Source organism: Hymenobacter elongatus (assembly GCF_004745955.1).
Taxonomy (GTDB): Bacteria; Bacteroidota; Bacteroidia; order Cytophagales; family Hymenobacteraceae; genus Hymenobacter; species Hymenobacter elongatus.
On sequence record NZ_SRLD01000029.1, the window covers coordinates 1 to 57,671 of the forward strand.

47 protein-coding genes, 2 tRNA genes and 1 rRNA gene (1 of these 50 running past the window's edge) are annotated in these 57,671 nt (G+C 58.2%); 16 read left to right on the forward strand and 34 right to left on the reverse strand.

Annotated features, from left to right (window positions below):
- The 10 genes from E5J99_RS14355 to rpmH form a co-directional block, all read right to left on the reverse strand.
- Nucleotides 1–62 (reverse strand): 16S ribosomal RNA (locus E5J99_RS14355); the annotation flags it as partial.
- 699 nt (nucleotides 63–761) lie between these two features.
- Nucleotides 762–2,066, reverse strand: coding sequence for a serine hydrolase (locus E5J99_RS14360; RefSeq protein ID WP_245319009.1), 1,305 nt, complete (start codon nucleotides 2,064–2,066; stop codon nucleotides 762–764).
- 190 nt (nucleotides 2,067–2,256) lie between these two features.
- A complete protein-coding gene (locus E5J99_RS14365) occupies nucleotides 2,257–3,279 on the reverse strand; it encodes a hypothetical protein (protein ID WP_135498511.1) in 1,023 nt (340 codons plus the stop codon).
- 282 nt (nucleotides 3,280–3,561) lie between these two features.
- On the reverse strand, nucleotides 3,562–4,875 hold the full coding sequence (locus tag E5J99_RS14370) for an APC family permease (RefSeq protein ID WP_135498512.1): 1,314 nt from the start codon (nucleotides 4,873–4,875) through the stop codon (nucleotides 3,562–3,564).
- Between the two features lie 142 nt (nucleotides 4,876–5,017).
- The gene (locus tag E5J99_RS14375) at nucleotides 5,018–5,533 is read right to left on the reverse strand and encodes a DUF2480 family protein (protein WP_135498513.1); all 516 of its coding nucleotides are present in this window, start codon (nucleotides 5,531–5,533) and stop codon (nucleotides 5,018–5,020) included.
- A 74-nt stretch (nucleotides 5,534–5,607) separates the two neighbouring features.
- Nucleotides 5,608–6,297 carry a tRNA (adenosine(37)-N6)-threonylcarbamoyltransferase complex dimerization subunit type 1 TsaB gene (gene tsaB, locus E5J99_RS14380; RefSeq protein WP_135498514.1) on the reverse strand — a complete coding sequence of 230 codons (690 nt, stop codon included), beginning with the start codon at nucleotides 6,295–6,297 and terminating at the stop codon, nucleotides 5,608–5,610.
- Nucleotides 6,275–6,808 (reverse strand): hypothetical protein, encoded by a 534-nt coding sequence (locus E5J99_RS14385; RefSeq protein WP_135498515.1) that lies wholly within the window; start codon nucleotides 6,806–6,808, stop codon nucleotides 6,275–6,277. The genes tsaB and E5J99_RS14385 overlap by 23 nt, the downstream gene beginning before the upstream one ends.
- A 74-nt stretch (nucleotides 6,809–6,882) precedes the next feature.
- A complete protein-coding gene (locus tag E5J99_RS14390) occupies nucleotides 6,883–8,589 on the reverse strand; it encodes a S41 family peptidase (RefSeq protein ID WP_135498516.1) in 1,707 nt (568 codons plus the stop codon).
- 28 nt (nucleotides 8,590–8,617) lie between these two features.
- The gene (locus tag E5J99_RS14395; protein WP_245318998.1) at nucleotides 8,618–9,055 is read right to left on the reverse strand and encodes a ribonuclease P protein component; all 438 of its coding nucleotides are present in this window, start codon (nucleotides 9,053–9,055) and stop codon (nucleotides 8,618–8,620) included.
- A 19-nt stretch (nucleotides 9,056–9,074) separates the two neighbouring features.
- Complete coding sequence (rpmH, locus tag E5J99_RS14400; RefSeq protein WP_135498517.1) at nucleotides 9,075–9,233, reverse strand: 50S ribosomal protein L34; 159 nt, start codon at nucleotides 9,231–9,233, stop codon at nucleotides 9,075–9,077.
- 251 nt (nucleotides 9,234–9,484) lie between these two features.
- On the opposite strand from rpmH, the gene E5J99_RS14405 reads away from it, so the two are divergent.
- A complete protein-coding gene (locus E5J99_RS14405; RefSeq protein WP_135498518.1) occupies nucleotides 9,485–11,218 on the forward strand; it encodes a M61 family metallopeptidase in 1,734 nt (577 codons plus the stop codon).
- A 25-nt stretch (nucleotides 11,219–11,243) separates the two neighbouring features.
- Complete coding sequence (locus E5J99_RS14410; protein ID WP_135498519.1) at nucleotides 11,244–12,053, forward strand: hypothetical protein; 810 nt, start codon at nucleotides 11,244–11,246, stop codon at nucleotides 12,051–12,053.
- Between the two features lie 84 nt (nucleotides 12,054–12,137).
- On the opposite strand, the gene E5J99_RS14415 is transcribed toward E5J99_RS14410, so the two are convergent.
- The 3 genes from E5J99_RS14415 to E5J99_RS14425 form a co-directional block, all read right to left on the reverse strand.
- Nucleotides 12,138–12,470 (reverse strand): hypothetical protein, encoded by a 333-nt coding sequence (locus E5J99_RS14415; RefSeq protein ID WP_135498520.1) that lies wholly within the window; start codon nucleotides 12,468–12,470, stop codon nucleotides 12,138–12,140.
- A gap of 137 nt (nucleotides 12,471–12,607) precedes the next feature.
- Complete coding sequence (locus tag E5J99_RS14420) at nucleotides 12,608–13,555, reverse strand: PfkB family carbohydrate kinase (RefSeq protein ID WP_135498521.1); 948 nt, start codon at nucleotides 13,553–13,555, stop codon at nucleotides 12,608–12,610.
- A gap of 104 nt (nucleotides 13,556–13,659) precedes the next feature.
- Nucleotides 13,660–13,733, reverse strand: a tRNA-His gene (locus tag E5J99_RS14425).
- Nucleotides 13,734–13,876: 143 nt separating this feature from the next.
- Between E5J99_RS14425 and E5J99_RS14430 the strand changes: the two genes are divergently transcribed.
- Nucleotides 13,877–15,292 carry a DEAD/DEAH box helicase gene (locus E5J99_RS14430; protein ID WP_135498522.1) on the forward strand — a complete coding sequence of 472 codons (1,416 nt, stop codon included), beginning with the start codon at nucleotides 13,877–13,879 and terminating at the stop codon, nucleotides 15,290–15,292.
- An 87-nt stretch (nucleotides 15,293–15,379) separates the two neighbouring features.
- Here the strand turns inward: E5J99_RS14430 and E5J99_RS14435 are convergent, their stop codons facing one another.
- The 5 genes from E5J99_RS14435 to E5J99_RS14455 form a co-directional block, all read right to left on the reverse strand.
- The gene (locus tag E5J99_RS14435; RefSeq protein ID WP_167852144.1) at nucleotides 15,380–16,672 is read right to left on the reverse strand and encodes a T9SS type A sorting domain-containing protein; all 1,293 of its coding nucleotides are present in this window, start codon (nucleotides 16,670–16,672) and stop codon (nucleotides 15,380–15,382) included.
- A gap of 292 nt (nucleotides 16,673–16,964) precedes the next feature.
- Nucleotides 16,965–18,329: a T9SS type A sorting domain-containing protein gene (locus tag E5J99_RS14440; RefSeq protein WP_135498524.1), complete on the reverse strand. Its 1,365-nt coding sequence runs from the start codon at nucleotides 18,327–18,329 to the stop codon at nucleotides 16,965–16,967.
- Nucleotides 18,330–18,545: 216 nt separating this feature from the next.
- The gene (locus E5J99_RS14445; protein ID WP_245319001.1) at nucleotides 18,546–18,998 is read right to left on the reverse strand and encodes a hypothetical protein; all 453 of its coding nucleotides are present in this window, start codon (nucleotides 18,996–18,998) and stop codon (nucleotides 18,546–18,548) included.
- A gap of 85 nt (nucleotides 18,999–19,083) precedes the next feature.
- Complete coding sequence (gene upp, locus E5J99_RS14450; RefSeq protein WP_135498525.1) at nucleotides 19,084–19,767, reverse strand: uracil phosphoribosyltransferase; 684 nt, start codon at nucleotides 19,765–19,767, stop codon at nucleotides 19,084–19,086.
- Nucleotides 19,755–20,666 carry a GNAT family N-acetyltransferase gene (locus E5J99_RS14455; RefSeq protein WP_167852145.1) on the reverse strand — a complete coding sequence of 304 codons (912 nt, stop codon included), beginning with the start codon at nucleotides 20,664–20,666 and terminating at the stop codon, nucleotides 19,755–19,757. Before E5J99_RS14455 ends, upp begins: the two co-directional genes overlap by 13 nt.
- Nucleotides 20,667–20,910: 244 nt before the next feature.
- On the opposite strand from E5J99_RS14455, the gene E5J99_RS14460 reads away from it, so the two are divergent.
- The 6 genes from E5J99_RS14460 to E5J99_RS14485 all read left to right on the forward strand — a co-directional run bounded on the left by E5J99_RS14460 (nucleotide 20,911) and on the right by E5J99_RS14485 (nucleotide 28,079).
- Nucleotides 20,911–22,794, forward strand: a complete 1,884-nt coding sequence (locus E5J99_RS14460; protein ID WP_167852146.1) for a capsule assembly Wzi family protein — start codon at nucleotides 20,911–20,913, stop codon at nucleotides 22,792–22,794.
- Between the two features lie 18 nt (nucleotides 22,795–22,812).
- Nucleotides 22,813–23,172 carry a hypothetical protein gene (locus E5J99_RS14465; RefSeq protein WP_245319004.1) on the forward strand — a complete coding sequence of 120 codons (360 nt, stop codon included), beginning with the start codon at nucleotides 22,813–22,815 and terminating at the stop codon, nucleotides 23,170–23,172.
- 60 nt (nucleotides 23,173–23,232) lie between these two features.
- Entirely contained in the window at nucleotides 23,233–25,071 is a 1,839-nt protein-coding gene (locus E5J99_RS14470; protein ID WP_135498528.1) for an ABC transporter ATP-binding protein, read from the forward strand.
- A 187-nt stretch (nucleotides 25,072–25,258) separates the two neighbouring features.
- Nucleotides 25,259–25,792 carry a hypothetical protein gene (locus tag E5J99_RS14475; RefSeq protein WP_135498529.1) on the forward strand — a complete coding sequence of 178 codons (534 nt, stop codon included), beginning with the start codon at nucleotides 25,259–25,261 and terminating at the stop codon, nucleotides 25,790–25,792.
- A gap of 9 nt (nucleotides 25,793–25,801) precedes the next feature.
- Entirely contained in the window at nucleotides 25,802–26,395 is a 594-nt protein-coding gene (gene lpcA / locus E5J99_RS14480; RefSeq protein WP_135498530.1) for a D-sedoheptulose 7-phosphate isomerase, read from the forward strand.
- A gap of 145 nt (nucleotides 26,396–26,540) precedes the next feature.
- Nucleotides 26,541–28,079 (forward strand): YifB family Mg chelatase-like AAA ATPase, encoded by a 1,539-nt coding sequence (locus E5J99_RS14485; protein WP_135498531.1) that lies wholly within the window; start codon nucleotides 26,541–26,543, stop codon nucleotides 28,077–28,079.
- Between the two features lie 46 nt (nucleotides 28,080–28,125).
- On the opposite strand, the gene E5J99_RS14490 is transcribed toward E5J99_RS14485, so the two are convergent.
- A tRNA-Lys gene (locus E5J99_RS14490) sits at nucleotides 28,126–28,201 on the reverse strand.
- A 234-nt stretch (nucleotides 28,202–28,435) separates the two neighbouring features.
- Between E5J99_RS14490 and E5J99_RS14495 the strand changes: the two genes are divergently transcribed.
- Nucleotides 28,436–29,470, forward strand: a complete 1,035-nt coding sequence (locus E5J99_RS14495) for a quinone-dependent dihydroorotate dehydrogenase (protein ID WP_135498532.1) — start codon at nucleotides 28,436–28,438, stop codon at nucleotides 29,468–29,470.
- Between the two features lie 24 nt (nucleotides 29,471–29,494).
- On the opposite strand, the gene E5J99_RS14500 is transcribed toward E5J99_RS14495, so the two are convergent.
- Nucleotides 29,495–30,193, reverse strand: coding sequence for a DUF2306 domain-containing protein (locus E5J99_RS14500; RefSeq protein ID WP_135498533.1), 699 nt, complete (start codon nucleotides 30,191–30,193; stop codon nucleotides 29,495–29,497).
- Between the two features lie 167 nt (nucleotides 30,194–30,360).
- Complete coding sequence (locus E5J99_RS14505) at nucleotides 30,361–31,467, reverse strand: acyloxyacyl hydrolase (RefSeq protein ID WP_135498534.1); 1,107 nt, start codon at nucleotides 31,465–31,467, stop codon at nucleotides 30,361–30,363.
- Between the two features lie 339 nt (nucleotides 31,468–31,806).
- Here E5J99_RS14505 and E5J99_RS14510 point away from each other — a divergent pair, with 339 nt between their 5' ends.
- The 3 genes from E5J99_RS14510 (at nucleotide 31,807) to E5J99_RS14520 (ending at nucleotide 34,670) form a co-directional block, all read left to right on the forward strand.
- Nucleotides 31,807–32,427 carry a porin family protein gene (locus tag E5J99_RS14510; protein WP_135498535.1) on the forward strand — a complete coding sequence of 207 codons (621 nt, stop codon included), beginning with the start codon at nucleotides 31,807–31,809 and terminating at the stop codon, nucleotides 32,425–32,427.
- Nucleotides 32,428–32,570: 143 nt separating this feature from the next.
- The gene (locus E5J99_RS14515; protein WP_135498536.1) at nucleotides 32,571–33,263 is read left to right on the forward strand and encodes a porin family protein; all 693 of its coding nucleotides are present in this window, start codon (nucleotides 32,571–32,573) and stop codon (nucleotides 33,261–33,263) included.
- Between the two features lie 795 nt (nucleotides 33,264–34,058).
- Entirely contained in the window at nucleotides 34,059–34,670 is a 612-nt protein-coding gene (locus E5J99_RS14520) for a porin family protein (protein WP_135498537.1), read from the forward strand.
- A gap of 84 nt (nucleotides 34,671–34,754) precedes the next feature.
- Here the strand turns inward: E5J99_RS14520 and E5J99_RS14525 are convergent, their stop codons facing one another.
- Entirely contained in the window at nucleotides 34,755–36,116 is a 1,362-nt protein-coding gene (locus E5J99_RS14525; protein WP_135498538.1) for a dipeptidase, read from the reverse strand.
- A gap of 316 nt (nucleotides 36,117–36,432) precedes the next feature.
- Between E5J99_RS14525 and E5J99_RS14530 the strand changes: the two genes are divergently transcribed.
- Complete coding sequence (locus tag E5J99_RS14530; protein WP_135498539.1) at nucleotides 36,433–37,074, forward strand: DUF3575 domain-containing protein; 642 nt, start codon at nucleotides 36,433–36,435, stop codon at nucleotides 37,072–37,074.
- Nucleotides 37,075–37,145: 71 nt separating this feature from the next.
- Here E5J99_RS14530 and E5J99_RS14535 read toward each other — a convergent pair whose 3' ends face one another.
- The 10 genes from E5J99_RS14535 to uvrA all read right to left on the reverse strand — a co-directional run bounded on the left by E5J99_RS14535 (nucleotide 37,146) and on the right by uvrA (nucleotide 52,185).
- Nucleotides 37,146–37,691: a helix-turn-helix domain-containing protein gene (locus tag E5J99_RS14535; RefSeq protein ID WP_135498540.1), complete on the reverse strand. Its 546-nt coding sequence runs from the start codon at nucleotides 37,689–37,691 to the stop codon at nucleotides 37,146–37,148.
- 292 nt (nucleotides 37,692–37,983) lie between these two features.
- Complete coding sequence (locus E5J99_RS21330; RefSeq protein WP_167852148.1) at nucleotides 37,984–38,157, reverse strand: hypothetical protein; 174 nt, start codon at nucleotides 38,155–38,157, stop codon at nucleotides 37,984–37,986.
- A 218-nt stretch (nucleotides 38,158–38,375) separates the two neighbouring features.
- A complete protein-coding gene (gene plsY / locus E5J99_RS14540; protein WP_135498541.1) occupies nucleotides 38,376–39,014 on the reverse strand; it encodes a glycerol-3-phosphate 1-O-acyltransferase PlsY in 639 nt (212 codons plus the stop codon).
- A gap of 465 nt (nucleotides 39,015–39,479) precedes the next feature.
- Nucleotides 39,480–44,843, reverse strand: a complete 5,364-nt coding sequence (locus E5J99_RS14545) for a hypothetical protein (protein WP_135498542.1) — start codon at nucleotides 44,841–44,843, stop codon at nucleotides 39,480–39,482.
- Between the two features lie 29 nt (nucleotides 44,844–44,872).
- Nucleotides 44,873–45,703, reverse strand: a complete 831-nt coding sequence (prmA, locus tag E5J99_RS14550) for a 50S ribosomal protein L11 methyltransferase (RefSeq protein ID WP_135498543.1) — start codon at nucleotides 45,701–45,703, stop codon at nucleotides 44,873–44,875.
- 353 nt (nucleotides 45,704–46,056) lie between these two features.
- Nucleotides 46,057–46,443 carry a DUF6150 family protein gene (locus E5J99_RS14560; protein ID WP_245319006.1) on the reverse strand — a complete coding sequence of 129 codons (387 nt, stop codon included), beginning with the start codon at nucleotides 46,441–46,443 and terminating at the stop codon, nucleotides 46,057–46,059.
- A 438-nt stretch (nucleotides 46,444–46,881) separates the two neighbouring features.
- Entirely contained in the window at nucleotides 46,882–47,646 is a 765-nt protein-coding gene (tpiA, locus tag E5J99_RS14565; RefSeq protein WP_135498544.1) for a triose-phosphate isomerase, read from the reverse strand.
- 75 nt (nucleotides 47,647–47,721) lie between these two features.
- Nucleotides 47,722–48,528, reverse strand: coding sequence for a tryptophan-rich sensory protein (locus E5J99_RS22050; protein ID WP_135498545.1), 807 nt, complete (start codon nucleotides 48,526–48,528; stop codon nucleotides 47,722–47,724).
- A 330-nt stretch (nucleotides 48,529–48,858) separates the two neighbouring features.
- The gene (locus E5J99_RS14575) at nucleotides 48,859–49,272 is read right to left on the reverse strand and encodes a DUF2251 domain-containing protein (protein WP_135498546.1); all 414 of its coding nucleotides are present in this window, start codon (nucleotides 49,270–49,272) and stop codon (nucleotides 48,859–48,861) included.
- Nucleotides 49,273–49,347: 75 nt separating this feature from the next.
- A complete protein-coding gene (gene uvrA, locus E5J99_RS14580; RefSeq protein ID WP_135498547.1) occupies nucleotides 49,348–52,185 on the reverse strand; it encodes an excinuclease ABC subunit UvrA in 2,838 nt (945 codons plus the stop codon).
- 361 nt (nucleotides 52,186–52,546) lie between these two features.
- Between uvrA and E5J99_RS14585 the strand changes: the two genes are divergently transcribed.
- Together E5J99_RS14585 and E5J99_RS14590 are read left to right on the forward strand one after the other, a co-directional pair.
- Nucleotides 52,547–52,942 (forward strand): hypothetical protein, encoded by a 396-nt coding sequence (locus E5J99_RS14585; protein WP_135498548.1) that lies wholly within the window; start codon nucleotides 52,547–52,549, stop codon nucleotides 52,940–52,942.
- Nucleotides 52,943–53,401: 459 nt separating this feature from the next.
- Entirely contained in the window at nucleotides 53,402–54,877 is a 1,476-nt protein-coding gene (locus tag E5J99_RS14590) for an alpha/beta hydrolase family protein (protein ID WP_167852149.1), read from the forward strand.
- Between the two features lie 183 nt (nucleotides 54,878–55,060).
- On the opposite strand, the gene E5J99_RS14595 is transcribed toward E5J99_RS14590, so the two are convergent.
- Both E5J99_RS14595 and E5J99_RS14600 read right to left on the reverse strand, forming a co-directional pair.
- Nucleotides 55,061–57,256 carry an LA_2272 family surface repeat-containing protein gene (locus tag E5J99_RS14595; RefSeq protein ID WP_135498550.1) on the reverse strand — a complete coding sequence of 732 codons (2,196 nt, stop codon included), beginning with the start codon at nucleotides 57,254–57,256 and terminating at the stop codon, nucleotides 55,061–55,063.
- A gap of 99 nt (nucleotides 57,257–57,355) precedes the next feature.
- Nucleotides 57,356–57,671, reverse strand: the 3' end of a protein-coding gene (locus E5J99_RS14600) for a FecR family protein (protein WP_135498551.1). 800 nt of this gene lie beyond the right edge of the window; only the last 316 of its 1,116 coding nucleotides appear in the window; its start codon lies beyond the right edge, outside the window; the stop codon is at nucleotides 57,356–57,358.

Consider the following 57,671-nt stretch of genomic DNA (forward strand, 5'->3'; position numbering starts at 1 on the left):
ACTTGCATGTATTAGGCCTGCCGCTAGCGTTCATCCTGAGCCAGGATCAAACTCTCCATTGTATAAAATCCTACACTCATGCGAACATGAGCTGATGTCGAGTGCTGATCCGACTCGTATTAACGAGACTGTCTCGTTCGTGGTCGCTTGTTTGCTTGCCCCTGTCGCCAGAGGCAAGACTTACCTATTTGTCATTTCCAACTATTCAAAGAACGTGTGCCCTCCCCTGTCGGGAGAACCGTGGACCAGCACCGCTGATCGTGTGTTTTGTTCGTGTTTCGCAATCCTCGTTCGGATTGGGAGTGCAAAGGTAACAACTCTTTTTCGTTTCGCAAGTAAAAAAGAAACTTTCTTTTTTCGCCCGCTGGCCGCTTGAATCACTTCCTTCCCCCTTCCTGTTGAAGCGGGCTGCAAAGGTAACACCCTTCGTCGCCACTTTCCAAACACTACAGCTGAAAAAGTTTCGCCGACTGGCAGCTCCCTCGCCTCCTCTCGATTCGGGAGGACAAAGGTAACGCCACACCCCGCTTTTCCAAAACAAATCGAGAAAAGGTTTTCTGCTGCACTGCCCGCCTCCGTTCGATTCGGGAGGGCAAAGGTGGGGCTTCAAACGGAAAGATCCAACTATGGTATTCCCTTTTTCTGAGGCATAGTATAGCCGAGATATGATGACGGTCAGCATAAGCTTGGTTAATAACCTTTTATCGAAAGGTTATTAACCTGGAAGAATCCGCTTGCTCTGGCAAAAGCCGGGAGCAGTATCAGTCTTTACTGAACGTATTGTGGAGTTGAGGACGCTTTATATAGTTTTTGGCGACTTCGTATTGATAGATTATCTGGCCTAGTCGGGCTAGAAAAGGTAATCCGACAGATTCGTATTCATATGCTCCGTCGTTAATGATACCGTCTTTATTTACGTAAATGACTGCACTCAGCAGGAATTCGGTCTGTTGAGTAGCATCAGCAAAATAGGCGACATCGGCTAGATAACCGTGTGACATACCTACAACATTGTAAATACGCAAGCTTGGGTGGCTACGAGCTTTGGGGCTGCGCCCGTAGTAGAGATATTTCTTGTATGCATCGTGGTACTTATTTGAAGTGTATAATGATATGTTAGAGGCATGTGGTGTTTTATACAAGTAGCGGCGGAGAAAAGCATAGTCAACAGTCGTCAGATTCATCTGCTGGTTTCTGGGGGCTTGTTCGGGAAAAAGGATGGCTTTGAGCAGATCTGTTGCCTGCTGCAATGGCAGATAGTTCGCCGTTGTGAAATCGTAAGACTTTTTCACGATCTGGCCCCCAGCTTGGTAACCGTTGCCTTTGGTGATACGGCCAAGTGGGAAACCTAGCGGGTAAGTGTTGATAGCAGCGGGCTGCTTGTAGATGGGCTCTCCTTGTTGATTGTAGAATATGAAAGGGTTGGTATATCGATTGGCAGCGGCATCGCAGGGAGCAAAGCGCCGGACGATGCGAACGGTGGGGTAGCCCAGGGACCAGAGACGCTCATTAAGGAAGCGTTGGCCAAGAAATTCATACAGCCGGTTGTAAGCGCTATTGTCACTGACGAGCAGCATCCGCTTTATATAGTTGCCAATTGTGTTGAGTTGGTCAGAATCTGAGGGAACTACATACGGAACGGGCGTTTGGCAGCGGAAGGCTGCGCCAATTGACAGTGAATTATTCAGATTGAGTCCGGGCTGGTGCAGCTGGTTGAGCTTTTCTAGTGCTAAGGCGGCGACAGGGAGCTTTACTAAGCTGGCCGGGTTGAAGTATTGGCGGGCGTTGAGGTGAAAATTGTGCTGCGTAAAGTGTGGCTGGTTTTGTTCGTCACGATGAATCTGGGTATAAATGATCTGAACCTCGTGTTCGTTGGCGCGCTTGATGATTGGAGCAAGCTGTGGATCGGCACGAAGTAGGCTGTCCAGCAGCGGGCTGTCGGTGTTGCTTTGGGCAGGCAGCGAAAGTGGCCGTCGCCTCGACGAAGCCGCCTTTGGGAGCGTGAGCAACGTCAGGCTCAGTATAACGAGTGCAGCAGCGCTTAATGCTTGTCCTGTTTCCCGCATTTTCACTACTCTATTATATATAGTGTGTTGACAAAAAGGGCTACTCGCAACGAAGCTGCTTGGGAAGGCTGTCGAACGCCTGCTCAGACATGACGTTCTGAACTGATTATACCGACTTCCCAAGCAGCTGCAGCACACAACAAGCTCCTCCTACTGAAGCTGGAGCCCCAGTGGCGAATTGTAGCGTGATTTATTCTACGGGTGCGGACTGCCGCCGAGCAAGCAAAAGATTGGAGTCGTTTTGGCGCCAGTTGTAACCGGTACCAAAAGGCAACGGGCGGGGCCTATGGGTAGTGTCGGCAAAGGCTTGGGTGAGGGCCGGCTGATAGAGTTTGGCAAATAGGTTGATGGGCCGCTTATAGGTGCCATAGTAGATAAACTTCCAATCGGACGGACGGAAGTACTTTATGGCAATACCGGAGTCATCCTGCAGTACATAGGCGCTACGTTCCAAAATCAGGTTACGAACCTTGGAAAAATAGCTTTTGTGCATGAGGTAGGTTGCCGACTTGACGTAGGTAGTCAGAGGCCCGAGGGAACGGACGTACTGCAGAGCGGCCTGTTTGGTGACGCCGAGTTTCCAGTCGCTGAGGTCAGCAGAGAAGTAATACACAGTCTTTGCCTGCCCTGTCTTGTCGGTTAGCTTCATTTCTACCCCAGGAATGATCTTAGGCCCGGGCTTGCGAATAGCGGCGGTGTCAGATTCTGTGAGCCGGCCCTGGTTGTCGAGTTGCACGTAGCGGATGGCGGTAATCTGGTTATTGGTGCGGGCGGCGAAAAGCATCATGAGCGGTAAGGCTCCATCCAACTCCACTGACTTCAAATCGATGGCCATATCATTGGTACGGAAGAAGCTGAAGTTTAGCACGGACCACAGAGAGGCTTTCAGGGCGGAGTAGAGCTTCGGATTGGCCAAGGTGCTCAGGTGCGGAACTGTGCCAACGGGCTCCAAGCCAACCAATACATACGTTTCACTGGTCGGGAACATGGTGACAACATTGAGCAAGTCGGGGCCACTGAAGGGATAAAAGATGGTGGGACTCACGGCCCGGACGGAATCCAGCTCAGAGGTAGCCCATTGCTGAATTTTGGCGGTACGGGTTTGATGGTAGCTGAGCCAGCTTTTATCGGCATCGGCGGCAAACCCCTGCCAGGCTGGCGAAGACGTCAGAGAGCGTAGCTCGCTTCGGCGGCTTACACGGCTACCGGCCATGTAAGCGGCTACGTCCTGTAGATAGGTGGTGTCGGCGGAGACGAGGGGTTGAGTCGCGGCTGTGTCAGCAGGGGGCGTTGGCAGGATGGCAGTTGGGAGAGCAGCCAGTTCGGGTGCAGGCTTTCTTTGCTCGGAGCAACTGACCAGAGTTAGTAGGAATACTGGCAACATGGACCAGACGAAAGGTAAACGCATGCAGGAAGGGTTTGGAAAGGTAGCGGCGGGAAACATAGGAGATGGCAACTGTAGACGTTTGGCCTCGCGGAGAAATTCCGGCATTTCTCATACTGCCTTTAGCCGTCGGCCAATGAAGTACACAATGGCTCCTGCCGCCAGCGTGGCAAGGCCGTAGAGCGACTCCAGCGGTTTATCGCGCAGAATAAATACCAGAGTCCAGCCACTCAAGGCCAGAAACAGCAGCGGCGTGAGCGGGTAGCCCCAGGCCCGGTAAGGCCGCAGTAAGGTCGGGCGGCGCAGGCGCAGCACAAACAAACCCAGCACCGTCAGAAACGTGAGCAGGCTCAGAATAAACCCGGCGTAGAGTAGCACCTGCTCGAAGGTGGCCGTTAGAATGAAGACCAGCGTGAGAACGGTTTGCAGCAGCATAGCCCGCACCGGAATACCGTTGCTGCTGACGACGGCCAACCCGCGCAGCGCCGGCAGATCTTCTCCCATTACCTGGATGATACGCGGCCCGGCAAAAATCATGGAGCTGACCGTAGACACGAGCAGCACCGCAATGACGGCCCCCATAAACCGCCCGATAGCCGGGCCAAAAATATAGCTGGCGGCCACGTACCCCACTTCTAGCTGACCGGCTAATTGGGGAATAGGAGTCGAATACAGAAACACAAAGTTGAGGCCTACATATAAGAGGAGTACCACGACCGTACCAGCCAACAGAATCCGGGGCAGATTGCGCTGCGGATCGGTAACTTCGCCGGTGAGGTAAACGGCGGCGTTCCAGCCCGAGTAGGCATACGATACATAAATGAGCGAAACGGCAAAGGTCGGAGTCAGAATCTGCTGCCAATCGGCCGCTACGGGCAGGAAGACGATAGGCTGCGGCGTGGCCTCCCCAAAGCCCGCGACGACAAAAACCAACAGCACTCCTACTTTTATAGCTGTAACGACAACCTGCAGTTGGCTGCCGGCCCGGCGGCTGGTGGCATGAACCCCAGTAAGCAGCAGTACTACGGCCACGGATAAGAACCGGGGCTCCAAACTCGGCCACACGCTGGCGGCATACTTGCCCAGCGCCATAGTCGCCAATGCCGTGGGTGCCGCAAACCCCACGGTGGCCGACACCCAACCGGACAGGAACCCCAAAGCCGGATGGTAAATTTCGGACAGGTAATGATATTCACCCCCCGACCGAGGCATAGCGGCGGCCAGTTCGCCGTAGCATAGCGCGCCACATAAGGCAATAACCCCTCCCACTATCCACAACATCAACAATGCAAACCCACTTTGCATACCGACCACCTGAAACCCCAGGCTGGTAAAAACCCCCGTTCCGACCATATTGGCAATGACGATGGCAGTACCGGTCAGGAAACTAATTTTGTAAGGTTGGACGCTAAGTGGCAGAGGCATGCAAGTTTCGTTGGTCAATCAAAGATGCATATTCTGCCAACTGCACCTAGCTCGCCAACCTCATTGACCTTACTTCTCAGGCACAGAAAAGCCCATCAGCAGAGACTGATGGGCTTTTCTGTGCCTGAGAAGCGCCTGAATTTTAGGCCTGTACTTTGGGGCGTTTGTACAGCGGCACCGTGCTGCATGGCTCGCCATACATGATACTGGACGTCACGGGCAGCAGCTTCTGCATAATGGCCACGTAGGCGTAGGTGGGCACCGGAATTGTGCCGCAGCCCTTCACTACTACCTTTGCGTCGCGGAAATCCTCGGCGTTGATGGCGGCAATGGCTTCGTGGAAAAGCTCCTGATCCAGGGCTTCCAGAGTGCCAAATACGTAGCGGTGCGCATGATTCTGGAGCTTGGAGGCCAGCAGCATGTAGGCCCAGGTAGGCACAATAGCGTCGGCCGAGCAGATGATGGCTACGTTTTTACCATCGTACTGGCTCCAGTCGTGGGTTTTGATAAATTCGCGGAAATCCTTTTCGCGCAGCATCAAGCCGTGGAACAGGTTCTCCTTGATATCATACACCACCCGCTCGCCCGGATGAATGAGTTCTTCCAGATTGAGGGAAGTCAGGGCGCTTTGCGCCACGCGGTTGATAAAGTCTTCCATGGTGGTATCCTGAGAGCTTGGATGCAGCGCTGCCCTACGGCCGCTGCCGAATTCTAAGCGCTACATTCTGAGTTCTACGTTCTAACCTTGGGGGTGGTCGTGTGTACTTCCTTCAAATAAAAAGGCTCGTAGTAGGCTACGTCCCGAAACTCCTGGCGCTGGAAAGCCTGCTGGGCCAATGCTCCTACCGCACTGGCAGAAGGCTCGATACCGCGCAGAAAACCCGCATTCGGCGTATTTAGAAGAGGCTCGAACTTCGCCGCACCGTTTCCAAAGAACAACAAACGATGGTGGGCTAATTGTTCGGTCAGCGTATCTGAATCCAGAATGAGCGGGGCCGGGCCCAGCACTTCCTGCCCCTCGTGCGTGTAGAGGGCACTGTATACTTCCATCCGCCGGGCATCGAGCATGGGGCAGAACAGCAAGCCCTCGGCGCGCGGTGTGAAGGCGGCCACTTGGTAAGCCAACGCCTGGAGCGTGCTTACGGCTATCAGCGGAATAGTCAGTGCGTAGCACAAGCCCTTGGCCGCCGCCCCGCCGATGCGCAGCCCCGTGTAGGAACCCGGCCCATCGGATACGGCCACGGCCGCCAGATCTTGTAAGGTGCAGCTTGTGTTATCCAGTAGCTGCTGAATTAATACAGTCAGATGCGAGGAGTGCGACTTTTCCAGCCGCAGCTCCGACTGGCCCACCAACTGCCCGTCGCGGTGCAAAGCTACGGAGCAGACCGACGAGGAGGTTTCAAGAGAAAGGATGAGCGTCATGAGCAGAAGAGAGTTCTTGTATCTGATTCAAGCGGGGCTGGATAAACCAAATCCCAACTGGCCAGGAGAAAATCAGTACTACGGTACCCAGATAGTTGCTGAAGTCCGGCGTCTGTTGCTGTTCAGCGCTCAGTAGTAAGGAGGCAGGAAACCAATGCGTATGCAAAGCAGCAAAAAACACGCACACCAGTGGTAAAGATCCAGTGTTGTGCGCTTCAAACGAGTTCGTCGTAACGTGAAAGTCGTCACTCTCAATAATTGCGCTGAATCCTACCGCAACCAGTAGAATCAGGATATCCAGCAAAAACCAGGATAACGAATGGGCGAAGCCGCCGCTAGCCCGATACAAGCTATTTCCCAGTAAAGCCAGCCAGCTGAAATAAAGCAACGCGTTGAGCAGCACCAACAACTCAACAACAAAAGCATCCCTGATAAACCAAGGCGCTACGTGTGTGGAGCTGAGCAGCAGGAATAGTTGCCAATGTTTTGCGTTGAGGACGAAATCACCCACTGGCGTATTGGTTTAGAGTCACAAAAAAGCAGGCCCAAAACTGAGCCTGCTTTCTATCTGCAAATATACACTTCCTACTTCCCGCCTGCCGTTTTCCGGCTCGCTTCGGGCCGGGTTTTGGCTTCCGATGTGCCGGGCTTCAGCAGGGCAGCGTAGCGTGGCGCATCATTGATGACCTGCAGAGCCGTGAGAATATTGGGGTCGTCGTCGAAGCTGGCTTCGATACCACCTTTCTGGAAGTAGTAGCGCGACACAATTTCCTGCTCCAACAGCTCCCGAATTTCGGGCTTGAAGCGGGTCAGGTCATTGCTTTTGTTCGTCGAAACCTTCTTCCGGATAGCATCCAACTCGCTTTTCACGTCGTCGTAGTGCTTTTCCTCCTTCGCCTTTTTGGATAGCTCCGTCAGGCTTTTCTCCATATCGGTGCTGTAGGTGATATCCTTACCGGTCAGGAACTGCACAAATTTCTGGTACTCGGCGTCGGACAGTTGAAACTCGCGGGCGGCAACAATAGTGGAGTGCTCGGCGCGGTAGCGGGTGGCGTAGTCGAACACGTAGTTCTTCTGCATGAGCACGCGGGTGATGTCGGCAATTTCCTTTTCCTGCACTTCCACATCCGGAGCCACGCCGCCGCCATCGTATACCACGCGGCCACTCTGGGTTTTGAAGGCCGTGCGCAACGAGTCCGGGAATTTACCCAGTGTGCCGTCATCGGCGCGGTGGGCGTAGTCGATTTCCTGAATACAGCGGCCACTGGGAATGTAGTATTTGGCCGTCGTTACTTTCAGCTGCGAATTATAGCTCAGCGGCCGGGTAGCCTGCACAAGGCCTTTACCAAACGTCCGCTCGCCTACCACCACGGCCCGGTCGTAGTCCTGCAGCACGCCCGACACGATTTCGGAGGCTGAAGCCGAGCGGCTGCTGGTGATAATCACGACTGGAATCTGAGTATCCAGCGGAGCGTCGAGGGCTTTGTAAGTCTTGTTCCACTCCGTCACCTTGCCTTTGGTGCTCACCACGTCCACCCCTTTGTCGACGAACACGTTGGAGATATTCACTGCCTCGTTAAGCAGGCCACCGGGGTTGTCGCGAATATCGAACACGATTTTCTTGGCGCCCATTTCCTTGAGCTTACTCACGGCCATACGCACCTCCTTGCCGGCATCGACGGTGAAGCTGCCGAGCTGGAAATACCCGACTTCCGGGGAAAGCATACCGTAGTACGGCACATTATCGACCTGGATTTTGTCGCGGGTGATGTTGATTTCAATTGGCTTTTCCTGGCCGTAACGCGTCACTTCGAGCTTCACCAGCGAGTTGGCCTGGCCTTTCAGCAGCTTGCTGATGTCGCTGTTGTTCTTCTTTTCAACAGCAATGCTGTTGATAGTCAGGATCTCGTCGCCGGGCAGCAAACCAGCTTTTTGGGCCGGATACCCCTCATACGCGCTCTGCACGATGGTCTTCCCACTACGCTTCACGACTATAGCCCCAATGCCGCCGTATTGGCCGGTGGTCAGCGTGCGGAAGTCCTCAATATCGTCCTCAGGAATGTAATTTGTATACGGGTCTAAGGACTTGAGCATCGCGTCGATACCGGTCTTCACCAGTTTCGCGGGCGCTACCTCGTCCACGTAAAACGTATTCACTTCCTTAAAAAGAGTCGCGAAAATGTCGAGGTTCTTGGCAATTTCGAAATACCGCTCGTTATCCGAAGCAGTCCGAAAGGAGGCAAGCAGGGCAGCACTCCCAAGGAGCAGGCCAGCAACGGTAGTTTTACGCATACAGATGACTAGAAGCGAGAAAAGTAGCCTACGAGACAGACTCCGTCGTCCGGACGGGAGTTGCATCGGATAACAAACGCTCCAGTCCTGAAATTAATTTTTTTTCAACCAGCGTGAAAGGCTTTTTTTCCTTACCCGTGTAGATAAATGCCACAGTGCCTACTTGGTGTCCATCCACGGCTTCCACTAAGCGGTATTTATTGAGCCGATAAGCTTCGCGCACTAGCCGCTTGATGTAGTTGCGGTCGACAGCGCGCTTGAAGCTGCGCTTGGACACACTGACCAGGACCTGAGGCGGAGCCGAGGTAGGCGCGGCGGCGGGTAGCCACACCACGCGGAGGGGATATAAACCAAAAGAAGAACCCCGGCCAAAAAGCTCCTCAATGAGCTTTTTACGACACAAGTGTTCTTCTTTCGGAAACGAATACGAACGCGCCCCCGGCACAGAAGCCGAGGCGGGCGACACGGCAGGCGCCGCCAGCGGGTTAGCGCTTATGTTTTCCTTCGTCGGATACGGTCAGGCGCTTACGGCCTTTGGCACGACGACGGGCCAGCACACTGCGGCCATTAACGGATTCCATGCGCGTGCGGAAACCGTGCTTATTGCGGCGTTTGCGCTGCGAGGGCTGAAAAGTACGTTTCATGATATTGTAAAGGACTCAGTGACAGGTAAGGCCGGCAAAGGTACGGCCTTGATTTGGAAAAGGCAACGACTGAAGCAGGTTTTTCCGTCCAAACCCTAAAAACCCGCAACGGCAGGCACAAAGATACGCATCTACCAGCGGCCAATTGTTCCGTACACTACTCGTACAGCAGATGTGCCAACGCGTGCCGGTTCCCACGCGTTACCCCGTAGCTTTGTAGCAGTTTCTGGCCCTCCCCGACCCGCCTTTCCATGATTCACTATTCCGTTTCATTTGATAATCCGCTCACTTTTTACCTGCGGATCCAGATGACCTTTGAGGTGCCCCCCACGGCTACTGAGGCGCTGCAGCTACAGCTACCCGCCTGGCGACCAGGCCGATACGAGTTGCAGAATTTTGCCCAGAAAGTACAGCGGGTGATGATAGAAGATGCCGCTACCACTGCGCTTCTCCCCTCTCGGAAACTGACCAAGGACCGCTGGCAGATAGCCGATGCGGCAGGTCGGACAGTGCGGGTAAGCTATAACTTCTACGCCCACCAGATGGACGCGGGCGGCTCGTGGCTCGATGAAGCCCAGCTCTACCTCAACGGCGTGCAGTGCTTTATGTATATCGAGGGCCGGCAGATGGAAGCATGCCAGTTGCAGCTACACGTACCGGAAGGCTGGCAAATTGCCTGCGGTCTGCCCCAAAGCGGCCCCAATACGCTCCAGGCTACTGATTTCGATACATTGGTGGATGCACCGCTAATTGCCAGCCCTACGCTGGTGCAGCATACCTATGTGGCCCAGGGCATTCCGTTCTCCATTTGGGTGCAGGGGGAATGCGTGCCCGATTGGTCCCGGTTTCTGGGCGACTTCGCCGCCTTCACCGAGGAGCAGCTGGACCTGTTTGGGGGTTTTCCGGTATCAGACTACCATTTCCTGAACCAGATATTGCCCTACAAGCACTACCACGGCGTGGAGCACGCCAACTCGACGGTAATTGTGCTGGGCCCCGCCGAGCTGCTCATGACCGAGGGTCTGTACAAGGAGCTGTTGGGCGTAAGCTGCCACGAGCTGTTTCACACCTGGAACATCAAAAGTATCAGGCCGGCCGAGATGCAGCCGTATGACTTCACGCGGGAAAACTATTTCCGTACCTGCTTCATAGCCGAGGGCATCACCACCTACTACGGCGAATACCTGCTGGCCCGGAGCAACGTGCGCACGGCCGAGCAGTATTTCGCTGAGCTGAACACCGTACTGCGCAAGCACTACGACGACTACGGCCGCTTCAACCTGTCTTTGGCCGATGCATCGATGGATCTGTGGCTCGATGGCTATAAACCTGGCGTACCCGACCGCAAGGTGTCGGTGTACCACAAGGGGGCCCTGGCAGCGCTGCTACTCGACCTCACGCTACGCCGCCTGAGCAACCACCAGCGCAGCCTCGACGACGTGATGCGGCGGCTGTACCAGGAATTTGGCCAGACCGGCCTGGGCTATACCGAAGATGACTATATCCGTATCGTGGCCGAAGTAGCGGGCCGGGATATGAAGACGTACTTCGACAAGTTTGTGTACGGCACTGCCCCCCTGGAAGAGCCGCTGGACAAGGCGCTGAGCTTCGTGGGCTGTACGCTGCGGGTTGAGCAGAACGTATCGGTGGCGGAAGGCGTTTTTGGGTTTCGGACGGTGGTAAAGAACGAGCGTACGGAAGTAACCGACATTCTGCCCGGCTCGCCGGCGGCGGCGGCCTTAACGGTAGACGATGAAATAGTAGCGGTGAACGGGCGGCGGGTTGATATGAACCTGCACAGCCTATTGGCCGACAACGCGGCAAGCTACCAGATAAGCGTATTTCGCCAGAACCGCCTGCTCACCGTCAATTTGGCGGGCACTGCGGGTCAGGAATTCTGGCAAAAATTTACGGTAGAGAAGCTGGCCGAACCCACCCCGGAGCAGCAGGCCAGCTTCCGGCTATGGCTCAAACAGGAATTTTAAGCGGCGCGTTTTTTCAGTCAACCACATGCTACGGCTCCGGGCCCTGTTCTTCTTCGTTTCTTCGCAGCTGCTGCTGGGAGGCTGTACCTTCCGTGGCCCGGCCGAACGGATGCAGCCCAGCGTCCCGACCTCGCGGCCGGTATCACCGCTGCCACCACCAGTACCACCGCGCATCTACCGCCTGGGTCACCTCGATACGCTGGTGCAGCTGCCGGGCCGTGTGCTCAGCATTCATCAGGGCTCCCGCAACGTATACCAGCGGCTGCCGCATACTACCTGGCTGCCACCCGAAGCGGAAACCGAGGAGCAGGAAATTGACTTTGCTGCCGAAGAGCAGCTGCGGCTGCGTGCAGCCGGCCCCAGCGTACGCCGCGTAGGAAATTCTTTGGTATTGAGTCTTTCCGCTGCCAAACCGCTACGCCTTACCAATAATCCCGACGAGGATTACGAGAAAAATATCGGCTACGAATACGTGGGCAGCTTACCCGAAATCAAGCAGTGGCTGATTTCCGTGCGCCTGTACGAAGGCGGCTACTTCCTGCTGGTTGACCAGCGAACTGGCCGACGGACCCGCGTGTGGAGTCCGCCGGCAGTGGCCCCCGATGGGCGGCATTTCGTGTGCGGCAATTCCGACGTGCTGGCCCGCTACGAGCCCAGCGGCCTGCAAATCTGGAGCGTGGAAGGCAACAAGCTTCAGAAGCTCTGGGAGCGCCAAACCGAGTGGGGCGTCACGGGCCCGCGCTGGCTCGACAACAAAACCATTCTCTTCGAGCAGGATTTTTTCGACAACGGCGACGTGGATACCCGCGTGGTCCGGATGCGGGTGGTACCCTAGGCGCTGCCGCAGCAGAAATTACTACGCACAAAAAAGCCCCGCCGTATTACCACGACGGGGCTTTTTTCCTAGTTCCGCACTGGGCTAGTCGGCGTCGCGGCCGGGGCCCTTCTGGCTGCCGTCTACCGACATCGGCTTGTTGCCTTGCGGATTGTTGCGGGGCTTATTTACGGGCGACGTACGCTGGTCTTCGTTGTTGCCGTCGCCGGGCGTGCTATTCTTGGTTGGGTTGCCGGCTTCGTTGAGACCATTCTGGTTCACGTTCTGCATTTGGGTGCCGCCGCTGTTAGAATGGGCTTCCCCCTTATGATTGGCGGCCTCCTGATTCTGCTCGTTTGCCTCGGGGTGTTGCTTGGCTTCGGCGCGCTCCTTCGATTTCTCCGAATTCGTAGGTGCTTTATCTTGATGCTTACTCATGGCGGTAAAAGCTTAGGTGAGAAGATTCTGCTGGTTGTACCGTGCCGGCGGGCAAATGGTTGTGTGAAAGAACACACAAAAAACCCTGCTGACCATGAGACAGGCCAGCAGGGTTTCTGCTAATGAGCAAGCGCTACCTACGCGGGCTGGGCTGAGGTAGCAGGTATTACTTCCACGAGGTCGGCAAACTGCTTCTCGCGGGCTTCAATTTCCTCCTGCTGCAGATTCAGCAGCCGCTCGGTGCCGAACTTCTCTACGCAAAACGAGGCCATAGCCGACCCGTGAATCACGGCGCGCTTCATGTTGTCGAAGCTAATGTCGTCGGTGGCGGCGAGGTAGCCGATAAAGCCGCCCGCAAACGTGTCGCCGGCACCGGTGGGGTCGAATACTTCTTCCAGCGGCAGGGCTGGCGCGTAGAATATCTTCAGCGTTTCCTTCACCTTGTGGAACAGCAGTGCGCCGTGCTCCCCTTTCTTGATGATGAGGAATTTAGGGCCCATCTCCATAATTTTCTTGGCGGCCTTCACCAATGAATGCTCTCCCGATAGCTGCCGCGCTTCTTCATCGTTGATGCTGAGCACGTCCACCATTTCGATGGTGGCAATCAGGTCTTCCAGAGCCACGTCCATCCAGAAATTCATTGTGTCCATTACAATCAGCCGGGGCCGATTAATAAGGCGCTGAATTACGAGGCGCTGCACGGCGGGGGCCAGGTTGCCCAGCATCAGGTATTTGCAATCCTGGTAGCTGTCGGGAATAACGGGGTCGAAATCAGCCAGCACGTTCAGCTCCGTCACCAGAGTTTCGCGCGAGTTCAGGTCGTTGGAATACTTACCCGACCAGAAAAACGACTTCTCTCCTTCCTTGATCTGCAGGCCCTCGGTATCGGCGCCATGCTCTTGCAGGAGCAGAATATCGGCTTGCGGAAAATCGTCGCCGACTACGGCTACCAGCTTCACGGGCTTTACCGAGTACGAAGCCGACAGGCTGATGTAGGTAGCGGCACCACCGATGATTTTGTCGGTTTTACCAAAAGGCGTTTCCAGCGCGTCGAACGCTACGGAACCGATAACGACCAGACTCATAGTCAGAGGAATAAGTGGGGGTTCGGCAATAGGCCGATGTTCGCACAACGGCACAAAGAACAAAAAAAGTCCCCGGAAATTTCTCCCCGGGGACTTCTACTATGGGTAAATAATGGGGCTCGAACCCACGACCTTCGGAATCACAATCCGACGCTCTAACCAGCTGAGCTATATCTACCAGGTTGGTAATGGAGCGACAAAAGTAACGCTTCGAGGATGATTTCCAAAAAAATAACCACTTTTTTTATCTTCTCCTGTAGCCCCTTGTTCCGCTGCCGCCCATATTCCCCGTACCTTTGCTGCTCGTAATCTGTTTTAACTATGCCTGATACGCCGCAGCCGCTCGCCTTCTCCGATTTTAAGCTCAACAAGCAATTGCTGACGGCCGTAGCCGAAGCCGGCTTCGAGCAGCCGACGCCCGTGCAGGAGCAAACCATTCCGCTGCTGCTCGCCGGCCACGACGTGCTGGGCATTGCCCAGACCGGCACCGGCAAGACCGCCGCCTTTGGCCTGCCCCTGCTGATGAAAGTAAAATATGCCCAGGGCATCCACCCGCGCGGCCTCGTTCTGGCTCCTACCCGGGAGCTGGCCATGCAGATTGAAACCCACCTGAAACGGCTGGCCGTACACACCGACCTGCGCATTCTGGCCATCTATGGTGGCTTGGGGCCCAAGACCCAGATCGATACGCTGGCCAAGGGCGTCGATATTCTGATTGCCACGCCCGGCCGCCTGATGGAGCTGTATCTGAAGGGCGCGCTGGTTTTCAAGGAATTGAAAACGCTGGTGATGGACGAGGCCGACAAGATGATGGATATGGGCTTCATGCCCCAGATTCGGGCTATTTTGGAGGTAATTCCCAGCAAGCGGCAAAACGCGCTATTTTCGGCTACGATGCCCGACCGAGTGGTGCGGCTGAGCGAGGAGTTCCTGGAGTTTCCGATGCGCATTGAGGTGACGCCGGCCGCTACCTCGGCCCAGAATGTGTCGCAGACGCTGTACCGGGTGCCCAACCTGCTAACCAAAATCAACTTACTGGGCTACCTCTTCAAGGACACCGATACCTTTCACCGGGTCATGATTTTTTGCCGCACCAAGGAGCACGCCGACAACGTGGCGCACTTTCTGGGCCGCAAGGTAACGGGTGAGGTGCGGGCTATCCATGGCAATAAAGGGCAGAATGTGCGCATCAACGCCATGGAGGCTTTCCGCAACGGTGAGCTGCGCTTCCTGGTGGCTACTGATGTGGCGGCCCGCGGTATCGACGTGCCGCTGGTAAGCCACGTGATTAACTTCGACGTGCCGCTGGTGTACGACGACTACGTGCACCGTATTGGGCGCACGGGCCGGGCCCAGCACACCGGCGCGGCCATTACCTTCGCCAACGAAGCCGAAATGCACCACATCGGCCGCATCGAGGAGCTTATCAACCAGACCATTCCCGAGCTGCCGCTGCCGCCCGACGTGAAGGTGATGGATACCATGTTTGATGAGAAGCAGAGCATGGCCCGCGAAATCGACGACCGCCGCAAGCGCCTCGACGCCGATTTTCAGGGCGCGTTCCACGACAAGGTGACGCCATTGCAAAAGGGCATCGACAAGCGTACGGGCCTGCCCTACGTGGAAGGGCCCAACCGTAGCCAGAAAGGCAAGAAGAAGCGGGCCTCGCCGGGCAAGAGCCAGTCGCCGGCGGCGAAGGGCGCGGCCAAGCTGCGCAACGCACGGCGGAGCAAGTAAGCCAGCAGCTTGCTAAGCTGAATACTAAAAAAGGCCCCAACCATTGCTGGTTGGGGCCTTTTTGGTTGCAGTAGGCGTTAGAAAAGGTTAGTTGCGCACGACGCGCTTCACGAGGCTGCCAGCGCTGGTTTGCAGGCGCACCGTGTACACGCCCGACTTCAGATTGCTCAAGTCGAGCTGGGTGCTGAGCTGGCCGGCCTGGGGCCGGGCCGTGAACTGCTGCACGAGCTGGCCCAGGGCATTGCGCACTTCGCCCGTGGCCGCTTCGGTGCCGGGCACATCGGCCACGACCAGCGTTACGAGGTCAGCGGCGGGGTTAGGGTAGAGCGTGGCGCGGGCTTCCAGGGCCGCGTTGCGAGCTGCAGCCAGCGTGATGGTCTGGAAGTTGGAGTAGTTGGAGCGGTAGCTGTTTACATACTGACGGATATCCTCATCAAACTGCTGCTCGACTTTCCGGAGTACGGCGTTGCTGCTATTGTAGATAAGTATATTCTTTTGGCCGTATTCCAGACGCCAGGCATTATTAACCCATGTATCTTCAGTGTACCCCAGCTCGTTACCATTGGCATCCTGGAGGTTGGTATAGCGTCTGTAGTTCACCCACGCCGAATTAATGTATCGCTGGTTTATCTCCACGGAGCCTCCATTGGCGGCGTAGGTGATGGTGTAGCGGTCTTTATCGACGAAGGCATTACCATCATATTCTTGCGTCCGAAACGACGCAGGCCGGAGCTTGGCCCAATCATACCAGACTATATCGAGGATACGATCTTCGGTTACCCAAGCGCCGTTATCCCATTCCTGAGACACCAAGGAGCTCCATTGGCCATTAGTCACTGTATATATTTGGCGACTATTATTGACGTAGACCCCGTTTTCCAGCTCCTGGCGTATCTCCTCCGTGAGGACGCCGGCGGTGTTATAGGTATACGCACTTTTGGAACCGTAATCAGTTGTCCACGTGCTACCGTTCCATCTTTGGCTTAGCGACTCCGTTTGGTTACCCCGAGCGTCATACGTCGACAAGTACCGGCTTTCGTTTCTCCAGGCGTTATTGTCCCAGCTTTGGCTGGTGTAGCTGGTTTCTTCACCGCGCGCATCGTAGGTATACAAATACCGGGAGCTATTTACTGCCGTGGCGGAATCCTTGTAAAGCTCCTGGGTTACCCGGGCACCCGAGTCATAGGTGTATTCCTGCAGGGAGTTGACGTACTGCTTCCAGCTACTGGTACTTCCGTCCCAGTAATAGTTGACGGCCCGCCTGGGGCGTACGACGGTGGTATTGATGCCGCGCAGCGCCTGGGAAACGGTATGCTTGCCCGTATGCTGGGCGTACCGGGCTATCGGGTTGGCCTCTTTTGCCGGTACCGCCTGAGCCAAGGCAGTAAAACTACCAAGCGTTAGCAGGCCGAGGACGCTTAAAAAGATCTTTTGAGGAGAAGTTGGCATAAGTCGAACTATGTAGTGAAAAGTGAGGAATAAAAAAGCGTTGAACACAAGCCAGCTTAGGTAGTAAGCTGATTATCTGAGTTTAAACAGGCAGCAAAAGTCGCTCTTAACTCTCATTCCTGCAATACCCACAAGTAGGTATTTTGCAGCCTCGCCAAAGCACAAAAAAGGTCCGGCCAACGACGGTCCGGAGCTTTTTGCTGCCACAAGCAGGTAGCGAAAATCAGTTGCGCACGACGCGCTTTACGATGCTGCCAGCGCTGGTTTGCAGGCGCACCGTGTACACGCCCGCTTGCAGACTGCTCAGATCGAGCTGGGTGCTGAGCTGGCCGGCCTGGGGCCGGGCCGTGAACTGCTGCACGAGCTGGCCCAGGGCATTGCGCACTTCGCCCGTGGCAGCTTCGGTGCCGGACACATCGGCTACGGCCAGCGTTACGAGGCCAGCGGCGGGGTTAGGGTAGAGCGTGGCGCGGGCTTCCAGGGCCGCGTTGCGAGCTGCAGCCAGCGTGATGGTCTGGAAGTTGGAGTAGTTGGAGCGGAACTCGTTAGTATACTGACGCTGGCCGTTGTCGAAGCGCTGATGCACCTTGCGCAGCACCACGTTATTGGCATTGTAGAACAGCAGGTTACGGTCGCCGTACTCTAGGCGCCAGGCGTTGTTCACCCACTGTTCTTCCGTGAAGCCCAGCTCGTTGCCGTAATTGTCATACGGTTCAGAAATGCGGTAGTCATTCACCCAGGCTGTGCCGTCGTAGGATTGTATGGTGCTTAGAATGGTACCATTGGCGCTGTACATGATGTTGTAGCGCTCCATGTCCATGAAGCTGGTGCCGTCGTATTCCTGTGTGCGGAAAGAAGCGGGCTTGCGGCTGGCCCAGTCGTACCACACCACGTCGAGCGAGAGCACCCTGTTCTGCCAGGCGCCGTTTTCCCATTCCTGAAACAGGGCGCTGCTCCATTGCCCGTTGGTGAAGGTGTACACCGTGCGCTGTTCGTTCACGAACAACCCCTTGTCATACTCCTTGCGGATCTCCTCCGTCACTACGCCGGCCGCATTGTAGGCATACACGACCTGAGTGCCGAAATCCGTAGTCCAGGTGCTGCCGTTCCAGGTCTGGCTCAGGTACCCGGTTTCGTTGCCGTAGGCGTCGTAGCTGGTGGTGTAGCGGTTGTTATTTTCCCAGGCGTTGTTGTTCCAGTTCTGGTAGGTAGTGGCCGTAGGCCGGCCCTTGATGTCGTAGGCCAACAGAAGCCGGCTACTGGGCAGCGAGGTGGCCGAATCCTGCGAAACGATTTGCGTAGGGCGGCCACCGGCATCGTAGGTATACAGATCTTTACTTGCCGGCTCCCATTGGTTACTGGATGTGCCCCAGTAATAATTCACGCTCTGGCTGGGGCGTACCACAGTAGTGTTGATACCGCGCAGGGCATTGGCAATGGGGCTGCTGGGAGCGGTATGCGCCGGGCGGCTCAGCGTCAGGGGCGTGGCCGCTGGCCGGGTCGAAACCGATTGGGCTTGCAGGCCGGCAGTGGTGAGGGCCAGCAGCCCCAGGGCCGCCAGAAAAATCTTTCGTGGAGAAATAGGCATAAAGTAAATAAATGGGGTGAGAGAATGTACTACTGAGACAAGTGCCACCGCAGAGGTTGCGTGTGGTGGCGGGGAAAGGATAGAATGCTAGACTACCGCCCGAGTAACGGCCCGTGCAGTACCGAAAGATACAGATGCAACTTCAATTTGAGAACAAAAAAAGCCGGCCTGCTTCAGCAGACCGGCTTTTTGTTAGCCTGAAACCTAACCGCCTGACTAGCGGTGAAAAAACGGCAGATGACTGAATTTCACCGTGAGCAGCGTGAGGGTGAAACCCCAGAACAGGGCACTCCAGAGCATGTGCAGCAGAATCCGCAGACGCGGCACGTGCAGCTGCGTGGCAATGACGGTGCCGCCAATGGGACTGAACAGAATGGGGGTGAGAAAAGCAATGCCCGGCATGCCAAAGCGCCGAAAAATGCCCACGATGCGGCGGCTGCGCTTGCTAAAGAGAGGCTTGCCTTTCGTTTCGCGGCGCTGGCGCATGTGCAGGGCCCACATACGGCCCACGCTTGACACCAATGCCACGCTGGTCATCATGCCCGCCACGGTAAGGCCCAGAGTCTGGACAAAGGGCAGACCCAGTGATATTCCCGCCAGCGGCCCGGCGAAAAACTTGACCATGCTCAGCAGGAAAACGGAGGCGTACTTGGCGAAATAAGGTAACACGGCGTTTGCGGAGCTAAGAAAAACGGGAGGCGTAAAGATAACACGTAAGCGCCGGCCGGTTTGGTTCCGCGTCGTTACCGGGGTGTTACAGTTTGCTGCCGTACGATAGGTCGCCGGCGTCGCCGAGGCCGGGCACGATATAGGCCTGCTCGTTGAGGTGGTCGTCGACGGCGGCTACCCACAGCGTGGCCTCGGGGATTTCACGCGTCACGTATTCCACGCCTTCGGGGCTGGCAATAACGGCGGCAATATGCACCTGCCGGGGCTGGCCGAAGCGCAGCATGGCCCGGTAGGTTTGCACCAGCGACTTACCGCTAGCCAGCATGGGGTCCACCAGAATCAAGACCCGCTCGTCGAGGTTGGGAGCCGAGAGGTAGTCGACCTGCACCTGCACCTGCGAGGTGCCTTCGATGCGGTAAGCAGCGGCAAAGGCGCTGGGCGACTGGTCGAAGTAGTTCAGAAAGCCCTGGTGAAACGGCAGGCCCGCGCGCAGCACCGTGGCCAGCACCGGAAAGTCGCGCAGCTGCTTGCTGCTGGATTCGCCCAGCGGAGTTTTCACGGTTTTCTCGGTGTAGCTGAGCTGGGAGCTGATGCGGTAGGCCATAATTTCGCCCAAGCGCTGGAGGTTGCGGCGAAAGCGCAGACTGTCGCGCTGCACATCCACGTCGCGCAGCTCGGCCAGGAAATGGTTGGCAATGGAGGGCTCGGCGCACACAATATGGACGCGGTCGGAAGAATTCACGGCGGAGGAGGGCTTTAGCGTTTCCATAACAGATACCAGGGCTGACGGGGTTTGGTGAGGGCCGCGTAGGGAACGGGCTGCGCCCCGAAGTTGGCGAAAAAACGGGCAATCGACGGAATCATGCCGCCTTCAAAGTCGAGCACGAGGCCAGGCGAGGCCGCGTATGCCCGGATAGCATAGTCGAGCAGCACTATGGGTGCCGCTACTTTTTTGCCGGCCGGCGAGGCGGCGGCAAACAGGTAAATAAGCACCCGTGGCGTGCTGACGAACAACGCCCCGGCCAGCAGCTCGTCGGTGTGGGGGCTCTTTACTTCCAGAATCCGAATCTGCCCCAGCTTCTGCAGACTGACCGTAAGCGCCTGCAGCTGCCGGTAGTGCCGCGCTCTGAGGCCGGCCACTTCGCCACCCTTATGCTGCTGAAACAAAGCCAGCAACTCGGCTATTGAGCTACTTTCCGACACTCGCAGCGGCAGCTCCTGCTGCTGGCTGATGCGCAGACGGCGGCGGTAGTCGGCCGCGTAGCCTTTCCGCAGCGTTTCATAGTCGGTGGCCAGCGGCAGGCAATACGTTTGCCGGGTCGTCACGCGGAAGACGTCAGTCGCAGCCGGTACCGGATTGCCTGTGTTCAGCTGGAGATAGAACTGAGAGAAGCGTCCGGCCGCCACGGCTACGTATTCCTCGACTCGGCGGTGCTGGCTGGCGGCGGTGGTCAGCAAACCCAACTGCTGGGTAAAGGCCGGCTGGTGTACCTGCCGGCCCCAGGGGCGGCGCTTTACCGGCAGCGGCAGCACGGACAAGTACCGGCCTGAGCCTGCCTCCAGCTCCACTACGGCATCCCAGCGGCCGGCCGTGGCGTGCAGCCAGGCCGTGTGGGCGTAGGGCACGGCTTGCGCGGCGGCAGCCACGCAATCATCCCAGGCAGCCAAGTCGAGGTGAGTAAAAGGCAGGTAAACTAAGGACAAGGCGAGTAGCTGAAAACGAGTGGCACCGTAAAAGTAGGGCAATCCGGCCGGCACCCGCACTTAGGTTCGTTGCCGCAAGGGCGCTAATCTGCGTATGTGCGAAACCGACCTGCGGTGTTCCTTTTCCTGCCTGGCCCCAACTCCCACCGTCGAACTGCGTAGGTTTGCCCCGCCGGGCGTCCGAACAGAAGCGCGGCCTCCCGTTCTTATGAAGAAACCGCTAATTTTTTTATTATCTGCGCTGGGCCTGCTGACGGGCCGCGCCGTGGCTCAAACGACTCCGCCGCCCGCCAAGGATCCGGACGCGGTGTGGCTGATCTTTGATCATCCCGTTAAGAGCAAGGAAGCTAAGCCGGACGCGCCGACAACCAATGCCCCCGCTCCGGTAGCAAGCCCCGTAGTCGGCGACCTACCCACTGTCAGCCAACGCCAGCGCTCCCGCAGCACACAAGGCAGCACCTACGTGCCGCTCGACCAGGATGTGTACCGTCTCATTGACCGCTACGCTATAAAATACGGTCCCGACTCGCTCCATGACCCCTACACGGCCGTGCGGCCTTATCACCGGGCGGGTATTGCCCGGTTGGCCGAGCGAATAACAAGTGACAGCGCTACTGCAGTTCCGCTCTCAGCCGCTGACCGCTTCAACGCTGAATATCTGCTGCGCGACAACTGGAACTACTCTGGCCCGGGCGCGGCCCTGAACGAAAGCAACAAGAGCTTTCTGAGCTACTTTTACCGTAATCAGTCCGACCTGTTTCACGTCGAGACGCCCGACTTCACGCTGCGCGTGAACCCGGTAGTACACTTCCAGGCCGGCAAGGATACCGAAAGTGACGGGCTGCGCTATATCAACACCCGGGGCCTGCAAGTCGAAGGCACCGTGGATGGGAGACTAGGCTTTTACACCTTCGTGGCCGACAACCAGATGGCCGTGCCTGCCTACGTGCAAAACCGCGTGGTGCGCGACACCATTGTGCCGCACGAGGGCTACTGGAAGTATTACAAGGGTAAAACCGACCAGTACGACTTCCTCTCGGCTCGCGGCTACCTGACCTACGCGGCCACGAAGCACATTAACGTGCAGCTGGGCCACGACCGGAATTTTATTGGCAACGGGTACCGGTCCCTGATTCTGTCGGACTATTCGGCTCCGTACTTTTTCCTGAAGCTCAATACGCGCGTCTGGAAATTCAACTATCAAAACCTGTTTGCCGAACTCACCGCCGACCGCAGGGAAGCCGACCAAGTGTACCCCAAAAAGTACATGGCTCTGCACCACCTGAGTCTCGACGTAACGTCGGATTTCAACGTAGGCGTATTTGAATCGGTCATGTTTTCGCGGGGCAAAGGGCGCTTCGAGCTACAGTACCTGAACCCGATTATCTTCTACCGCAGCGTCGAGCAGCAAATTGGCTCCGAAGACAACGCCATTTTGGGGCTGGATTTTAAGTGGAACGTGCTGCGGCGCGGCCAGATTTACGGCCAGGTAGTGCTCGATGAACTGGTGGTTAGTCAGATTCGCTCCGGCAACGGCTGGTGGGCCAACAAGCAGGCTTTCCAAATCGGCGGTAAATACATCGACGTGGCCGGCATTCGCAATCTGGATGTGCAGGCGGAGTTCAACTACATCCGCCCCTACACCTACCAGCACGAAGACCAGTACCGCAACTACCAGCACTACCAGCAGCCCCTGGCTCACCCCATGGGAGCCAACCTGTATGAGTTGCTGGGCATCGTAAGCTACCAGCCCCTGCCCCGCCTCAACCTCGTAGCCAAGGGTTTTTATACCAAGCAGGGCCTCGACAACGAGCCTGCCGTGGACCCCGAGCTGAACTACGGCGGCAACGTGCTCAAACCCTACACTACCCGCGTGCAGGAGTTCGGCAACACCGTGGGCCAGGGCAACACTACCAACCTCCTGCATGGCGACCTGACGGCCAGCTACCAGGTGAAGCACAACCTGTGGCTGGATGCCAAGCAGATCGTGCGCCGCCAGACCGGCGACGCTACGGCCATCGGCAACGGCACGGCGGCCTTTAGCTCCGTGTCGCTGCGCTGGAATATCGCGCAACGTTTGCACGAGTTTTAAGCCCCGTTCTTTGCTTCTGTGCGCCACGACCCCGCCGCCCTGCTGCTGTACTGCCCCATCGATCAGCAGGAGCTGGATTTGATAGCCGCTGCCAACTGGCTGGCGTTTCCGCCGCGCCTGCCCGAGCAGCCGTTTTTTTACCCGGTGCTGCATGCGGCCTACGCCACCCAGATTGCCCGCGACGGGAATGTGCCCTACTACGGCATCGGCTATGTGGTGCGCTTCGCCGTGGAGGCCGACTACGCCGCGACGTTCCCGGTGCAGAACGTGGGCGGCCCCGACCAGGAGCAACTCTGGGTACCGGCCGCAGAGCTGGCCGATTTCAACCAGCATCTGCTGGGCCAGATTGAGGTCGTAGCCGTCTTCAGTGCCCCGTAGCGGGCTGTAGCCGGAGCGGCCGGTCCGCAACCGGAATCCGGGGTTACCTTTGCAGCCCTCATGAAAACCTACCTCCGCATTTTGCAGTATGCCCGGCCCTTCGCCGATTTTCTGCCGCTATACCTGCTCTACACCGTGTTGGGCATCTTTTTCGGCATTGGCAACATTGCGTTGATGATACCGATGCTGGACGTGCTGTTTGAAAAAACCAGCAAGCACCAAGGCCCGGCTACCCTACCCGACTTTGCTCCGACTCTGGAGTATATCACCAGCACGTTCTACTACTACTTCGCCCAGATTATTGCCGACTATGGCAAGCTGGGGGCGCTGCTGTTTGTGTGTCTGGTGCTGGTGTCATCGGTGTTTTTCAGCAACGTCTTCCGCTACCTGAGCCTGCGCATCGCAGCCCGCGTCCGGTCCCGCGTGATTCGCAACCTGCGCCGTGACCTCTACAATCGAGTCATTCAGTTGCAGCTGGGCTACTTTTCCACCGGGCGCAAGGGCGACATGATGTCGCGCTTCACCAACGATGTGCAGGAAGTGGAAATTTCGGTGGTCAACACGCTGCAGGGCGTCATTCGGGACCCGCTCTACATCGTGGCCTACTTCGTGGTGTTGTTTTCCTTTTCCACTCGGCTCACGCTGTTTTCGCTGGTGCTACTTCCCATTTCGGGCGGCATGATTGCGGCGCTGGCCAAACGCCTGCGCACCCAGGCCAAAACCAGCCAAAGCACCTTGGGCTCCATGATGTCGGTCATTGATGAGACGCTGGGCGGTATTCGCGTCATCAAAGCCTTTAATGCCCAGGAATACATCAAAGGCAAATTTGAGAACCAGAACGACCAGTACGCCCGCACCTCGCGCCGCATCGATAATATTCGTGACCTGGCTTCCCCCTTTTCCGAATTTGCCGGGGTCATGGTCGTGGCGGGCTTGCTTTACTTCGGCGGCACGCTCATTCTGGGTGGCACTTCCGATTTGGACGCGGCTGCTTTCATTGCCTACATCATCATGTTTTCGCAGGTGCTCACGCCGGCCAAGTCGTTGTCGTCGTCGTTTGGCAATATTCAGCGGGGGCTGGTGGCCGGCGAGCGGGTACTCAGTATCATCGACACCCAACCCGCTATTCGGGACAAGCCCGATGCCCAAATCCTGCCCGACTTCCGGCACCAGATTGAGCTGCGCGACCTGCAGTTCGGCTACGGCGACCAGCCCGTGCTGCAGGACATCAACCTCATCATTGAGAAGGGCAAAACCGTGGCATTGGTGGGCCCGTCCGGCGGCGGCAAATCGACGCTGGCCGATCTGCTGCCCCGCTTCTACGACCCCACCGGCGGCCAGATCATCATCGACGGCCACGAAGTGCGCGACTGCACCATTCACTCCGTGCGCGACCAGATGGGCATTGTAACCCAGGAAAGTATCCTGTTTAACGACACGATTCTCAACAACATCCGCTTTAACACCCAGGCCACCGATGAGCAGGTGATGGAAGCGGCCAAAATTGCCAACGCCCACGAGTTTATCACCCAAGCCCCGGACGGCTATCAGACCATCATCGGCGACCGGGGCAGCCGGCTGTCGGGCGGCCAGCGCCAGCGCCTGAGCATCGCGCGGGCCATTCTGCGCAACCCGCCCATCCTGATTCTGGACGAAGCCACGTCCGCCCTCGACACCGAATCGGAAAAGCTGGTGCAGGAAGCCCTCACGCGGCTGATGCAGAACCGCACCTCCCTCGTCATTGCCCACCGCCTGAGCACCATTCAGCACGCCGACGAAATCGTGGTGCTGCAGCAGGGCCGCATCGTGGAGCGCGGCACCCACGACGAATTGCTGCGCCGGGAAGGTGGCGTGTACCAGCGTCTTAACACGATGCAAACCAACGGCCTACTCCCCTAGTGCCTCGCGGCGGGCTGCCCGCCCGCTGCCCACGAGCCCAACTGTAGGGCCCTTGCCTACGTTTATGCCGACGTTGCCGGGCTCCGCCCACGGTTTGGCATTGGCAAAATTCTATATTTAATGCGCCAATCAGGCATCCGTGTGGCCCAGCTGCCGGCTTTTCCCGACCTCTAGCTTTTCCTTCCCCATGCTTGCTTTCAAACGCCTGGTTACGATTTTGGTGATGGTGTACTTGTTGCTGGCGCTGCTCTTCGTCTTCAGCCCCGCCGCCCGCGACACGTTTGCGTCGGCTTTCAACCTGAGTGGCGACGCCGGCCTGGCCACGTTCTACAACACGCTATTTCTGGTGGGCGCGGTGCTGCTCGGCTTGCAGCTCGTGGTAGAAAACCTCGACAGCGCTCTGCTGCGCCGGGAAACAGCAGCCTTGAACGGCAAAATCAACGAGCTCAAAGCCAAGCTCTACGACCACCAGCTCGACCAGCGCGAGCGGGAATTTCAACAGCGGCCCGCTCCTACTCCCACTACTGTCGGTGCCACTACCATCTACCAATCGGCCCCTGTGCCGGCTCCAGCCATGCCCACCAGCACGCCGGCCCACGACGTGGAGCATCCTACGTTTCCGCAGTCCGACCCCGGCCTGATGAATGCCCCGGTGCAGCAGCCCAACACTATTATTCCACCTTCGCCGCCTACAAGCCTCGACAATCGCGCCGGGGTGTAACTTTGCTTCGTGACTGCACCGCTGACTGACCTGATTCGCGCTGAGCTGACCGAAGCCCGCACCGTTCTCGACCGTTTTTTGGCTGACCCCGAAAACCTGTCGCGCATCGAACACGCCGCCCGCCTGATGGCCGATAGCCTACGCCGGGGTGGCAAAATTCTGAGCTGCGGCAACGGTGGCTCGCTCTGCGATGCGCAGCATTTTGCCGAGGAGCTCAGTGGCCGCTACCGCCTCGACCGGCCCGCGCTGGGTGCTATTGCTCTCACCGAGGCCTCGCACATGAGCTGTGTGGCCAACGACTACGGCTACGAGCACGTCTTCAGTCGCTACGTGCAGGCGCTGGGTCGCCCCGGCGACGTGCTGCTGGCCATCAGCACCAGCGGCAACTCGCCCAACGTGCTACGGGCCGCCGAGGCCGCCCACGCCGCCGGCATGCAGGTAGTGAGCCTGACGGGCAAAGATGGCGGTCTGCTGGCGGCGCTGAGCACCGTCGAAATCCGAGCCCCCCACAGCGGCTTTGCCGACCGGGTACAGGAGATTCATATCAAAGCGATTCACATCCTGATTCTGCTTATTGAGCAGTTGGTGGCCGAAGCCAGCTAGCCCGTAAGTACGCTCCGCACCGGGCTTCCTTTTTTCGTTGCTGCTATTTTGAGCCAGTCCGCATGCGGGCTGGCTTTTCTTATGCTAATCCATTGCGGCCGGCCTATATTAGCTGCCTGATTTCACTAGCGACTTATCCTGCACTATGCTTACAAAAACGTTTGGCTCCGCCGTGCAAGGCGTTAATGCCAATACGATTACGATTGAAGTAGTTGTATCACAGGGCACCAACTTTTACGTCGTGGGGCTGCCCGACAACGCCATCAAGGAAAGCCAGCAGCGGATAGAGGCGGCGCTGAAGTTTCGCGGCTACCGCATGCCGCGCACCAAGGTGGTGGTAAACATGGCCCCGGCTGATATCCGCAAGGAAGGCTCGGCCTACGATTTGCCGATTGCCCTGGGCATTCTGCACGCCTCCCAGCAGCTCACAACCGAGCGCCTCGGCGACTACATCATCATGGGCGAAGTGTCGTTGGATGGAGAGCTACGGCCGATTCGGGGCGTGCTTCCCATTGCTATTCAGGCGCGCAAAGAGGGGTTCAAGGGCTTTATTCTGCCCCGCGCCAATGCCCAGGAAGCCGCCATCGTCAACAACCTCGACGTCATTCCGGTCGAGAACATGCAGCAGGCCATCGACTTTTTCGAAGGCCGCCTGGAAATCGAGCCACTCCGGCTCGACACCCGCCACGTTTTTCAGCATACCGCTAACCAGTACGCCGCCGATTTTGCCGACGTGCAGGGTCAGGAGAACATCAAGCGGGCCCTGGAAATTGCCGCCGCCGGCGGCCACAACGTCATTATGATCGGGCCACCGGGCGCGGGCAAAACGATGCTGGCCAAGCGGCTGCCCAGCATTTTGCCGGCCTTGTCGATTCAGGAGGCGCTCGAAACAACCAAAATTCATTCCGTGGCCGGAAAGCTCGGGGCCAATGCCTCCCTGCTCACTACGCGCCCGTTCCGCTCGCCCCACCATACCATTTCCGACGTCGCGCTGGTGGGTGGCGGAGGCAACCCGCAGCCGGGCGAAATCTCCCTGGCCCACAACGGCGTACTGTTTCTGGATGAGCTGCCGGAGTTCAAGCGAGCGGTGCTGGAGGTGATGCGCCAGCCGCTGGAGGAGCGCCGCGTCACGATTTCACGGGCCAAGGTCAGCATCGACTTCCCGTCGAATTTCATGCTTATCGCCAGCATGAATCCCTGCCCGTGCGGCTACTACAATCATCCGGAGAAAGAATGCGTATGCGGCCCTGGCATCGTGCAGCGCTACCTCAACAAAGTCAGTGGCCCCTTGCTCGACCGCATCGATCTGCATGTGGAGGTAACGCCCGTTACGTTCGACCAGATGACGGAAACGCGCAAATCGGAAACCAGCGCCGATATTCAGCAGCGCGTAGAAAAAGCCCGCGAAGTTCAGACCGTACGCTTTCAGGAGTTCCCCGAAATTCATTCCAACGCCATGATGCCGTCGCAGATGGTGAAAGAGCTTTGCCAGATAAATGATGCGGGCCGGGCGCTGCTCAAAACGGCCATGGAGCGCCTGGGTCTCTCCGCCCGCGCCTACGACCGGATCCTGAAAGTAGCCCGCACCATTGCAGACTTAAGCAGCTCAGAAGAAATCCGTCTGGAACACCTAGCCGAGGCCATCCAGTACCGCTCGCTGGACCGTGAAGGCTGGGCCGGCTAGTAGAACTAAACAAAAAGCCCTCACTACATGACGCAGTGAGGGCTTTTGGTGATCCCGCTGGGATTCGAACCCAGGACCCGTACATTAAAAGTGTACTGCTCTACCAGCTGAGCTACAGAATCAGGTCCCGATGGCGAAAAGCGGTTCGCGTTACGGGGTTGCAAAAGTGCTGCAAATAGACTTATTGTCCAAACTTTGGAAGCATAACTTCCGGCTCACAGTGCGTAGCGCCAGGTATAGTATTTATTATCAGCCATATACTTTACACAAAAAACTTAGCTGCAACTACTTTTACCAAAGTCAAATGCTACCGGAATAAGTAGGAGCTTTGTACCTCGACTACTTTGTGGCCCGCCATGTACCAAGCATTGCTCAAACCCCTGCTGTTTCAACTTGACGCGGAACAGGCGCATCACGTCGTTTTCGACAACCTCAAGCGCGGCTGCCGGCTGCCGGGTACGACCGCCCTGCTGCGGAGCCTGTATGACTTCGCTCATCCAGGGCTTGAGCGGGAGGTATTTGGGTTGAAATTTCGCAATCCGGTGGGGCTGGCGGCGGGTTTCGACAAGAATGCCGAGTTGACTGATGCGCTGGCGTGTCTGGGTTTCGGCTTTGTGGAGATTGGTACGGTAACGCCCCGGCCCCAGCCAGGCAACCCTGTGCCGCGCCTGTTTCGGCTGAAGCAGGACGAAGCGCTGATCAACCGGATGGGCTTCAACAACGAGGGTGCGGCGGCAGTGGCCAGCCGCTTACGCCAGCGGCGTTCCACTATTATCATTGGGGGCAACATTGGCAAAAATAAGGAGACCCCCAACGAGCAGGCGGCTGCCGACTACGTGTCGGCCTTCGAGACGCTGTTCGACACCGTCGACTATTTTGTGGTCAATGTCAGCTCCCCGAACACGCCCAATTTGCGGCAGTTGCAGGAGAAAGAGCCCCTGATCCGGCTGCTGCAACAGGTGCAGGAGTGCAACCAGGCCAAACCCCGGCCGAAGCCGCTACTCCTCAAAATAGCGCCTGACCTGACGGACGGCCAACTTGACGACATTCTGACTATTGCCGCTGAAACCCGCCTGAGCGGCCTGGTGGCTACTAACACTACACTTGCACGAAATGACCTGCGGGCTACCCCCAGCCAGTTAGCAGCCATTGGAGCCGGTGGCCTGAGCGGCAAACCGTTGCGGCAGCGGGCTACGGAAGTAATTCGCTATCTGCACCGCCGCTCCGATGGCGGCCTGCCAATTATCGGGGTTGGGGGCATAGCGTCGGCGGCCGATGCGCAGGAGAAGCTGGCAGCAGGAGCGTCGCTGGTACAGCTCTATACCGGCTTTATTTATGAAGGGCCAGCGTTGGTGAAGCGTATCAATCAGGCGCTGGTGGCTGCACGCTAGCGGCTTTGGCGCATGGCCTGAGACTTAGCTGCTAAGCTCGGGCTGGATGCGCACTTCGACTACCTTTTCGGGGTGCTGGCCCGCCGCAAACCGTTTTTTATAGCGGTGCTGTACCCACATAAGGGGTGGAATAATAACCAGCGTGGGCCACAGAAAATTGAGCGGAAAGGGAATGAAGCCGAGGCTGGTAGCCGAAAAGGCCGAAACCGCCGCCACGTAGGAGCCTACAAAACCTGACATATGGTTCAGCAGCCATTGTCCGGCCGGCCATGGCCCCCGGCGCAGGAAACCCCGTATCTGGCGCACAGTCGTCATGAGGCCGATGCCACCGAAGACGATAGGAACCGGGTTGGTTTTCAGGTGCACCAGGCCATACAGGAGCGTGCCGGCAAAAACAACCGTGCCTGCTCCTACTCCCAGCCAATCGGCGAGGGCCGGCGGCTCTTCTCCCCGGCTCAGGCGCTTATGGTACACCGAGCGGTAGCCAAACCACGCCAGGTACAGGCTGAAGATACCCGTCAGCAACAGAAAGGTGAGCCCGTTGATGGAAGCGGAGACAATAGCGGTAGTGCCAGCCACCACCATGGCCCAGAGGAACACCCGCCCCCAGAGCCGGTGCGCCGGACCACCCTTGCGCACATACAAGGCCACCGGGGCCACAAAAAACCCAAGAAAGCCCGCCGTAATATGCAGCCAGCGGTTCAGTAGCAGAAACGTTTCCATCGGTGAGAAGCGGTGAAGATGATAGCCTGGCATGAAGTAAGCGGAATGCGGTAAGCGCCACTCATTTCAGTTGCCCAACCGACAAAAGAAGGGCCTGAGCTGTCGGTTAGTCTTTCTCAACCACTTAGCCCGTCAGGTCACTTCAGCAGTATTTCACCGTTTTCCTGCTACAGCTTCAGACCTACTTTCAGCTCTACTACATCGGCGGCACCACGGTGGATTTTCAGGTCGACGGAGCTCCAGAGGTGGTCGGTGAGGCGGTATTTCAGCCCCAGTCGCTCGTAGTAGAACTTGTTGGACTTGTAGGGATTGTAGACGTAAAACCCCAGGTGTGACACGAAAGCCAGGCGCCCAAACAGCAGCTCGTGGCCGAAAAACACGCCCGCCTTCTTCACATCGGGCAGTTGCTCGCCGGTGCGGGACGTGTCGCGCAGCTGCACCAGCAGCGACCGGTCGTAGAAGCCCTCGGCCCCGAGCACCAGGTTGCTTTTGCGGTTTACGCGCCGGCCCACGGCCACCGACACCGACTGCACGGCATACTTGCGCCGGTCCGACTCGTTGCGCTGCTTGAAGCCGAGACTGGTACTCAGATCCAGGAAATTGTGGCCGATTTCCGCCGGCTCCGCCGTTGGAGTGGTGCTCAGCGGCCGAAAAGGGCGCTGCTGGTGGTAATTGAGGCCCACAAACGCGGTGGGCAGGTTGATGCCAAAATTAGGCTTGGTGGTCGCCCCGTTGGAGTAGTGATTGAGCCCCACACCCAGCAGCAGGCCGTAGTGGGGCGCAATGGCCACATCATACTCAAGGCGGGCCTGGAGTGTGGCATTGAGCCGGGAGCTGACGATATTGTTCTTGTGGTTGGTTTCCTGATCGTAGCGAATCGGGAAAATACCGATACCGGTACCAATCCGAAAGTTCACCTCCTGCCGCGCCGTGCGGTACACAGGCTTGTTGATATAAATCGTAGCCCCGTACGACTTGCCCAGCACCGGATTGTGATAGTCGTAATACACCAGGGCCATACCCACTTTGGGGTATTTATACCACGCATGCCAGGGCTCCCGGCCGTTGGTTTGCCGTTGCACGTTCAGCTCCAGCCCCGTCGGGTGCGACACTACTAAGTGCTTCACCGAGGGCGTGTGGGCAATAATAAAGCTGCCCTGGGCATAAGCACCCACAATCAGGGGTGGGCGCGCAGCACTGGCAGTGGGTTGCTGGGCCCGGCAGCTTGCGCCACCTGCCAGCATAGCCACGAGCAAACCGTAGCGAATCATCATACAATAGAATCCAAGCGCCCCAAAAATAAGCAAACCCGCTGAAGGCACCGCACGAATGCAGCGGCGGCCCAGCCCCCAGCCGGCTGGCCCCGCAAACAGCAGGCCTGACCGCCAATCCACACCTTGGTAAAATGCTCCGTAGGACGCCCCAACGCCGGCCCGGCCCTACTGGGTAGCCAGAAAAATTACTTCCATAAACCCCTGAGAGCCTGCCTGCTCCCCCGACCCCGACATATTTCCCGGGGCCGAACGTACCTCAACAGGCATATTCTGCGTTTGAGGGCACATCCTGCTCATTCTCAGGATGCGCTTTCTTTTCGTTCACCACACTTCTCTCTCATGAAAAAGACCACTGTCCTGTTGTCCATCTTAGCTGCCGTAGGTCTGATGACCACCACTGCGCAGGCTCAAGTACGTTTCGGCGTGAAGGGTGGCGTTAACTTGTCTAACTACAATGGCTTGACGGATGCTGAGAAAACAGATTCCGAAAACCTGGTAAACTTCAACGGTGGTGTCATGATGAATGCCCCTATCACCGACGACGGTTTTTTCTCGATTCAGCCCGAACTGCTGTATTCCGGCAAAGGCATAAAATTTAAGGGGGCCGGCTACGAGGCGGAAGACCGGATGCACTACCTCGATCTGCCGATTTTGGGCAAGATCAACGCCGATGGCTTCATCTTCGAAGCCGGCCCGCAACTGGGCTATATGGTGTCGCGCAAGGGCACGCTGACGGCGGGCGGCGTAACGGCCGAAGACAGCGACTTCAGTGGCGTAAATCGGTTCGACCTGGGCTACGTAGCCGGGGTTGGCTACGAGCTCGACAACGGCCTTGGCCTCGGCATCCGCTATAATGGCGGCTTGCTGAAAGTAGAAAAAGAAGTGGCCGGCCAAGAGCAGTCGAATGCCAAGAACTCGGTCATTCAGTTTCAGGTAGGCTACCTGTTCGGCGGCAAGTAAACCTTCCTCCTTCCTCAAAAAAAGCCCCTTATCACCCTGATACGGGGCTTTTTTACGTCTCAAGCTTTCTCCGCCACCAGTATTTTGGCATATTTTTCGCCTACGCCTCGCCCACACGCTCACTTGCATTTTACTCCCACACTATGAAAAAGACCATAATTGTCTTGGCTTCCTTGCTGTCGGTTGCTACGCTGAGCGCCTCCCGCGCCCAAGGCGTCCGGCTGGGGCTGCGGGCCGGCACTAACTACGCCAACCTGGCCGGCGACGTGCAGAACGAAAACACCTACAACAACAAATTCGGCTTTTTGGGCGGCATCATGCTCAACGCCGACCTGAGTGGCGACGGCTTCCTGTCGGTGCAGCCGGAGCTGCTCTTTTCGCAGAAAGGCTTCGAAAATAGGCCCACCGAATACACCAACGTGTTGGGCACCACCCAAAAGCGCGAAGGCCAGGTGACCTACAGCTACCTCGACGTGCCGGTACTGTTCAAAGTAAACGCCAGCGGCCTGATTTTCGAGGCGGGCCCCCAATACTCCTACCTGCTCAATGCCAAAGACGAAACCCAGGTAACGACCCGCTCGGGCCTCACGGGCTCCACCAGCTCCTCCTCTTCTCACGACCAAAAAGACCTGGGCCGCCTCAACCGCAACGAGCTAGGCTACGTGGCCGGTATCGGCTACCAGACGGAGGCGGGCCTCAGCCTGAACCTGCGCTACACCGGAGCCTTCAACGATTTCGTGAAAAGCGACGACGGCGCATACTTCGACGGCGACCTGAAGAATGCCCGCCACTCGGCCATTCAAGTGTCGCTGGGCTACCTGATTACGAATAAGTAACTCAACGGATTTTCCTGGTTTTGCTATTGCAAAAGCCCCGGCACCTGCCTTGTCCTTACCCAAAACTCAAACGCCCTTCCAGCCATGTGGCTGGAAGGGCGTTTTTGTGCGGTTGACTATCTGGTTTACCGCTTTTCAAGCGTGGTCAGCTAACAAAAAGGGCCTTGGCATTACCGCCGGGAAGTCGGAAAAAGATTTGGGTAAGGACAAGGCACCTGCCGGGGCTTTTGTATGGGCCCTATCTCTTTACACCCCTCGTTCCTACAGCTTGGTTTACATTGAAGCTGTTTAGAAAGTCGCTAAAATCCCACAGAACGTCCTGTCGACCAACGGGAGACAGCTCATGTGCCGTAGTACTCACCTTACCAGTGCACGCGAGCTGTCTCCCGTTGGTCGACAGGACGTTCGGCAGACTTGCTAAACAGCTTCATTGAAAAAAACAGGGCTCTCACTTTCCGAAACGCATACTAAAGCCTCAGTACTTCAGTTTTCGGCGGCAATAGGGCCAGTGAAGCGGCCTGGGCGTAAGTGGCACCCCAGGACAAACTTATAAATTTGGTAACATGCCATAAAAGGGATTTCTCCTTGACCAGAAGGGTATCGTCAACAGCAAAGCAAAACCCTGCATCTTGCTGATAAAGCAGCAGTTATAACAGCAACCAATCTATGAAGCAACTCAAAGGCGCATAGACCAACTATAAAATTCACAATGACATACTACTTATACTCGCCAGCAAGTTTGTATGATTTCGATTACCTTCGCGTCACCATTTATTATTTCAAGTTCCTTTGATCATGAAGAGAATTTTCCTCTCTGCAATGCTGCTTGTCGGCCTGGCGGCCACTGCTTCGGCACAAACACCCGGTTCCATCGGCGTTAAAGCAGGCTTCAACTACTCCAGTATTGAAGGCAAAAACATTGATTTGGATTATCGGCCCGGCTACAGCGCAGGCTTTTTCCTGAATGCCCCACTGACGGCTGATGGTGCCCTTTCGGTGCAGCAGGAAGTGTCTTACTCGCTGAAAGGCAGCAAAGCCGAAAAGGATGGTGCGAAGGAAGATCTACGCTTGGGATATATCGAAGCGCCTCTGGTAATACGCTACAAGAAGAGTAACTTTTTCGTCGAAGGCGGGGTGCAGGCCGGGATTCTGGTTACCACCGATTACACCCTGAAATTCCAGGACGAAACATTCAGCACCGACAAGTCTTCAGACTTGAAGCTGAACACCTTCGACTTGGGCTATGTAGGTGGTGTAGGCTACCAGATGGGCAATGGCTTCCAGGGAGGCGTGCGCTACAGCCGCAGCTTCATCAGAATCTTCAATGACAATGCCTTGCTGGGCGGCAGCAAAGCCGCTAACTCGGCATTCCAGCTGTACGTGGGCTACTCCATCAACGGCAAATAGAGTAAGTGCCGCGCGCCGGACACTAAAAAAGCCCCACCGGAATATTCCGGTGGGGCTTTTTTAGTTGTCCGGCGCGCGGCACTTCTATTGCATGCTGGCCGCGTAGTTGCGGTAGAAGTGCGGAATGGTTTCGATGCCTTTCAGGAAATTGAACACGCCGTAGTGCTCATTGGGCGAGTGAATGGCATCCGAGTCGAGGCCGAAGCCGAGCAGCACCGTATCGAGGCCCAGCTCGCTCTTGAACATGGCCACAATCGGAATGGAGCCGCCGCCGCGCGTCGGGATGGGACGTTTGCCGAAAGTGGTTTCCATGGCGTCGGCTGCCGCTTTGTAGGCTACCGAGTCGGTGGGCGTTACCACGGGCTCGCCGCCGTGGTGGGGAGTCACCTTCACCGTGACACCGCTGGGCGCGATGCTCTCGAAGTGCTGCTGAAACAGAGCCGTGATTTCGGCGGAAGTTTGGTGCGGCACCAGGCGCATCGATATTTTGGCGTAAGCCTTAGAGGCAATAACGGTTTTGGCTCCCTCGCCGGTGTAGCCGCCCCAGATGCCGTTCACGTCGAGCGTGGGCCGGATGCTGACGCGCTCCAGGGTGCTGTAGCCTTTCTCGCCGTGAATATCGGGCAGGCCGATGCTCTGCTTGAACTCCTCGTCGGAGTGCGGGGCCTTGGCCATTTCAGCCCGTTCTTCGGCCGAAAGCTCCTCTACGTTGTCGTAGAAGGCGGGAATGGTGATATGGTTGTGCTCGTCGTGCAGCGAGGCAATCATCTTGCACAGGATGTTGATGGGGTTAGCCACCGCGCCGCCATACAGGCCCGAGTGCAGGTCGCGGTTGGGGCCCGTTACCTCCACCTCGTGGTAGCTCAGCCCGCGCAGGCCCACCTCGATGCTGGGCGTATCGTTGGCAATCATGCCGGTGTCCGAAATCAGAATCACGTCGGCCTTGAGCTTCTCCTTGTTTTCGCGCACGAAGATGCTCAGGTTGTTGGACCCGATTTCCTCCTCGCCCTCAATCATAATCTTCACGTTGCAGGGCACGCCGCCTTCCTGCATCAGCACCTCAAAGGCCTTCACGTGCATGTATACCTGGCCTTTGTCGTCGCAGGCCCCGCGGGCGTAGATTTTACCATCCTTGATAACGGGCTCGAAGGGCGGCGAAGTCCACAGCTCGTAGGGGTCGGCGGGCTGCACATCGTAGTGGCCATACACGAGCACCGTGGGCAGGGCCGGGTCAATGATTTTTTCGCCGTACACGATGGGGTTGCCGGCCGTTTGGCACAGCTCCACGTTTTCGATGCCCACCTCTTCGAGGCGCGTTTTGAGGTAGTCGGCGGCCCGCAGCACGTCGCCGTGAAACTTAGGATCGGCCGAAACCGAGGGGATGCGCAGCCAGTCGAGCAGCTCGCTCAGGAAACGGTCTTGGTTGCTTTCGAGGTAGGAAGCCATGCAGGATGGGGGTTTGAGAAGAGTACGGCGTAAAAGTAACACGCTCTTGGGGTAAAGCGAGAAGCCACCCGACGCGGGCAGCCGCTAAAGTCTGATCCGCCCTGGCGCGGCGTGGGCCCACGGCGGCGGCAAGCCGTTCAAACCGCTTCTATTCGCTTCTATCCGGCCTTTTGAATACTGCGTAACCGCCGGCCGTCCGCGTCATGCCGGCCGAAATCTTCTTCTGAAAAGTCGGAAAGCTCCCACTTTTCGTTTGCGGTACGCCTTGCTTCTGCCGTGGTTTGGCTCAACCAACGACTCTACCTGCTCCCCTTATATGAAGCACCTTTCCGCTACTACGCTACTGCTCCTGACCCTCGGCCCTGCCGCCCAGGCTCAGGCCCCAGACTCGACCTCGGTGCGCAATACCATCTGGGCGTCGCCGGCGGAGGCATTCTACAAGCAGCAGATAGGCTACGAGCGGTGCCTGAATTCCTCGTATAGCCTGGGAATTCAGGGAGCCAACTACACCGGCTTCAATGGGCAGTACAAGGGCTGGAACCTGACGGTGCTGGCCCGGCGCTACTTTAAAACCCGGTCTACTCAGTTCAGGAGGCAGGCTCCTTTCGGGTTGTATTCCCAGGTGCAGGCATCGGTGTATACGTATGACCAACACCTTACCATCTACCCCGTAAACGGCTCCCGGGATGGCTACGTGGGTATCGACTACCGGTGGCGGGGCATGGGAGCCGGCGTTGGCACCGGCCTGGGATACCGCGTGCCCGTGCTAAAAAAAGCCTTCAGCAGCCATCTTTCGCTTGATACCATGCTCGGGGCTCGCTACTACGCGTGGCCCAAGCCCCAATACGATAAGGCAAAGTATGAGGAAAGGAGCTTTCTGGGCGGCGACGCCGAGTGGTTCTTAGCCGGCCCCGGCTCTTTTTTCTACGGCCTGCTGGCCGTAGGCTACAGCTTCTAGCCGACGAGGCTAAGTGAGGCCCACTGCTTAAGGCCGCTGACGTAAGCTACCCTGCACCACGCGCCCGTCAGTTACAGGAGCGCAGTAGCCGGCGCGGCCAGCGCCTGCCCGAGCAGTTCTGCCTCACGCTCCAGGGCGGCGATGCGGGCACTCAGCAGGATTTGAGCCGTGAGGCCGCACTTGGGCAACCCTATTATAGCATCCTGCTCAAATAGCCGTAGCCAGTCGTTTTCCAGCCCCGCGTGGCGCACCGGGTGGGGCCAGACCCGGAGCTGGGGCAGGGCCGCCAGCCGCGCCTGATACTGCCGGGCCTGGGTTTGCAGGCGGCTCAGCTGCTTGCCCAGGCGGTACACCGCGACCTGGCACTCCAGCTGCCGACGCTGCAACGGCTTAGTGACGGGCGGAGCCAGCGGGGGCGGCACTACCTGTAGCGCAGGCGAAGTACTCATATCCAGATGAGCTACTATCAGGCGACTCATCTGCTGCAGGGCCGCGTAGGGCAAAGCCCGGTGGCCCAGTTCCGCCAGCGTCAGGCTCACGCGGGGAATATTCAGCCAGTTGGCCAGTTCTTCCTGGGTCAGACCATACTGCTCGCGCAACTCCCGGATATCAGACATAGAAGGTAAAATGTGTGAGTCGGAAGGTGCAACATTTTATTAACACAGCAAAAACATGTTACACGACGTGCAACATTTCATTGTTATATCGAAAATATGTTACACGACGTGCAACATATTTAGCGAATGAGTAAGAAATGTTACGGTTGTGAGAGACATACGGGTACGTCATCGGCTGTTCTAGCGACAGTAGCACCGCACAATGTGCTCCTATGCCTCCCCTGCTGGCTAGAACGACAACGCCGCCCGGATTTCTCCAGGGCGGCGCAGGCGACAGAACGTACCACACGGTTTAGTGCGCTTTCACCTTCAGGTCGGTGAAGTCACCGACGAGCTGCAGGTCACATTTCTCGTCGCTTACGTCGGCGTCAGGGTCGCGCTGACCAGGAGCCACCGCGTCGAAGCGGCCACTCGCGAGCTGACGCTTGGCGTCGTAGGCCGTGATGGTGACGTTGCCGGTGAGCACGGGTGTGAGAATGGCCGCTACACCGCGAAGTTCTACTTCGCGACACCCGGCACGGGTCGGCCGCAGCCAGCCGCAACGACTCGCGAAGTGAAACTTCGCGTTACCCGGAGGTGGTACACTGAACCGGAAACGGCCCTAAAATCGAGCCCCCCCTCAGGCTACTTCCTAAACAGCTTCTTGGTTTCCGGTAGCTCGGTAGCGCGAACTTTATCAAGAATTTACTTGCGCCCAAACAGCGGCACGCGACTCTCGGTGCCGGACCGCAGCCGTCCGATGTTGGCGCGGTGGGTGTAAATCAGCAGGGCGGCCAGCACGAAGCCAAAGACGAGCAGCAGCGAATTGTCGGGGCGGAACGGGGGCAGCAGCTGGAGCAGGGCGAAGGCCACGCCGGCCGACATGGAGGCCAGGGACACGTAGCGGAACAGGAAAAGCATCAGCAGGAACACCAGGATGCAGACGCCCACCGTGGCTGGGGCAATGGCCAGCATCATGCCCAGCACCGTGGCCACGCCCTTGCCCCCCCTGAACTGCGCGAAAACCGGGTAGATGTGGCCCACCACGGCCAGCACTCCGCAGGCCAGCTGAAAGTAAAGCAGCTGATCGGGCCGGATGGCCCCTTGGTTCAGCATTACGGTGGCCATCATGGTGGCGGCCCAGCCCTTGAGCACATCGATGGCCATGACGACGGAACCCGGCTTTTTGCCCAGTACCCGGAAGGTGTTGGTCGCCCCGGCATTGCCGGAACCGTGCTCCCGGATATCGAGGCCAAAGAAGCGCCGCCCCACCCACAGCGCGGTAGGAATGGAGCCGAGCAGATACGCAGCCACGAGCAGGGCCAGGACAATGGGAAGGTTCATAGAGGGCAGGACGAAAGGCCGCCAAAGATAACCGGCTTCGGGAGGCTTGTACGCAATTTTTCCGGGCCGCGCCGTTCCGCCAGGCGCAGCCCTGCTGTAGTGCTCCTAAGTTTCGGAAACCCATCCGTCATGTCGAACGGCGTGAGACATCTCGCGTGCAGCAGTAATCAGATTACCTTGGCAACGTCAGCACGCGAGATGTCTCACGCCGTTCGACATGACGTTCTGATTTCTAGGAACGTGTTTGGGATTATTCAAAAACACCGACTCCGTCATGCTGAGCGCAGTCGAAGCATCTCTACCGCAAGGGTAATCAGGTTACTTTGGCGGTAGAGATGCTTCGACTGCGCTCAGCATGAGGCGAAAAGTATAATCCCAAACACGTTCTAAGCCGGACTCTACCCCAAAAAACAGCCCCGCGCCGGATACCGGGCGGGGCTGTTGCGATGAGAAGAACTGAGAAGCTTAGGAGTCGCCGAAGGGGTCGTCCTCGTTTTTCTTCTTCTTTTTCTCGGCTTCTTTGGCCTTTTTCTCTTCCTCTTTCTTGAGCTTTTCGGCCTCCTTGGCTTTCTTCTCCTCTTCCTTTTTCAGCTGCGCGGCGTCCTTGCCGGTATCGACTGGTGCGTCGGTAGGCGGCGTGGCCTCGTCGGCTACTTCGTCTTTCTTCTTTTTCTTTTTGCCGGTGTCTTCGGTGGGCATGTCGGCAGCGGGGTCGGGCGTGGTGGCGGCATCCACGGCGGCATCCTTATCCTTCTTTTTCTTTTTGGTTTCTTCTACCGGGGCGTCGGCGGCGGGCTGGGTGCTTTCCTCGAGAGCAGCGTCATCCTTGGCCTTCTTCTTCTTTTTCTTGTCTTCCATGAAGTCGAAGCTGCCCTCGCTCACGGGGCGGGCGGCAGCGGCTTTGGGCTTGCTGTTGTCGCCGAGGTAGTCTTTGCGGAAGTGCCGCGTGAAGAGCTCTTTCTCCTGCTCGTCGCCGAGGTAGAAGCCGTACTCCGTGGCCGTGTTGTAGTCACCCTTGGCCTTGAAGCCGATGATTTCGTCGTAGGAGCCGTGCTGGGCCTTGGTGAGCAGCACGTTGTTGGAGTAGCGGATGTGATACCAGGTCTGGGGCTCGGCTTCGAGGTACATTTCCACCGCGTCGCCGGTAGCTTCCTTCTTGATTTCGATGTAGCCGTCAATCAGGGCATTAATGTCCTTTTTGCCGACGCTCACCAAGCCAATTTTGCCCACCGAGTACCAGGCCTTGAACTTATCGGACCAGCGCAGCTCGACCTTGTTCAGTACCAGCGTGTGCAGGAACTTGGCCGACACTTTTTGCAGCGGCGTGTAGCCGCCCTTGCGGTCGACGTAGTTCTGCACGGCCCTGCTGCCCACAAACTCGCCCATCTTGTAGAGCAGCGCCGGGGAGCCGTCCAGGGCCTCCGAGAGGCCTTTGGTGTTGGTAGCCATATCGGCCGCCATAGCCTCCACGGCTTTTTCGGGAATGTTGATATCAAGCGTCATGAACGTATCCAGCTTGTAGATACCACTGTCGGGCTTGGCATAGCCCAGGCCCGCCGCCGTCAGGTTGTAGTCCTTGTTGGAGTTGATGAGTTGGATTTTGCCCCGGAAGTCCATGGCCGACGTCGAGTCGTGGAAGGTCATCACGCTGCCCTCGTAGATGTTCGGGTCCGAGAGGTCGTTGCGGGTAATGGTATAGTTGCCTTTTTTGGCATCAAAGCTCAGCGCTCCGTCTACCTGAAACATATTCATGTCGGTGATGCCGGGCTTGGTAGCGACAAACAGCGGGTAGACCTTGGAGGAGGCATCGGACAGGAACAGGCCCGACACCATCGGCGTGCCGTCGCCCGACTTGGGCTCGATCAGCTTGATGCGGATGCCTTTGGGGTCGATACTGTCCTGCACCGAGAACCACTCGGCCGAGGCCGTTTGCTTGCTGAACTCCAGCCGGCTCTGCCCGTCGAAGGTGAAGCCGCGCTTCTGCGAGTTCAGGTTCACGGCGCCCCGGTAAGCAATGCGCGGGGCCAGGTGAAACTTGTCGGTGGCCTGAATGGTGGCCACCGCCGTGGTAGGCGGCGCAAACGGCGTGTCGTCGTCCTTCTTCTTAAGCAAGCCTTTGCCGCCCTTGCCGCCGCTGTTTTTGCGGCTGCCGGCATTGGCTACGGCGGCCGAGTCGACGGCGAAGTTGGTAAACTTAATGGCGAAGGAGTCGGCCGAGGCATTCTTGTAGCTATACAAGGCATTGCCCATAAAGGCCGTGCGCGACTGCACCTTGATTTCGCCCTTGTACAGGTTGTGGTACTTGGCCAGCGTGTCCATCGTGATGCGCGCATTCTGGAAAGCCCGCATCTGGGCCCCGGCCAGCACGTACACTTTGTTGCTGTCGGGCTCAATCCAGGCGTCGGCGGCGGCAATGTAGGGCACGCCACCCGCTACGAGGCGGTAGCGGCTCAGGTCGTACTGGCCGGTGCTGGCCCGGAACTTCAACCCTTTCTGACTGGGCTTGGTAGAGTAGAAGTAGGAGCGCGACGAGTCGGCCCCGGCGGCGACGCGCATCTGCACTATTTTTTTCTTGAAGTCCCACTTACCGCCGCTCAGCGTGGTGCGGTATTCCGTGTAAGGCAGTTCGATGCTGGCCTTGCTGCCCTCCTCCCGCGAGAAGTCGGCGAAGCCCTGCCTGATGTTGTAGTTGAATGCCACCTCGTTGGCCGTCAGCGCCGGCTTGTTGGCCTCCGCCGATTTGATATTCAGCGTCGACCTTTTACCGGCGTAGCTGGTCGGCTTAAACACAAATTGCGGCGAGCGGATGAAGGACTGCGGCCCTTCCATGCGGCCGTCGCCGTAGAGGCCGCCGGGCGTCAGAATGGCCGTGCCCTTGTAGGTGTAGTCGCCGGCATAAAACTTCATGGGCTGGCCGTCGCGCTGGGTGCTCAGGTACATCGAGTCGGCTTTTACCACCCACTTCATCTGGTAGCCCGGCAGCAGCGATACTTTGGCAAACTCGACCCCGTTGAGCGGCCCCTGCGCGATGGTCGCCGTTTTACCGACCGTCACCACCGAGTCGCGGTAGAAAATGAACTGGTCGCTGAACAGGTCGCCGGTGAGGTATTTCACCTCCCCAATGCCCTGAATACCACGGTTGCTCATCATCACCTTGTTGAACAGTCGCGCCTTGCCGCCATACACAGGGAAGCCCTCCTTGGGTACATCGTACACGAAGCCCAGGGAGCCGTCGTCCTGCAGGCTCAGCTTGGTTTTGAATTCCGGCATGATGCCGCCCGAAACGAACGTCCCCTTAAAGCCCACCGCCGAGCGGTTTTTGTTGTTCAGAGAGTCAATCTTGAAGGGCGGAATATCGAAGTACACCGTCGTGTCGTAGGCTCCACCAAGTACTTCGGGCTTGTCGAAAAACACATAGGCACCCGTCGAAGCATCGAACGAGGGGAAAGCACCGAGCCGCTTACGGCCCGACTTATTGTTGGGCGCGTTGATATAGAGGCGACCCGCCGAGGTTTTTTTCTTGTTGGTCAGGGTGAAGTCGGTATCCTTGCGGGCCTTCATCACCGAGCCTTTCGAGCCCTTGCCCTTCACGATGATGGAGTCAATCTTGACCAGATCGACATAAAAGCCGTCGTAGTCGAAGCGGAATTCCTTGCCTTTGAAAATAAACGCGGAGGCCACTACGGTGCCGTTGAACAACACGGCCCGGTTTTTCTGAATCCGGATGATGCTGCTGTCCGGCTTTACGAACACCGTCACGGAGTCGTCGGAGAAGTTGAACCGGTCGACGCCGCGCACAATCAGGTCGTTGGTGGCCAGGTTGAGCGTGGCATTTTTGCCCGAAGGCGACAACGAGCGAATAGCAATGTGGTCGTAGTCCTTCTTGCCCCGCGACGAGTTGACGTAGTGCATGGCCTTGGGCAGCAGCACAATCTGCTCGGTCTGCGGATTCCATTGCACGTAGCCATCCTTGGCCAGGCCCGCCACGGCCGAGCGCACGTTGGGTTCCTTCACCTTCAGCGCCTGGGCTACATCCTGCACCGAAAAGGTTTTGGCGTTGCCGTTCTGCTGGCTATAGCCCACCACCAGCTGCAAGGGGTGCAGCTTGTTGATGCCCTTGATCTGCTGGTAGCGGGTATTGGTGTAGAATTCCTTGGACTCGAAGTTAGCCGTCACCTGGTTTTTCGCCGTCAGAATGGCCAGGTTGATGTAGGGCGTACGCAGCGGCCAGGTCAGCAGCTCCGTCGCAATTTCCATCTGGTGGTAAGAGTCAGTATAGGGCGTGGTTTTATACAGGCCGTCTTCGCGGGCCAGCTGCAGCACCTGCCGGGTCTTGGAGTAGCGCAGCTTCACGCCGGGGTGCGTCAGCGAGTCGCTCTTGTCCTGAAAGATGGTGACGGCGGCGCGGTCGGCCGAAATCAGCGTGTCACCGAGCAGGTACGCCCGCGACGACGCCCGAAACTTGGTTTTGCCATCCACGTCCACGATGATGCGCGAGAGGCTGCCATCGAGTGAGGCGCTGAGCGTGCGGGCGCCGGCCAGGGAAAAGCCGCCGAAGTAGCGAATATTTTCCCCGATATTCTTGACCCGGGCATCGTTGGTGAGCGAAATGAAGCGCGGGTAGCCGGTATCGGTAGCCCCTACTTTTTTCTTCACGCTCTTATAAGAGAAAGCGCCCTGAATAGGTGCTTCCAGCACGGCCGGATACGTCAGCGTAATCGGTTCGGCGGTAATTTCCGCTTTGCCCATGTCGAAATCGTAGTTGACGAAGTCGGCCGTCACCAGATTCTGCTTCACCGACCACACGTATTGTCCCCCCTGCCCGATAAAGCGGTTGGTGCCGGGCACTACTACGCCACTGGTTTTGCGCAGAAAAATAGAGTCGCCGGCGGTAGCCATAAATAGGTCGGCATCCTTCACCAGCAGCACCGGCCCGCGCGTGGGCGGCGCTACATACGAATCGTAATAGGCCGGGGCAGGCTCAAATACCGGCTCGGGCTCGGGTTCTTTAATGGGCGCGGTACCCTTGGCCGGCGCTTTGGCTACCGGCTTTTTCTTGGGGGCTCCCCAGCCGTCGTTGCCCCAGCCGCCGCCGGTGTCCCACACGTCGGCCGTATCCCAGCCATCACTCTTCTTTTTCTTGGGAGCCGCCGGCTTGGGGGCGGGCTTGCCGGGCGTGGTTGGCAGCGGCTGGGTCACTACGGCAGCGGCCGGCGGCGCGGGCCGGGGCGCGGGCGTCGGCTGGGGCATATCCACCTCGTTGTAGGCGAAGCTGAACGTGCCGCCAATGACCCGTAGCGTGTTGTAGCGGGATTTGTAGAGCGTTTTGGTATCCAGAAACTGGCCCGCGCTGATCAGAAACTTCTCGGCATTGGCTACTGTCTCCCGGTTCACGGTTTTCACCACCACTTCCAGAAACTCGTCCATCTGCTTGTCGGACAAGTTCTGCACGGTGGCGCCGGCCGTAATGGCCGTGTAGAAGCCTTCCATCGCCGGGCGGGGCTTGTACTTGCGTAACAGCATCTGCTGCGAAATTTCCACGATGCGGCCCTGCTGGGTAGCCGTGAGCTTGTTGCTGGCCCACAGTTGCTGCAGGCGCGCCCCGGCCGCCTTGGAAGCCGCGTTATTGGTAGTCGCCATCATCGACTGCACATCGATGATAAACTGCGCGGGTTCCTTGGACAGCTTGCCCGTAAACTTCGGCAGCGCCTGAGCCGCCGGGGCAGCGGGCTGTTGTTTGGAAGGTGGCGTTTTGGTTTGTTGGGCCCAGGCCGGTACGCTTAGGCTCAACACCACCGCGCATAGCCACCCAAAAGCAAGTTGCTTCATACTTTTTCCGTCAAGACCTGGTACGACGGCTACAATTTCGTGAAAATCGCCGAAACCCAATTATTCTTGGTTCGGTGTGACTGATAGACCAATGCGTGTTTGGTCGCCTCGGCTTCAATCTTGGATAAATCCTCTTGGTAAAAGCCACTGAATAAAATAGGACGCCCCTTCGGCAGCAAGGCTGCGTAGGCGTGCATGTCTTCCAGCAGCACATTGCGGTTGATGTTGGCCAGAATGATATCGAAAGGCGCTTCGCCTTCCAGTACTTCGACGCCACCCAGCCGGCACTCAATATTCGTGCAGTTATTTTCGGCCGCGTTGTCGGCGGCGTTTTCCACCGTCCAGGGCTCCACATCCACGGCCAGCACTTCGCGGGCCCCGAGGTGCACGGCCATGATGGCCAGAATGCCCGTGCCGCAGCCCATATCCAGCACCCGCAGACCTTGGTGGTCGTTGTCGAGCTGGTTTTCAATCATAAGGGCCGTGGTTTCGTGGTGGCCGGTGCCGAAAGACATGCGCGGCATAATCACGATTTCGTAGTCCAGGCCCTCCGGCTTTTCGTGGAACGGCGCCCGCACCGACACCCGCTCGGCAATGATGAGGGGCTGAAAGTTCTTTTCCCACTCGGCATTCCAGTTTTGGCGCGTAATCACGCGGTGCTCGTAGCCCAGCTCGCCCAGGCCTTCGTAACGGCTCATCACCTCGGCCACGGCGTCGGGGTTGAAGTCGCCCTCGCCGATGTAGGCACAAAATCCTTCGTCGTTGTCCTCGAAGGTATCGTAGCCCACTTCGGCCAGCTCGGCTACCAGAATATCAGCTAATTCACGGGGGGCTTGTACGCGTACTTCTACAAAATCCATCTTAATAGTCGTTGAGGCGGGAGAAGCGAAAGGTGCCTCTCGGGTTAAGATGCAAGTTCGCACGAAAAAACCGGCGAACAGCAACTCAGCCTCTTATCGGCGGTCCTGCGCAACAGCGGCTGGTGCTCCGGCGGTTCCCACCGCCCGGGAGTTAGCGCCACGCTTGCTAGTTGCTACCAGCAGCGCGGGCTGCTTTATCATTGCACGCTCCACCCCGTTGCCAACAAATGCCCGCCGCACCGCCCTACCCACAGCCAATACCTGAAGCTGCTAGCGTAATGTGGCTAGCTTCTCAAAGCAAAAAAGCCCCTCCCGTAGTTTCGGAAGGGGCTTTTTTGTGTCTGATGAAGCTATTACTGCTTGCGGCAGCCGGCAAACGAGCGGGAATCAGTGTAATGAATGTAAAAGTCGGCCAGGGCACGGTTGTCGGTCACGTAGAGCATGTAGTCGGCGAAGTCGCGGGTGGGCGTTTGGTACCAGAATCCGGCTTTGTCGGCAAACAGCTTGTTGTCTTCCTTGTACACCAGCAAGTCGGCGAAGGCTTCCTCGGGTTCCAGATACACCGTGGCAAAGCAGTAGCTGCGCCGGACGGGGTCGGTTTCCAGGTAAATGGAGCCATAAATCCGGCACGGATCGATGGAGCCGACGGGCGCAACGGTCGCCGCTACGAAGGGCACGCGGGGCGCGGCCCGGAAGGGATTCAGGGCCAGCAAGCCGGACAACAGTAGGAAAATCAGCATGTCGTAGAGAACTCAGAAGGTAGTGCGTAGCTCGGAAAGGAAGTGTTGGCAAAGATGCTGCCAGCACTACGGCTAACACCCAGGTCTACGTTCTGCACGGCGCATAATACTGCCGAAACGAAAACCAAGCCCGACCTGCTTGATCTGGTGTCCGCGCAGGCGGAGCAGCTTGCGTGCTTGCGTCTGAGGAGTACTACTCATACGTCAGCACGCAAGATGTCTCGCGTTGCTCGACAAGACGTTCTTTTTTCCTACGGTCCCCAGTGCCTAGGGCGCGTGGACAGCAATCGAAAAAGTAGTCCTGAATGCTTTTTGAACGTCATGTCGAGCAACGCGAGACATCTCGCGTGCGGTCGTTGGATGACTACTCATACGTCAACACGCAAGATGTCTCGCGTTGCTCGACAAGAGGTTCTTTTTTCCTACGGTCCCCAGTGCCTAGAACGACTTAATAATCTCGGTGAAGTCGCGCGACTTGAGCGAGGCGCCACCGATGAGGCCGCCATCTACGTCGGGCTGGCTGAACAGTTCCCGGGCGTTTTGGGCATTGGCCGATCCGCCGTAGAGGATGGTGGTATTCAGCGCTGCTTCGGCATCGTACGCGCGGGCAATCTGCTCCCGAATGAAGGCGTGTACTTCCTGGGCCTGCTGGCTGGTAGCCGTTTTGCCGGTGCCGATGGCCCAGATGGGCTCGTAGGCTACCACTACCTGCGCAAACTCCTCGTTGGAAAGGTGAAACAGGCCATTCTGGAGCTGAGCCGCCAGATATTCGAATGTTTCGTCGGCTTCGCGCGTCTCCAAAGATTCGCCGATGCAGAAGATGGGCTTCAGGCCGGCGGCCAGCACGGCTTTCAGCTTCTGGCTGAGCAGCTCATCGTCTTCGCGGAAATACTGCCGCCGCTCGGAGTGGCCCAGAATCACGTACTCCACGCCCACCGAGTGCAGTTGCTTTGCTGAAACCTCGCCGGTGTAGGCACCGCTCTCCTTCTGGTGGCAGTTCTGGGCTCCCAAGTGAATAGGACCGCCGGCGACCAGCAGCTTACCAATGGAATGCAGGAACGGCGCGGGCGGCGCAAGCACCACTTCCACGTTGGCGGCCAGCGTTTCGTCGGCTACCATATTCGTAATTTCCGAAACCAGGGCGAGGCCGTCCTGGTAGGTCATGTTCATTTTCCAGTTGCCGGCAACGATATTCTTACGCATAGAGGAGGATTGGGAGGGAGATGAATCGTTTCGCCGCAAAGAAACGACAATTCGTCCGAGCGGCCTGCGGCCCAGCTAGCGGATGCGCTTGTGCCGCTTGTGCCGCTTGCGCAGGCCCAATACCGCGCTGCCCACCGCCACCACCACCGCGCCGGCCAGCGCCGCCCAGCCCAGCTCCGAGTATTCGACTCGCCGCGCCACCCAAATGGCTACCAGCGCCCACACCACCGCCGCCGAAAAGACCACTTCATACTTCACGTTGCTGATTACCAGCGCCAGGCCCACTACCAATGCCAGCAGCAGCAGCGTGAGCAGCACGGTGATATTGGTGGGCGTCTGCCAGCCCAGCTCCCGCAGGCCAATGGTGATGTTGAGGACCGAGGCCACCGAAATCCAGCCCAGATACAGGGCCAACGGCATGCTGGTCCAGCGCGGGGCTTTGCGCGCCAATACCTGCCGATGAGCCCGCCCATACGCGACGATGAGAGCGACCAGAATGACGAGCATCATGGCCACGCTGGCTTCGATGAGTTCGTAGGCAAACAGCACAACCCAGGCAGCCGTGGCTCCGCTGGCCACCGTGAGCGGCTGAGCCACCACATCGGGCAAACGCGTATGCCGCTGCGCCGGCAGCAGCTGCCAGATGGCGTAGATGGTCAGAGCCAGGAAAATAAGCCCCCAGATGCTGAAGGCATAGCCCGCCGGGGTCAGTAGCGTTGGATATTTAGCTGATACGGCTCCCATCGTTTGCCCATTGAAGGGATGCGTGTTGGCCCAGTAATTCAGACCAATATTGCCTAGGATACTCAGGGCAGCCAGCCAACGCCGGGTAGCAGCGGGGGCAGCAGTGCGCAGTCGAATAGTCGTATCAGCAGATGCCATACAGTAGCGGCAGGGGCGGAAATGTGGGAGTTGCCGCCTGCCAGGGTGGGTTGTAGGGCAATTTTACGAAATAATAAACGGCTCAGATTTCCGCCCGTTTTAGGCAAAAAACGATAAAGCTGTTTAGGAAGTCCAGAGAACGTCATGCTGAGCTTGTCGAAGCATCTCTACCGCTTCGTTGAACGACTCCTACGAAACGGTAGAGATGCTTCGCCAAGCTCAGCATGACCGCCTATCCAGCTATGCTTTAGCGTACTTGTAGGGCAACTCCAAAACCCATAAAAAGCGCACGTACGGCGGCCTGAACCAAGGTTTTTGCCCAGGCTCTCACTAGGCCGCGAAATATTTCTCGACCAGCTCATCGGTTAGCTCGCGGGAGCCGGGCTGGTTGTTTTTCGCGGGCGGAAAGGCGTTGCGGCAAAATCCCATCCGGCGCTGAAAGTCGTAGAGCGCGTGGCAATAGCCGCCAATAATGAGTACCGCCGCGCTCTGGGCTTCGTCCCAAAAAATCTGGGCGGTGACGGGTGCCCCCCGGTCCTGCACATCCTCGACGTTGTAGATGTGCAGCGCATCCAGAATCTCCAGCTCCTCGCCGTTGCGCAGGGCATAGAGGTAGCCGGTGGTGCCATCGTCCTCAAACATGACTTCGAACTCGTGGTTGCTGGCCGTGCTGCTGAGCAGCTGATTTTCCTGGCCCGGCTCGGGCTCCCCCACCTTTATTTGCTCTTCGGCACCTAGTATCATAGTCGCTTCAATCAAAAAGGAGCCGCCTTTCGGGGCGGCTCCTTTGGTTTTTACGGAAAACGCAGCCAGTTGGGCTTACAGCTTTTCGGCCAGGAAACGCGCCGTGTGGTTGGTGTCCTGGTGGGCCAGCATTTCCTCGGGCGTGCCCTCGAACAGCAGGTGGCCGCCGTTGGTACCGCCTTCCGGCCCCAGGTCAATCAGCCAGTCGGCGCACTTAATGATGTCCATATTATGCTCGATGATGAGCACCGAGTTGCCCTGCTCAATCAGCGCATTGAGGGCTTTGAGCAGCTTGGCAATGTCGTGGAAGTGCAGGCCGGTGCTGGGCTCATCGAAGATGAACAGGATTTTATCCTGCTGTAATGTGGCCCCTTTGGTCAGGAAGCTGGCCAGCTTCACGCGTTGGGCCTCGCCGCCCGAGAGCGTATTGGCCGACTGCCCCAGCCGGATGTAGCCCAGGCCCACATCGTCGAGCGGCCGGAGACGCTCGGCTACTTTGGGCTGGCCTTTGAAGAACTCTACGGCGTCGGCCACGGTCATGTTCAGCACGTCATCAATGCCTTTTTCCTGGAACTTCACGTCCAGAATATCCTGCTTGAACTTGCGGCCGCCGCAGCTTTCGCACGTCAGGTAGATATCGGCCATGAACTGCATTTCGATTTTCACCTGGCCTTCGCCCTGGCACACCTCGCAGCGGCCACCCTCGATGTTGAAGCTGAAGTGCGACGGTTTCAGGCCCCGGGCCTTGGCCAACGGCTGCTCCGAAAACAGCGTCCGGATGGCGTCGTAGGCCTTCACGTAGGTCACCGGGTTCGAGCGGCTGCTCTTGCCGATGGGGTTCTGGTCGACGAACTCGACGTGCGACACCTGCCCGTTCACGCCCATCAGGCGGTCGAACTTGCCGGTGGCTTCGCCCGCGCCGCCGCCGAGCTGCTTGGCTACGGCCGGGGCCAGAATGCGCTTCACCAGCGTCGACTTGCCCGAGCCCGATACGCCCGTCACGACGGTCATCACGCCGAGCGGAAACTTGACGTTGACGTTTTTCAGGTTGTTTTCGCGCGCCCCGGTTACTTCCAGCGCGTTGCGCCACGGCCGCCGAATCAGGGGCACTTTCACTTCCATCAGCCCACTCAGGTACTTGCCCGTGTAGGTCGTCGTGTTCTTCAGAATCTCCGGATACGTGCCCTGGAACATCAGCAGCCCCCCGCCCGTGCCCGCCTCGGGCCCGATATCGATAATCTGGTCGGCCTGCTCCATCATCTTCTCCTCGTGCTCCACCACAATCACCGTATTGCCGAGCTTCTGCAAGGAGCGCAGCACCCCAATCAGCTGCTCGGCATCTTTGGGGTGCAGGCCAATGCTAGGCTCATCGAGAATGTACATGGAACCCACCAGAGCCGAGCCGAGCGAAGTAGCCAACGAAATGCGCTGCGACTCGCCGCCCGAAAGCGTGCTGCTCAGCCGGTTCAGGGTCAGGTAGCCCAGGCCCACGCGGTGCAGGTAGCCCAGCCGGTTGGTAATTTCGGTACTCAGGCGCTCGGCTACCTTCATGTCGTGCTCCGAAAGGGCCAGGTTTTCGAAGAAATCGAGGGCTTTGCTGATCGGCAGCAGCACAATATCGGTGATGCTTTGCGCGCTGATGGTCACGTACTGCGCGTCTTTGCGCAGGCGCGTGCCCCGGCAGTCGGGGCAGGTAGTGCGGCCCCGGTAGCGGCTTTGCAGCACCCGGTACTGGATTTTGTGCGTTTGGGTGCTCACCCACTTAAAGTAGTCGTCGAGGCCGTCGAAGTACTTGTTGCCCTTCCAGAGCAGGGTGCGCTCGGCTTCGCTCAACTCATTGTAGGGCCGGTGAATGGGAAAGTCGAAGCGAATGCCGTTTTTGAGCAGCGGCTTGAGCCATTCGCTCTGCTTATCGGTGCGCCAGGGCGCAATGGCTCCTTCGTACACCGTCAGGCTTTTGTCGGGAACAACGAGGTCCTCATCAATGCCCAATACAGAGCCGAACCCTTCGCAGGTCTGGCAGGCACCGTAGGGGTTGTTGAAGGAGAAAAAGTTGACGTTGGGCTCCTCGAACACCAGGCCGTCGAGCTCGAACCGGTCGGAGAACGTACGGGTTTCCTCGTCCAGCCGAATGAGGCAAGTGCCGTGGCCCTCAAAAAACGCGGTTTGCACCGAGTCGGAAAGCCGGAACTGCAGGTCTTCGTCGCCGGGCCGGATAACGGCGCGGTCAATCATGATGTACACGTCGCCTTTCACCTCGGGCTTGCCTTCCCCGATCAGGTCTTCGATGAAGGCCGTTTCGTCGCCGTTCACCACCACGCGGCTGTAGCCCTTCTGGAGCAGCAAGTCCAGCTCCTTGCTCATCGGGCGCCCGTCTTCGGAGGGCAGCAGCGGAGCCAATATCATCACGCGGGTGCCATCGGCCAGGCCGAACAGGTAGTCCACGACGTCGGCCACGGTGTCTTTGCGCACCTGCTCGCCGCTGACGGGCGAAAACGTGCGGCCCACGCGGGCAAACAGCAGCTTGAGGTAGTCGTAAATCTCGGTGCTGGTGCCGACGGTGGAGCGGTTGTTCTTGATGCTGACCTTCTGCTCGATGGCAATAGCCGGCGAAATACCCCGGATATAGTCCACGTCGGGCTTGTCCATGCGGCCCAGAAACTGGCGGGCGTAGGAGCTTAGGCTCTCTACGTACATGCGCTGGCCTTCCGCGTACAGCGTGTCGAAGGCCAGGCTCGACTTGCCCGAGCCCGACAGGCCCGTGACGACGATAAACTTATTGCGCGGCAGGGCCACGCTCAGGTTTTTGAGGTTGTGCACCCGCGCATTCTTGATCAGAATGAACTCGCGCGGGTCGAGCTGGTCAATCGGGTCGGCGGCGGGAGCTGCTACTTGTAAAGATTCTTTGGCCATAGAAAGCTGAAACAGCCGAAGCAACCGGGAAGGTTTCCGCCGCGGCAATTAGACCGCCGAAGGTACGGCGCAGGCAGGCAGATTTGTTGTATCCGGCAAAAGTTAGTGGCCTTTTATCGGCCCGTTGCTGAAGCGCAAGCATGGTTTCAGCGCTACCGTAGGCTTACCGCCGGGCCTGCGAGGCCAGCCGAAAATGACATTTATCATAATCGGCAGCGGGCCTGCCCTCTACTTTTGAGCATGCGTATGAGAAGCGCCTTCCAGCTATGATTGGCGCTTTCTTCTCATCATTTTACCAGCCTCATCTGCGTCGATGGCTGCTGGCAGAACATCACCATCATACTTACCACTGCCCATGAGAATGCTCATCATTGCGTTGCTGTTCCTCGCTTTCAGCAGACGCTCTGCCGCGCAGGACGCGCACGCCAAGCCGCTTCCGGCCACAAGGGAAGCGAGTAGCACCAGCGTCGCCCCCGACACAGCGCAGGCCATCAAGGCGCTTTTCACACGGCGGCGGGCAGGCGGCTGGGGATACGTCCGCCTAAACAGCTATTCGATTCTGCCCGCAATTGCCCTCTTCGTACTCGATACCAATCCTATCGGGCTGGCTTTGTCGGGCACAGCAGCCGGCGTCGGTATCGGCAAGCTGGTGCGCTTCAGTGCCAAAAAGGAGGCTACGCTGCTCGATGCTTACCAACGAGGCCAGCCATTGCCAGCTTCTGTCAGAAGGAGGCTGAAGAGCAAGTACTTCCATTAGAGCTTGGCACACCTCCTCTTTGGCACAGGCGAAATAGCGGCAGCTGCACGCCTGGCCGTACCTGGCAGCAGGCTACGTTCGAAAAGAGGCCACGGCGCTACCAGCATGGTACCTGAGTATGAGATTCCTTGGAAGCTGTTTAAAGAATAGTTTGACGGTCCTGCTCATCTGGCGTCCGCTTGCCGAAGCATGACGGCCTTTTGACTCTCTAAACAGCTTCAGTGGATGTAAGTACTGGAAACGGAAATTCCAGCGGCGCAGAACCAGTTATTTTCTCTGGAAAGTGACCATTGCAGCGCTCCGAAACACAATCGACCATGCTACCTGCATTCCACAGTTCAGCTTATGAATCTTCTGTGGACGGTGTGCCATAAGTTTGGTATTTTCGGGACCTTTTTCACGCCCACACCTCTCAGAGTCGATTACAAACAGTACTTTATGAAGAAATATTTACACCACTTGAGTCTCATATTTCTCGTTTTTTATCTGCCATTGACCACAGCGCGGGCCGGCGTGGCTGGCGTGGAACCCTCTCCGCTGAACGGGCAGTGGAAAGGCCAGCTGAAAGTACCCGGCGGCAGCCTCGATTTGATTATCACCATCGTGCCCCTGACGGGTGGCACCTACTACGCGGCCCTGGATGTCCCCAAGCAGAAAATAAGCCGGATGCCGGTGGCGGTAGAGCTGAAAAAGGAGGATGTGGTACTCAAGATTGAGCAGGCGGCCAGCCGCTTCACCGGCAAGCTCAACCCGGACGGCAAATCGATGGCGGGCACCTGGGAGCAGCCGGGCCTGAAGGAGCCAATAGAGTTCGTGCAGGCTACGGCGTCGGTGGTAAGCGCTCCGACGTTTAAAACGGCGTTGCCCTACAAGCTGGAAGAAGTAATTGTGCCCAATAAAGCCGCCAAGCTGCGTCTGGGCGCTACTCTGACCATGCCCACCGGCAACGGGCCGTTTCCGGCCGTGGTACTGGTCTCCGACGCGGGCCCCCAGGACCGGGACGCGTCGCAGGAGGAATACCACATGTTTGGCATTCTGGCCGACTACCTCACCCGCCACGGCATCGCTGTGCTGCGCTACGACGACCGGGGCGTGGGCAAATCGGATGGGCACTATGCCATTGCCACTACCGCCGACCTAGTGACCGACGCGCAGGCCGCTATGGGCTACCTGCGGGCCCACTACCGGATCGACAAGAAGAAAGTGGGCATGATTGGGCATGGCGAAGGCGCCAACATTGCCTTGCTGGCCGCTACGCAGCTCAAGTCGCCCGACTTTGTAGTTTCTTTGGCTGGCTACGGCATGCCGGGCCACGAGATACTGCGGCGGCAGCAGGTGGAAATCATGCGCATGATCGGGGCCAACTCCACCCAGGTAGACGCGGCGCTGAAGCTGCACGACAAGATGATCAACATCATCCGGCAAACGCCCAACAACAACCAGGCGCGGGGCAAGGTAGCCGCCATGATTCGGCTGAACAATGCCGATATCGACCCGACGATGGCCCGGGCCCGGGCCGCCCAGCTCACCTCGCCCTGGTACCGCTACTACCTCGACTTCGACCCCAAAGCGAAGCTGGGCGAAGTGCACTGCCCGGTGCTGGCCCTCAACGGCAACGAGGATTTGCAGGTGACAGCCAACAAAAACCTCTCGATTCTACAGAAAGGCCTGAAGTCGGCCGGCAACCGTAAAGTGACGGCACATAAAGTTGCAGGGGTCAACCACTCGTTTCAGCCCGACCAAGCGGAGTGGCCGCTGGTGAACGGGGAGCAGCACCCCAACTTCTCACCGAAGGCTTTGGAAGTGATGCAGACCTGGCTGGGCGAACACGCTAGGCCCGCCCCGCTGGCCATAGCTCCGACGCCGCGCTCCAACCCCCGCACCAGCCTGCAGAAACCGTCGAGGCCCGCAGCAGCGCAGAAAGTAAGCCGGTAGCGCAAGTGCGTGACTGGTGTACTGAAAAGAGCAAATAGCCTGACGACATTGCCAGGCCCGGCTTTCCCCGAATACGCACCTATCAGCCTTGTTGCTGAAGTAGCAACAACGAAAAAGAACGTCATGCTTAGCATGACGACCACATCTCATGACCCGTTTTTGCTTCAGGAATAAGTCTGGCACCTAAAACCGCAGGCCAATCTGCACGCCTGGCCACAGCCGCACCAGCGTGCGGCCCGATTTCGTATCGAGCAGCAGCAGCTGATTTTTGCCGAAGTCGGAGCTCGTGCCGCCGCCTTCGTTCTCATACAACCCCATGTTTAGGGTGGGCGAAAACACCAGCCCGAGGTGGCCTTGCGGCTCTATCTGCCACGTTAGGGAGGGCCGCAGCTGGGTGTAGGAAAGCAGCGTGCCCGCCGTGCCCGGCTGCTTCAGCAGGTACCAGTCCAGCAAATCCAGGTTCCAGGAGAAGCGCCCGTGCGGCCGGCTCGCCGTACCGATACCAAAGCCGGTAGCCCAATGAATACGGGTACCGAAGGGCTGGGTAGCGGCCGAGAGAATGGTATAATAGCGCGTCACACCGAGCTTCAGGGCCGCATTTAGCGGCAGCGTTTCACTGGCCCACACCTCGCCGTGCAGGTAGCCGTGCCGCACAATGTTGATGATGCCCAGCGTGGCTCCCTCCACCGAATCGGCAATGTTGATCAGGCCAAACTGCACACCATGTACATGCTTGGCCACGTTCACCAGTCCTAGCTGCAGCCCCCGCACACGGCGGGCCGTATTCAGTAGCGTAGCCGTCTGCAGGCCCCGAATATCAGTGCCGGTCAGGTTGGCCACGGCGGCGGCTTGTAGCAACGAACCCGGCAGGGAAGAAGCACTGGGAGCCCCTGGGTACCGGGCCGCCGAGTCGGTAGCCAGCAGGCGGGGCAGCCCCAGCAGCTGGCGCACCCAGGTCGGTCGGCCCGACAAGTCGGAGCGGGCCGCGCCGCCCACGATGTTGACGATGCCGGCCAGCTGAATGCCCCGGGCATCGTCGCGCACCACATTTGCAATGCCCGCGCCCTGCATGCCGCGTACCGAGCCGCCCACCACATTCACGACGCCCGCGCCCTGAATGCCGTTCACCTCCGTGCCGATAACGTTGGCAATACCCGCGCCCTGCACACCTTGCATCGTGTCGCGCACCACGTTCAGGATGCCGCCCAGCTCGACGCCGCGCACCCCGGCTGAGTAGCCGGCCAAGGCGTTCAGGGAAATGGTGTTGATGCTGCGCCCGCTGCGCAGCCAGTTGGTACCCAGCGGTGCCACAAACGATATCTGCCACCGACGTCGGTCGTAGGTCTGGCTCCGAACGGCGGGCGCGGCAATGGGCACCGGCTGTAGCAGCGTATCGCGGGCCGGCAAGCCGCTCCGTACCGCCACCACCTGCCCCGCCAGTGTATCGCGCCGGCCGGCTCTGGTCAGGCGTCGGGCACTGTTCTGGAGCGGCTCCTTCAGCCCGCTGGCGGCCACGGCTACCGAATCGAGGACGGCGCGGGCCCCACCGGCTACTTCCGTTACGCCTTTATTCAGGGTGCGGCCGGTTTGCCGGGCGGTGCGCGCCAGCGTGTTGGTAGCAGCTTGGGCCGTGGTGCGGGCCTTTTGCCGCAGGCGGGCCAACGCTGAGTCTGTTTCTTGGGTGGTACTATCGACGGCCGCCGGGCGCGAGGGGAGCGAGTCGGCAGATGATGGCGCGGGCCGAGGCACAGCAACGGCTACTGCTGGTTCCGGATTGGGTCCGGCAAGTGCTGGTGCAGCTGCTTTGGGTGAGCTGACTGGTGGGGCAGCACGAGCAATAGGGCGCTTGGGGGGAGTGAGAACAGCCGTTTTCTTCATCGGGCCAGCAGCCGGCGTCGATGATTTTACGGCTGCTATTGGTGGTTTCGCGCTTCGCAGGCTTGCCGCAGTGGGAGGCGCCGTTTTTCGGTTCGTCGCAAGCACGGCGGCGGGCGGGCGGGCGGCAGCCGCCGATGTGGGGACTACTGCTGGTGCAGAAGGGGGAACCGCAGGCGGGTTTTCGCCCGTGCGCCACAGCACGATTTGCCCGCCGATAACTTGGTAGGAAACGCCCCGGTTCTGGAATAGCTGTTTGAGCACTTCCCTTACCGGCTGAGCGTCTTTTGTGTGGAGGGTTACGCGCTTTTGCAGCGGAATAAATGTGCTGCTGTAGCTAAAGGACACCCCGCTCTGCCGCGCTATATCGCGCAGCACCTGGTGCAGCGGCATATTGGTAGCCACCACCCGCACCCGCCGCGCCAGCAGTGCCGACGAGGATTGGGCCTGGCTGCTGCCACTCCACAGCCACACGCACAAGGCAAGACAAACGACGTACCGCATGGGAGCGGAAATGAGGAGATGTGAGGAGAAAAACAGCTGGTCATCAGCCGTTCGTACTGAAAAAGCAGCGCGGCTACTCAGGCGGGCCCCACTTGTGGGCTACTCGCAGCCTTTACCGTCGAGCAGGAACCCATCAACGGTATTGCCGGTCAGGGTTGCATTGGTAGCCAGGCTCACGACTTGCAGTACCTGGGCCGGATCGGGCTGATGAAAAGTACCGGTGAAGCGGCAGTTCAGCAAGCTGTTATCCGACACGCGGATGGTGGTGCCAAACGTGGTGCGCAACGTCCGGACGACGTGGCTGAGGGAAGCATTATCGAACACCAGCTCGTCGGTTTGCCACGCCCGGAAGTTGGCATCGGCAGTAGCCGTTTGGCGCACCGGAGCCGGAACGGTGCCGCGGGCCGACACGGCC

What these genes read in the sequence shown, in the direction of transcription:
- prmA (WP_135498543.1), bottom strand. Translation starts at nt 45,703, where the DNA reads ATGGATTTTGTAGAAGTACGCGTACAAGCCCCCCGTGAATTAGCTGAT.
- E5J99_RS14505 (WP_135498534.1), bottom strand. Translation starts at nt 31,467, where the DNA reads ATGATGATTCGCTACGGTTTGCTCGTGGCTATGCTGGCAGGTGGCGCA.
- E5J99_RS14475 (WP_135498529.1), top strand. Translation starts at nt 25,259, where the DNA reads ATGCTTGCTTTCAAACGCCTGGTTACGATTTTGGTGATGGTGTACTTG.
- E5J99_RS14535 (WP_135498540.1), bottom strand. Translation starts at nt 37,691, where the DNA reads ATGTCTGATATCCGGGAGTTGCGCGAGCAGTATGGTCTGACCCAGGAA.
- E5J99_RS14585 (WP_135498548.1), top strand. Translation starts at nt 52,547, where the DNA reads ATGCTCATCATTGCGTTGCTGTTCCTCGCTTTCAGCAGACGCTCTGCC.
- E5J99_RS14415 (WP_135498520.1), bottom strand. Translation starts at nt 12,470, where the DNA reads ATGAGTAAGCATCAAGATAAAGCACCTACGAATTCGGAGAAATCGAAG.
- E5J99_RS22050 (WP_135498545.1), bottom strand. Translation starts at nt 48,528, where the DNA reads ATGGCATCTGCTGATACGACTATTCGACTGCGCACTGCTGCCCCCGCT.
- E5J99_RS14420 (WP_135498521.1), bottom strand. Translation starts at nt 13,555, where the DNA reads ATGAGTCTGGTCGTTATCGGTTCCGTAGCGTTCGACGCGCTGGAAACG.
- E5J99_RS14495 (WP_135498532.1), top strand. Translation starts at nt 28,436, where the DNA reads ATGTACCAAGCATTGCTCAAACCCCTGCTGTTTCAACTTGACGCGGAA.
- E5J99_RS14525 (WP_135498538.1), bottom strand. Translation starts at nt 36,116, where the DNA reads ATGGCTTCCTACCTCGAAAGCAACCAAGACCGTTTCCTGAGCGAGCTG.
- E5J99_RS14560 (WP_245319006.1), bottom strand. Translation starts at nt 46,443, where the DNA reads ATGCTGATTTTCCTACTGTTGTCCGGCTTGCTGGCCCTGAATCCCTTC.
- E5J99_RS14440 (WP_135498524.1), bottom strand. Translation starts at nt 18,329, where the DNA reads ATGCCTATTTCTCCACGAAAGATTTTTCTGGCGGCCCTGGGGCTGCTG.
- uvrA (WP_135498547.1), bottom strand. Translation starts at nt 52,185, where the DNA reads ATGGCCAAAGAATCTTTACAAGTAGCAGCTCCCGCCGCCGACCCGATT.
- E5J99_RS14410 (WP_135498519.1), top strand. Translation starts at nt 11,244, where the DNA reads ATGCTACGGCTCCGGGCCCTGTTCTTCTTCGTTTCTTCGCAGCTGCTG.
- E5J99_RS14370 (WP_135498512.1), bottom strand. Translation starts at nt 4,875, where the DNA reads ATGCCTCTGCCACTTAGCGTCCAACCTTACAAAATTAGTTTCCTGACC.
- E5J99_RS14430 (WP_135498522.1), top strand. Translation starts at nt 13,877, where the DNA reads ATGCCTGATACGCCGCAGCCGCTCGCCTTCTCCGATTTTAAGCTCAAC.
- E5J99_RS14405 (WP_135498518.1), top strand. Translation starts at nt 9,485, where the DNA reads ATGATTCACTATTCCGTTTCATTTGATAATCCGCTCACTTTTTACCTG.
- E5J99_RS14390 (WP_135498516.1), bottom strand. Translation starts at nt 8,589, where the DNA reads ATGCGTAAAACTACCGTTGCTGGCCTGCTCCTTGGGAGTGCTGCCCTG.
- E5J99_RS14470 (WP_135498528.1), top strand. Translation starts at nt 23,233, where the DNA reads ATGAAAACCTACCTCCGCATTTTGCAGTATGCCCGGCCCTTCGCCGAT.
- tpiA (WP_135498544.1), bottom strand. Translation starts at nt 47,646, where the DNA reads ATGCGTAAGAATATCGTTGCCGGCAACTGGAAAATGAACATGACCTAC.
- tsaB (WP_135498514.1), bottom strand. Translation starts at nt 6,297, where the DNA reads ATGACGCTCATCCTTTCTCTTGAAACCTCCTCGTCGGTCTGCTCCGTA.
- E5J99_RS14360 (WP_245319009.1), bottom strand. Translation starts at nt 2,066, where the DNA reads ATGCGGGAAACAGGACAAGCATTAAGCGCTGCTGCACTCGTTATACTG.
- upp (WP_135498525.1), bottom strand. Translation starts at nt 19,767, where the DNA reads ATGGAAACGCTAAAGCCCTCCTCCGCCGTGAATTCTTCCGACCGCGTC.
- E5J99_RS14595 (WP_135498550.1), bottom strand. Translation starts at nt 57,256, where the DNA reads ATGCGGTACGTCGTTTGTCTTGCCTTGTGCGTGTGGCTGTGGAGTGGC.
- rpmH (WP_135498517.1), bottom strand. Translation starts at nt 9,233, where the DNA reads ATGAAACGTACTTTTCAGCCCTCGCAGCGCAAACGCCGCAATAAGCAC.
- E5J99_RS14485 (WP_135498531.1), top strand. Translation starts at nt 26,541, where the DNA reads ATGCTTACAAAAACGTTTGGCTCCGCCGTGCAAGGCGTTAATGCCAAT.
- E5J99_RS14510 (WP_135498535.1), top strand. Translation starts at nt 31,807, where the DNA reads ATGAAAAAGACCACTGTCCTGTTGTCCATCTTAGCTGCCGTAGGTCTG.
- E5J99_RS14520 (WP_135498537.1), top strand. Translation starts at nt 34,059, where the DNA reads ATGAAGAGAATTTTCCTCTCTGCAATGCTGCTTGTCGGCCTGGCGGCC.
- E5J99_RS14575 (WP_135498546.1), bottom strand. Translation starts at nt 49,272, where the DNA reads ATGATACTAGGTGCCGAAGAGCAAATAAAGGTGGGGGAGCCCGAGCCG.
- E5J99_RS14530 (WP_135498539.1), top strand. Translation starts at nt 36,433, where the DNA reads ATGAAGCACCTTTCCGCTACTACGCTACTGCTCCTGACCCTCGGCCCT.
- E5J99_RS14500 (WP_135498533.1), bottom strand. Translation starts at nt 30,193, where the DNA reads ATGGAAACGTTTCTGCTACTGAACCGCTGGCTGCATATTACGGCGGGC.
- E5J99_RS14545 (WP_135498542.1), bottom strand. Translation starts at nt 44,843, where the DNA reads ATGAAGCAACTTGCTTTTGGGTGGCTATGCGCGGTGGTGTTGAGCCTA.
- E5J99_RS14375 (WP_135498513.1), bottom strand. Translation starts at nt 5,533, where the DNA reads ATGGAAGACTTTATCAACCGCGTGGCGCAAAGCGCCCTGACTTCCCTC.
- E5J99_RS14515 (WP_135498536.1), top strand. Translation starts at nt 32,571, where the DNA reads ATGAAAAAGACCATAATTGTCTTGGCTTCCTTGCTGTCGGTTGCTACG.
- E5J99_RS14365 (WP_135498511.1), bottom strand. Translation starts at nt 3,279, where the DNA reads ATGGCCGGTAGCCGTGTAAGCCGCCGAAGCGAGCTACGCTCTCTGACG.
- plsY (WP_135498541.1), bottom strand. Translation starts at nt 39,014, where the DNA reads ATGAACCTTCCCATTGTCCTGGCCCTGCTCGTGGCTGCGTATCTGCTC.
- E5J99_RS14460 (WP_167852146.1), top strand. Translation starts at nt 20,911, where the DNA reads ATGAAGAAACCGCTAATTTTTTTATTATCTGCGCTGGGCCTGCTGACG.